Origin of the sequence: Hydrogenophaga taeniospiralis CCUG 15921 (assembly GCF_001592305.1) — a bacterium.
Taxonomy (GTDB): domain Bacteria; phylum Pseudomonadota; class Gammaproteobacteria; order Burkholderiales; family Burkholderiaceae_C; genus Hydrogenophaga; species Hydrogenophaga taeniospiralis.
In genome coordinates, this window is sequence record NZ_BCWR01000011.1 from 221,014 (window position 1) to 275,283 (window position 54,270).

The window sequence follows — 54,270 nt, forward strand, 5'->3', positions numbered from 1 at the left end:
TGGTGGTGGTCTTGCCCGCCCCGTTGGGGCCGATGATGCCGGAGACCGGGGCGTCGAACACCACGGACACGGCGTCCAGTGCGGTCACGCCGCCAAAGCGCACGGTGATGTTTTGGAGCTCGATCACGTGGCACTCCCTTCTTTGCGGCGCGCCAGGCCCAGCAACTGTCCGGCCAGGCCATCGGGCGCCGTCATCAGCGCGTGCAGCAACGCGGCCCCAAAGATCACCAGGGCCAGATCGGCGTCGAGGCCCCAGTTGTTGAACAGGCCGGGCAACACACGGTAGAGCACCGCCGCCAGCACCGCGCCCAGCCAGTGCCGGGCGCCGCCCACCACGGCCAGGGCGAACAGCATGATGGACTCGGACGCCCTGAAGGTGGCCGGGTCGAGCAGGCCCAAGGTACCGGCCAGCAGCCCGCCGGCCATGCCCGCCAGCAGGCCGGACAGGCCGAAGGCCCAGGCTTTGTAATAGACCACGTTCACGCCCGAGGCCATGGCGGCGGCTTCCGAGCGGCGGATCATGGCCCAGGCCCGCCCCGGCGCCGTGCGGCGGTGCGCCTCGATCAGCAGGAAGCCCACCAGCAGCATGACCACGGTGTAGCGCAGGTAGGCCTCGTTGCCGGTAGCCAGCCAGGGCCGCCGGAACGGCGCGATCAGCGAAGGCATCACGCCCCAGAAGCCCTCGCCACCATTGGGGAAGCGGAAGGTGGAAAAGACGATCTCCAGGCCACTGGCCGCCATCAGGGTGATGAGCGCCAGGTACAGGCCGCGCATGCGCAAGGCGGGCAAGGCCATGACCCAGCCGAACACCATGGTCACGGTCGCGGCCACCGCCAGGTTGAGCTCGAACGGCAGGTTGAAGCCATGGTTCATGCGCAGCATCACCCAGCCGCCCACGCCCATCAGCCCCACCTGGGCGAGCGACACCATGCCCAGGCGCGAATACATGAACCCGACGCCTGCCGCGGCCAGGGCGAAGCAGGCGGTGGAGGTGAGGATCTGCACCCACTGCCCGCCGAGGAACATGGGGACGACCACCAGCGCCACCAACCCGCACAGCAAGGGCAGCAGGCATTTCGCCGCCGGGCCGCCCCAAGGCGAAATGCGCCCCCTCGGGGGGCAGTGACCCACACGCAGTGGGGGAACGTGGGGGCGATTCATCATTCGTCTCTCTCGAAAGGGATGCGCCGGCCGCGCTGCAGCAGGAGCAGCATGACGATGGCCACCATGAACGGGGCCACGGTGCGCACGGACTTGAGCGCGGGCGACAGCGTCAGCATGGACTCCAGCACGCCGATGGACAGGCCACCGACCAGCACCATGCCCAGGTTGTCCAGCCGGCCGCAGATGGCCGCCGCAATGGACGGGATGACCATGAAGGTGATGATGCTGGGCTCCAGCCGGATGAGGTCGCCAAACATCAGCCCGGTGAACCCGGCGATGAGCCCCGCCATGCCCCAGGCGATGGTTTCCACCTTGAGGATGCGCACGCCGATCAGCGCCGACAGCTCGCGTTCATTGGCCAGGGCGCGCATCTGCAGGCCGGTGCGGGTGCGCTCCAGGTAGACCCAGATGCCCACCACCACGGCCAGCGTGGCCAGCAGCGCGATGAAGCGCGTGCCGGTGACCCGCAAACCCCAGACCCGCAGGGCCATCTGGTCGGTGGGCAGGGTGAACGAGCGGACCTGGTCCACCCACAGAAACGAGGTGACGCCCAGGATGATCAAGGCGTAGCCCAGTGTGGCAATGGCCTTGACCACCGGGTCGCGCCAGGCCAGGCGGGGCGCGATCACCCGGCCATAACCCAGCGACAGCGCCGTGGCCAGCACCAGCGCCATGGCCCAGGCCAGGGGCTCGGCCCAACCCCATTGCACCAGTTGCCAGGCCGTCATGACGCCCGCGGCCCCCATGGCGCCGCTGGCAAAGTTGAGCACGCCCGTGGTGCGGTACAGCACCACCAGCCCCACGCCACCCAGGGCGTAGAGGGAGCCGATGGCCAGCCCGGACACGATGAACAGACCGACCATGGGCAGCGGCTTGCCCCACGCCAGGATGCCGCAGACCAGGGCCATGCCCACGATGTAGGCGGCCAGAAAAGGCAGTTTGGATTTCATAAGCCAGGCTTGGGGTGCCCCCGTCCTGGCGCAACCAGAACAGGGGCAAGGCCATCAGCGCAGTCCGAGCGCCTTCTCGGCATTCACCAAGGGTGTGAAGTACGGGCCTTCGTACTCGTAGCAGTCACGCACCTTCTGGAAGCCGCCGTCCTTGACCACCACCATGATCCCGGCGTGGTTGGGCATGTGCTGCTTGGCCTCGCCCACGTAGTAGGGGCCGCAGCTGAGGTCCGAACGCAGGCCCGAGATCTTCTTGATCGCTGCCGTCACGGCGGCGCGGTCGTCGATCTTGGCCGGGTCCATGGCGGCCAGCGTCTGGGTGAAGTACTTGGCCGAGAGGTAGCCCGACTGGCTGAAGGTGTCGCGCGGATCGTCCTTCTTGGCATAGGCGTCCATGACCTTGAGCCAATGCTGGTTATCGGCGCCCTTGCCGTCGAGCATGGTCAGCTCGGCGTTGACGTAGACCTTGCCGCTCCAGTACTTGCCCAGGGCGGCGGGAACCGACTTGTCGTACAGCGGCGTGGACGAGGTCCAGCTGTAGTTGTCGCGCAGGTCCTGCTCCTGCGCCGCGCGCAGGAAGGCAATGGCCAAGCCAGCGGGCAGGTTGACCAGCACCGAGTTCGCGCCCGAGGCCATCGCCTCCAGCAGGGCGGCGTTCACGTCGGGCGCCCCGGGGTTGAGCAGCACCGACGAGGCCTTGAGGCCCTTGCCCGCCATGTACTTCTCCACCGCGCCGCAAGACCAGTTGCCCACCGAAGGAATGGCCAGGCCGATGCACGAGATGTTCTTGGCACCGAGCTTTTCGACCGCGTGCATGGCCGCCCCCACCGAGGACGCCAGCGGCCCCTGGTTGGTGGAGACGATGTTCGAGCTCTCGAAACACTCCGACACCGCGCAACCGGAGGCCATGGCCATGATGTTCTGCTTGGCGTAGAACGGCGCGTTCACGCTCATCTCGACAAACGAGGCGTTGCCCACCATGGCCACGACCTTCTGGTCCTGAACCAGTTTGGACACGGCCTGCGCCGCCAGCTCAGGGTTCCACTGGTCGTTTTCCACCAGGTACTGGATCGGGCGGCCATGCACGCCGCCGGAGGCATTGACACAGGCAAAGTAGGCCGCGGCCGCGTCGGTGGCCGAGGAAAAATCGCCCGGTGCCGCGTTGCCGTGGATGGCTCCGATCTTGATGGGTTTGCCCGTGGCGGCTTTGCCCTTGCCGGGGCCGCAGCTGGGGGTGGGCTCGCCCGCGGCCAGCGCGACGGCGGGCAGGGCCATGAATGCCAACGCAGCGGCGCCGGCTTGCAACAGTTTTCTCATGCTTGTCTCCTGTGGTTTTGGTGAAAACGCTTCTCTGTCACTGCTTGCCTGCAATGAACCTGGCCGCCCGCTCGGCAATCATCATGGTCGGGGCATTGGTGTTGCCCGACACCAGGTTGGGCATGGCGGACGCATCGGCCACGCGCAAACCCTGGGTGCCGCGCACGCGCAGCTGCTGGTCCAGCACGGCCATGGGGTCCGACTCGGCGCCCATCTTGGCGGTGCCCACCGGGTGGAACACCGTCTTGGCCGTCTGGCGCACGTAGTCCCTGAGGGCCTGCTCGTCCTGCTCAAGGCCGGGCTGCGGCAGGGCGCGCCGCTTGATCAACTTGGCCAGCGCAGGGGCTTCCAGAATCTCGATGCCCTTGCGCACGCCCCGCACCAGCACGTCGAGGTCTTGCTCGTCTGAAAACGCGCCCGCGTCGAACAGGGCCGGGTCCTGCGGTTTGGCCGAACGCAGGCGCACCGAGCCGCGCGACTTGGGCCGCAGAAAGCACGGGCCGATGGCAATGCCGTGTTCCTGCACCGGCTCGCGGTCGGCCCAGCCCACCATGAAGGGCAACACGTGGAACTGCACATCGGGCATCCCCGCGTTGGACACGTCGGCGAAGCCGCCGCACTCGACCACGTTGGACGTGAGCAGCCCCGAGCGGAACAGGAGGTACTGCGCCAGGTGCTTGACCGCCTTCAGGCCTTTGTCTTGCCCCAGGAAAGAGATGGGGTCGCGCGTCACACCCTGCACCGTGCTCTCCAGGTGGTCCTGGTAGTTCTGGCCCACGCCCGGCAGGTTCGCCACCACCTGGATACCGAAGGACTGCAGGTGCGCCGCTTCGCCCACGCCCGACAGCTGCAACAGGCGCGGCGTCTCGATGGCACCGGCGCACAGAATCACCTCGGCCGCGGCCTTGATCGTGGTGCCGTTCTCCAGCGCCACGCCGACCGCGCGCGTGCCCTCGAACACCACCCGGGCCACGCGGGTCTGGGTCATGATCTTCAGATTGGGGCGGCCCTCGGCCTTGCGCAGAAAGGCCTCGGCGGCGGACCAGCGTCGCCCGTCGTGCGTGGTGGTCTGGTAGAAGCCCACGCCTTCCTGGCTGGCGCCGTTGAAGTCGGGGTTGTTGGGCAGGCCCACCTCTTGCGCGGCGCGGATGAAGGCGCGGCACAGTGGGTGGTGGTAGCCGGTTTCCGACACATGCAGCTCGCCCTCGGTGCCGTGGAAGGCATCGGCCAGCTCCATGTTGTTCTCCAGCGCCTTGAACACGGGCAGCACGTCCGCATAAGCCCAACCGGGGTTGCCGGCGGCGGCCCAGCCGTCGTAGTCGCGCGCCTGGCCACGGATGTAGAGCATGGCGTTGATCGACGAGCCGCCGCCGATCACCTGCCCCTGGATGACGATGGAGGGGCGGCCATTCACGCGCGGCGACGGTTCACCCACGTAGGCCACGATGTCGCGCCCCTTTTCAATGACCTTGAAGAAGGTCGCGGGCATCTTGATGTAGCGGTCGTCGTCGCGGCGCCCGCTCTCGATCAGCAGCACCTTGTTGCGCGGGTTCTCGCTCAGGCGCGCGGCCATCACACAACCCGAGGCGCCACCGCCCACGACGATGTAGTCAAACTGTTCCATGGTTGCGTCGCTTTCAGTTGAAGATGACCTGGATGTCGGTGTATTCGGCCAAGCCTTCCTCGCCGAACTCCACGCCGCAGCCCGAGGACTTCACCCCGCCGAATGGCGCGTTCGGTTGAATCGCGCCGTGCTTGTTGATCCAGACCGAGCCGCACTCCAGGCGGCTGGCCACCTGCCGGGCTTTGTCGATGTCCTGCGACCAGACCGATCCGCCCAGGCCATTGGGGCTGTCATTGGCCTGGCGGATGGCGTCTTCCACGTCGCTGTACTTGATGATGGGCAGGGCCGGGCCGAACTGCTCCTCAAACACCAGCGGGTCGTCGTGCGACAGGTCGGCGATGAGCGTGGGCGGGAAAAACAAGCCCTCGCCAGGCTCGCCGCCCAGCAGCACCCTGCCCTTGCTCTTGGCGGCATCCACCAGGCGCTGGACCTTCTCGAACTGCATGCGGTTGTTGATAGGACCTAGGACGGACGCTTCGTCGCTGCCAGGACCCACGGGAACGGCCTTGGCGTAGTCGACCAGCGCCGCGCAGACCCCGTCGTACACGCTCTCGTGCACGTACAGGCGCTTCATGGCCGCGCAGGTCTGGCCGTTGTTGATGAAGGCGCCCCAGAACAGGCCCTCGGCAATCGCCTTCGGGTCCACGTCGGGCAGGACGATGGCCGCGTCGTTGCCGCCCAGTTCCAGCGTGAGCCGCTTGACCGTCTCGGCGGCCGTGGCCATGACCTTTTTGCCGGTGTTGATCGAGCCCGTGAAAACGATCTTGCGGATGCCCGGGTGTGCGGAGATCGCGGCGCCGATGTTGGTCGCCTGGTCGTCGGAACAGACCACGTTGACCACGCCGGGCGGCAGCACCTCGTTCATGAGCTCGACCAGCCGGATGGTGGACAGCGGGGTGAAGGGTGAGGGCTTGACCACCACGGTGTTGCCGCTGCGCACGGCGGGCAGGATGTGCCAGACGGCGATCATCACCGGCCAGTTCCAGGGCGTGATCGAGCCCACCACCCCGATGGGTTTGCGGTGCAGTTCGATGCGGCCCTGCTCGTTGTCCTGCAGCACCTTGACCGGCAGCGACAGGCTGGCGGTGTGCGCAGCCCAGGCCCGCGCGCCCCCGAGCTCGAAGCGCGAGCCCAACCCGTTAAGCGGCTTGCCCTGCTCGCGCGTCAGCAGCTGCGCCAGGTCTTCGGCCTGCTCGCCGAGCTTGTCCGCGATGTCCAGGCAGGCCTGGGCGCGCACGGCATCGGGTTGTTGCGACCAGCTCGCGAACGCCGCTTCGGCGGCGGCCACCGCCTGGTCCAGGTGGTCACGCGAGGCGTTGGGCGCACGGCCCACCGTTTCCCCGGTGGCCGGGTTCTTCACGTCGAAGTGGGCGGCCGCGCTCACGGGCAGGCCGTTGATGATCATGGGAAAGTCCGTCATGTCTCCTCCAGTGGAGTGGTTGATTCAGCGAACGGATCGTATGAGCGACACCCCTGTGGCCACTTGGGCTCCAGCGACACGCGAATAGGACACAAACGACAGCGCTTTCACGGGCGTGGGTTAACCCGAATAGCGCTTGCCCGTGTTGATGATCAACATCAGCGCCCCATGCTGACCACGCTTTCCACCTCCTCATTGCCCGTGGACCAGTTCCGGTCCGATCTGCACGCCGTCTGTGGCTCGTTCCAGGTCGAACCGGCCGCGAGCCGTGACCATTTGCGCGGTGCGGTGGCCCATGAAGCACGGGGTGGATTTGAGTTTGCGCACGTCGCCAAAGACGCGCAGTCGATCCGGCGCGATCGAAGCAACATCGCACGCGACGGCGCGGAGCACTTCTTTCTCATCGTTCAGGAAGAGGGCCGAGCGCTGATGAGTCAGCGCGAATCGGTCAGCATGCTGCGCCCCGGCGATCTGGTCCTGATCGACAGCGCGGAGCCCTCTGAGTTCACCTTCTTTGGCAGCTACAGCCGGCAGCTGTCGGTGCATCTGCCGCGCATGGAACTGCAAAAAAGGTTCGGCGATGCCTTGCGCGGCGGGCTGTTCATGCCGCGCAGCGACCACACCACGCTGGCCATCATTGCCGTGCTCGCCAAGGCCTTTCAGCCGAACAACAACCCGACGCAGTCCAGCTACCTGGGCGAGGCCATGTACGGCCTGCTCGGGTCCATGCTGTTTGCCAACGGCACGCCGGCGCGTTGCATCGATGCGGACGTGGGCAACGCCCGCTTGCTGGAGCGCGCGGTGGCCTACATCGATGCGAACCACACCGACTGCGAGTTGACCATCCAGCGCATGGCCGTGGATCTCAAGGCGTCGAGCCGCCAACTGCAAAGAGCCTTCACGTCGCTGGACATCACGCCCACGGAGTACCTGCTGCAAAAGCGCCTGGCCAGCGCCTGCGAAGCCTTGAAGCAGCAGCGCATGACGGAGAACAAGACCTTCATCTCCACCATCGCCTACAGCGTTGGCTTCAACGACCTGTCGTACTTCAACCGCCTGTTTCGGGCCACCTTCAACTGCACACCCAGTCAGTACAAGGACGTCAACGCCGATCCGGGACCGGGTTGTCTTCCGATGTGACGTCCATCCCCGCAATGAGACATGCCGAGAAGCGCCAGCGCTGAGCAGCTGAGCGGCTCCTCAGAACTTGCGCACCTCAATGCCATGCTTCTGCAAGGCGTAACCCATCTGGCGCGGTGAGATCTTCAGCAGACGCGCCGCCTTGGCCTGGACCCAGCCGCTGCGCTCCATGGCCCAGATCAGGCGCTCGTGTTCCCCCTCTGGCTTGCCATCGGCGGGCGGCACGGCGGCGGCTGGCGTGGCGGCGGCTGGCGCAGGCGCAGCACCCACCTCGGCCGGCGCGGGCGCCGGGCTCGGCGGCTGGGCGGGTGCGCCTGTGGCCACTTCCTGGATCGGGATCTCGGCCAGGCGGCTGGGCCGCACGGCGTCTTCGCGCTCGATGTGGTGCAGCACCTGCGTCAGGCAGCGGTTGTCGCGGCAGGGGAAGGCCAGGTCGGTGATGAGCTCGTTGGACGCCATGGTGGCGGTGCGCTCCACGCAGTTTTCCAGCTCGCGCACGTTGCCCGGCCAGTAGCAGCTGGTGAGCACGCGCATGGCCTCGGGGCTGAAGCGGGTGGCGCGGTCGTTTTCGCGGTTGAAGCGGTCCAGGAAGTGTTGCGCCATGGCGGGTATGTCTTCGCGGCGCTCGCGCAGCGGCGGCAGCTGGATGCTGACGACGTTGATGCGGTAGTAGAGGTCGGCGCGGAACTCGCCAGCCTGCACCATGCGTTCCAGGTTGCGGTTGGTGGCGAGGACGAGGCGCACGTCCACCTTCACCGGCGAGCCACCGCCCACGCGTTCAAAGCTGCGTTCCTGCAGCACGCGCAGCAGCTTGGCCTGGAAGGCGGCGGAGATGTCGCCGATTTCGTCGAGGAAGAGTGTGCCGCCGTGCGCCATTTCAAAACGGCCCTTGCGCAGGCCCTGGGCACCGGTGAAGGCGCCTTTTTCGTGGCCGAAGAGTTCGCTTTCCAGCAGGGTTTCGGTGAGCGCCGCGCAGTTGACGCCGACGAAGGGTTCCCGGGCGCGCGGTGACAGGCTGTGGATGGCGCGGGCCATGACTTCCTTGCCGGTGCCGCTTTCGCCCCGCAGCAGCACGGTGGTGCGCGAAGGCGCCACCTGGTGGATCTGCTCGAAGACCTTGAGCATGGGGGCGGAGACGCCGACGACCTGTTCGATCTTGTGGCGCTGGCCGCTCAGGGCCTTGTGCATGCGGCGGTTTTCGTCCTGGATGCTTTCGGCCGCGGCGGTGACGCTGCGGTGCAGCATCAGCGACTGGCCCATGAGCGTGGCCACCATGCGCAGCAGGCGCAGGTGGTCGGCGAAGACGCGGCGCTCTTCGGGGTTGAGGCAGTCGATCACGAGCACGCCCAGCGTGCGGTGGTCGGCGCGGATGGGCGTGGCGAGCATGGCCACGGGAACGCCCGGGCTCTGATCGGCGCCGCCGGTGCGGTTGAGGAACAGGGGCTCGGCGCGCACGTCGGGCACGGTGGCGGGCACGCCGCTGGCGAACACGCGGCCCACGATGCCTTCGCCCGATTCGAAGCGCAGGCGCTGCTGTTCGGCCTGCGTGAGGCCCAGGGCGCACAGGCCGTTGAGCGTGCCTTCCGCGTCGGCCACGACGACGAAGGCGCGGCGCCAGTCGAAGGCGTGGATGAGGTAGTTGAGCGCTTCGCGGAAGGTCTTGTGGACGTCCAGCGAGGTGGCCAGCGTTTTGCTGACCTCGTAGACCGCGTCCAGCTCGCGCCGGACCATGACAGGTGATGTGTTCACGATGGGGCTCCCATCTCCGGGTCGCTCGTGGTTTGCACCAGCAGTGGGACTCCACCGCAAAGTGACGACCTTGGGTTTGTTGCAGTGCAAAAATCGTGCCGATCCGTGGCGTCGCAGGCTTTGCAACAAACCCGACACGGCTCGCGGCGACGAACGGCGCCCTTCGGCACAAAGTCCACAAAAATCCCGCCAAAACCGCTGTTCGGGCGGCCGCAGACGCATGGCACAGACGTTGCAAAAGGGGTCACACCCACCTTTGCAAGGAGCCACCATGCCGGACGACCGCACGCCCCACGCCAGCGCCCGCACAGCGCTGCCGATCTACCTGGACTACGCGGCCACCACGCCGGTGGACCGGCGCGTGGCCAGCAAGATGGTTCCGTACCTCACGGAACTCTACGGCAACCCGGCCAGCCGCTCCCACGCCTTTGGCTGGGCCGCCGACGAGGCGGTGGAGCTGGCGCGCGAGCAGGTGTGCTCGCTGATCAACGCCGACCCGCGCGAAATCGTCTGGACCTCGGGCGCCACCGAGTCCAACAACCTCGCCATCAAGGGCACGGCGCACTTCCACCGCGGCAAGGGCAAACACCTGATCACCGTGGCCACCGAACACAAGGCGGTGCTGGACAGCATGCGCGAGCTGGAGCGCGAAGGCTACGAGGTGACGGTGCTGCCGGTGCTGCCCAGCGGCCTGCTCGACCTGGCCGTGTTCGAAGCGGCGCTGCGCCCCGACACGGTGCTGGCCTCGGTGATGATGGTCAACAACGAGACCGGCGTGATCCAGGACGTGGCGGCCATCGGCCAGCTCTGCCGCGCCAAGGGCGTGGTCTTCCACGTGGACGCAGCCCAGGCCGCTGGCAAGGTGGTGATCGATCTGGAACGCCTGCCGGTCGATCTGATGTCGCTCTCGGCGCACAAGATCTACGGCCCCAAGGGCATCGGCGCGCTGTACGTGCGGCGCAAACCGCGCGTGCGCATCGAAGCGCAGATGCACGGCGGCGGCCACGAGCGCGGCATGCGCTCGGGCACGCTGGCCACGCACCAGATCGTGGGCATGGGCGAGGCCTTCTGGCTGGCGCGCGAGAGCATGGCCACCGACAACGCCCGCATCGCCGCGCTGCGCGACCGCCTGTGGGCGGGCTTCCAGGCGCTGGACTGCGTGGTGCTCAACGGCGACGAACAGCAGCGCGCGCCGCACTACCTCAACGCCAGCTTCAACTACGTCGAAGGCGAGTCGCTGCTGATGGGCATCAAGGGCGTGGCCGTGTCCTCCGGCTCGGCCTGCACCTCGGCCAGCCTGGAGCCCAGCTACGTACTGCGCGCCATGGGCCGCAGCGACGAGCTGGCCCACAGCTCGGTGCGCTTTTCCATCGGCCGCTTCACCACCGCCGAAGAGATCGATTTCACGGTTGCGCAGGTCACCGAGGTGGTGAACCGGCTGCGCGCCATGAGCCCGCTGTGGGACATGGTTCAAGCGGGCATCGACCTCGACACGATCCAGTGGTCTGAACACTGATCTGGTCCCCATTCGATTTGTCACACACCCACCCGGAGAACCCCCATGGCCTACAGCGAACAAGTCGTTGACCACTACGAGAACCCCCGCAACGTCGGCGCCTTCGATGCGAACGACGACAGCGTGGGCACCGGCATGGTGGGCGCGCCCGCTTGCGGCGACGTGATGCGGCTGCAGATCCGCGTGAACGCGCAGGGCGTGATCGAGGACGCGCGGTTCAAGACCTACGGCTGCGGCTCGGCCATCGCGTCGAGCTCGCTGGTCACCGAATGGGTGCGCGGGCGCACGCTGGACGAGGCGCTGGCCATCAAGAACTCGCAGATCGCCGAAGAGCTGGCCCTGCCTCCCGTGAAGATCCACTGCTCCATCCTGGCCGAAGACGCCATCAAGGCGGCCGTGGCCGACTTCCGCGCACGCCACCCCGCCCCCACCGAGGCCACGCTGACCTCCGAGCAACCGGCCTGCGCCTCCAGCACGCGCTGAAGGCCCGCCGCGCCCCCTCCCCTTCGCCTTCGCATCTCCCACCAAGGAACTCCCATGCAAGAAGCCACTGCCACCACCAGCCCCAGCAGCACCGGCACCCTGCCCGCCCTGCTGGAATTCACGCCCCGGGCGGCGGCCAAGGTGGCCGAGCTGATCCAGGAAGAGGGCAACCCCAACCTCAAGCTGCGCCTGTACGTGACCGGCGGCGGCTGCTCCGGCTTTTCGTACGGCTTCGCCTTCGACGACCAGATCGCCGAGGACGACACGCTGACCGTCACCGAGGGCGTGGCCCTGGTGGTGGACGCCATGAGCCAGCAGTACGTGCTGGGCGCGCGGGTCGATTTCGAGGACGGCCTGGAAGGCTCGCGCTTCGTGATCCACAACCCGAACGCGCAGTCGACCTGCGGCTGCGGCAGTTCATTTTCGGTGTAGATGGAATCCCCCTGCGCCGCTTCGCGTCTTCCCCCCAGGGGGACGCAGCTGGTGACCCGGCGGAGCCGGTTCCACGGCTGCCCTAGTCAGTTACCCCTCGCAACCGAAAGGACTGCCATGCATGTCTCACTGACCCCCGCCGCCGCGCGGCACGTTGAAAAGTCGCTGGCCAAGCGCGGCAGCGGCATCGGCCTGCGCCTGGCGGTCAAGACCAGCGGCTGCTCGGGCTTTGCCTACGCGCTCGAATTCGTCGACGCGGTCAACCCGGACGACCACTGCTTTGACAACCACGGCACCAAAGTCATCGTGGACGCCAAGAGCCTGGCCATGCTGGACGGCACCGAACTCGACTTCGTGCGCGAAGGCCTGAACGAGGGCTTCAAGTTCAACAACCCGAATGCCAAAGCCAATTGCGGCTGTGGCGAGAGTTTTGCCGTATGAAGCACCGGTCCGGCTCCCTCTGCGAGCGAAGCGAAGCACCCTCCAGGGCACCCGCAGAACCGGCTTTGCCGGGCGGCTGGGTGCGCCCCCTGGGGGGGGTTCGGCTACACGAAGTGAGCAAGAAACGGGGGGTGGGTTGACATGGCCTTACTGCAGATTGCCGAACCTGGACGAGCGGCGATGCCGCACCAGCACCGGCTGGCCGCGGGCATCGACCTGGGCACCACCAACTCGCTGGTCGCCACGGTGCAGAGCGCGGTCACGCGGGCGCTGCCCGACGAGGCGGGCCGCCATCTGCTGCCTTCGGTGGTGCGCTACCTGCCCGAAGGCAGCACCGTGGTCGGGCACGAGGCCCAGGCCAGCCAGGCCGAAGACCCGCAGAACACCATCGTCTCGGTCAAGCGCTTCATGGGCCGCCGCCTGGCGGACCTGCGCGAGGCCACCGGCCTGCCCTACCGCTTCACCGACGGCGCGGGCATGGTGGGCATCCAGACCGCTGCAGGCGAACGCTCGCCGGTACAGGTCTCGGCCGACATCCTGAGCGCCCTGCGCGCGCGCGCCGAAGCCTCGCTCGGCGGGCCGCTGGCGGGCGTGGTGATCACGGTGCCGGCCTACTTCGACGACGCCCAGCGCCAAGCCACCAAAGACGCCGCGCGCCTGGCCGGCCTGACCGTGCTGCGCCTGCTCAACGAGCCCACCGCGGCGGCCATCGCCTACGGTCTGGACAAGGCGGCCGAAGGCACCTTCGTGGTCTACGACCTGGGCGGCGGCACCTTCGACGTGTCTGTGCTGCGCCTCACGCGCGGCATTTTCGAGGTGCTGTCCACCGGTGGCGACTCGGCACTCGGCGGCGACGATTTCGACCGCGCCATCGCCGAGTGGTTCTGCGACCGGCACGGCATCGCCGGCGTGGCGGCCCTTTCGCCCGTGGCCCAGCGCGCGCTGCTGACGGCGGCGCGCACGGCCAAGGAAGCGCTGTCGTCTCATGAGTCGACCTCGCTGGCGCTGAGCCGCACCGAGGGCGACGCGTTGCAGGCCATCCTGAGCCGCGCCGAGTTCGCCCGGCTCGGCGCGCCGCTGATCGCGCGCACCCTCTCGGCCACCAAGCGCGCCCTGCGCGATGCGCGCCTGTCCACCGCCGACATCACCGGTGTGGTGCTGGTGGGCGGATCGACCCGCATGCCGATCGCGCGCAGCGCCGTCAAAGACCTCTTCGGCGTCGAGCCGCTGGCCGACATCGACCCCGACCAGGTGGTCGCGCTGGGCGCGGCCATGCAGGCCGACGTGCTGGCCGGCAACGGCAGCGGCGACGGCTGGTTGCTGCTCGACGTGTGCCCGCTCTCGCTCGGCCTGGAAACCATGGGCGGGCTGGTCGAGAAGATCATCCCGCGCAACTCCACCCTGCCCACGGCACGCGCGCAGGAGTTCACCACCTTCAAGGACGGCCAGACCGCGATGACGCTGCACGTGGTGCAGGGCGAACGCGAGGCCGTGGCCGACTGCCGCTCGCTGGCGCGCTTCGAGCTGCGCGGCATTCCCCCGGCGGTGGCGGGTGCGGTGCACGTCCGCGTGAGCTTCCAGATCGACGCCGACGGGCTGCTGTCGGTGACGGCGCGCGAGCAGGGCACGGGCATCGAGGCGCACATCGAAGTCAAGCCCACCTACGGCCTGGGCGACACCCAGATCGCCGCCATGCTGCAAGACGCCATCGGCGCCTCCGCGGCCGACATGCAGCTGCGCGCCCTGCGCGAGGCCCAGGTGGACGCACGCCGCCTGCTCGACGCCACCGAAACCGCGCTGCAGGAAGATGGCTCGCTGCTGAGCGAGACCGAAATGACCGCGATCCGCCAGGCCCTGTTTGAGGTGGCCGACCGGCTCGAAACCGAGGCCCCGGTGGCCGAGCTGCGCGAGGCCACCAAGGCCCTGTCGGCCGCCACCGACGCCTTCGCCGCACGCCGCATGAACGCGTCCATCCAGCACGCGCTGGCCGGGCGCTCCATGGACAGCCTGGCCTAGCGGCGACACGGGTCGCACCGACGCGTTGACGCATTGAAAGACCGACATGCCCAAGGTTCGCATCCTGCCCCACCCCGAGCTCTGCCCCGAGGGCCGCGACATCGACGTCCGGCGCGGCGCTTCGTTGTGCGAAAGCCTGCTGACCCACGGCGTGGCGATCGAACACGCCTGCGAGATGGTGGCGGCCTGCGCGACCTGCCATGTGCACATCCGCGAAGGCGGCGCCTCGCTGGCCGCGCCCGATGACGAGGAAGACGACCAACTCGACCACGCCTGGGGCCTGGACGCGCAGTCGCGTCTGGCCTGCTGCGTGAAGCTGCGAGACACCGACCTCGTGATCGAATTCCCACGCCACACGCGCAACCACGCGCGCGAGCACTGACGGGGCTTCTTGCCTGCCGCAGCCGCGAGGTGCCCCACACAAGAAGCACCAGGCCCTGTCCGAAACAACACATTTCCGACACGGGCAAGAGACGTGCAAAGCATGTCCAGCTGACCGGACCCGACAAACCTGCCCTGCGGGGCGCTCCACACAGCGGTTTGAGGGGCCAAAACGGGTGGCATGCACCTTGCGATGAGCTAGGCAAAGGAAGCCGCCACATGCCCCGCAACCTCATCATCAACGACACCACGCTGCGCGACGGCGAACAGACCGCCGGGGTGGCGTTCACGGTGCACGAGAAGTGCGCCATCGCCTGCGCGCTGTCGGACGCAGGTGTGCCGGAAATGGAGATCGGCATCCCGGCCATGGGTGACGACGAGATCGCCTGCATCAACAGCATCGCCGCCCTGCGGCTGCCCGCGGCCCTGATGGTCTGGGGCCGCCTGACCGATGCGGACCTGGCCAGCGCGCTGCACTGCGATGCGCACATCGTTCACCTCTCGATCCCGGTGTCCGACATCCACCTGCGGCACAAGCTCAAGCAGTCGCGCGAGTGGGTGCTGGAGCAGGTCACGCGCGTGATCGAAAAGGCCGCAGCGAGCGGGCGCATGGTTTCGCTGGGCGCCGAAGACGCCTCGCGCGCCGACATCGGCTTCCTGATCGAGGTGGCGCAGCGCGCCCAGGCCTGCGGCGCGAGCCGCCTGCGGTTCGCCGACACCCTGGGCGTGCTCGACCCGTTCGGCACCTTCGACGCCATCGCCCGGCTGCGCGACGCGCTGCACATGGACATCGAGATCCACGCCCACGACGACCTGGGCCTGGCCACGGCCAACACCCTGGCCGCCCTGCGCGCCGGCGCCACCCACGCCAACACCACCGTCAACGGGCTGGGTGAGCGCGCCGGCAACGCCGCGCTGGAAGAGATCGTGATGGGCGTGCGCCACCTGCACCACGGCGACACCGGCGTGGACACGCAGGCCCTGGTGCCGATCTCGCACCTGGTGGCGCGCGCCTCGGGCCGCCAGGTCGCGTTCAACAAGAGCATCGTGGGCGAGGCCGTGTTCACGCACGAGTCGGGCATCCACATCGACGGGCTACTCAAGCACCCGTCCACCTACGAGGGTTTCGACCCGGGCGAGCTCGGCCGCCAACGCCGCACCGTGCTGGGCAAACACTCGGGTTCGCAGGCGGTGCGCCAGGCCTATGGCGCCCTGGGCGTGGCCATGGACGACGAAGCGCTCACCGGCCGCGTGCTCGCACGCATCCGCGACCACGCAATGCGCGTGAAACAGGAAGCCACGCCCGACGAGCTGCGCGGCTTCCTGCGGGACGCCCACAGCGCTGCACCGCAAGCGGCCCACGCCTCGGCCCTGGGGTTGGCATGAAAGCCGCGCCGAACATTTCCACCAGCGCGCCCCGGGCCTCGTGGTGGTCGCTGCTGCGCGAGGACGCGCGCTGCGTACTCGCCCGCGACCCGGCCGCGCGCAGCCTGTTGGAGGTCTGGACCATCTACCCGGGCGTGCAGGCGATCGCGCTGCACCGCCTGGCCCACGCACTGTGGGCGCGCGGCTGGCGCTACCTGCCACGCTGGCTGTCGTTCGCCGCGCGCTGGTTCACGCAGGTCGACATCCACCCCGGCGCGAGCATCGGCGCACGCTTCTTCATCGACCACGGCACCGGCGTCGTGATCGGCGAGACCGCCGAGATCGGCGACGACGTGACGCTCTACCACGGGGTCACGCTGGGCGGCACCAGCTGGAACCCCGGCAAGCGCCACCCCACCCTGGGCCATGCCGTGGTGGTGGGCGCGGGCGCCAAGATTCTGGGGCCGATCCGCGTGGGCGACCGGGCCCGCGTGGCGGCCAACTCGGTCGTCATCGAGGCCGTGCCGGACGGCGCCACCGTGGTCGGCATCCCGGGCCGGGTGGTGGCGCCAGGGCGGCGCACCACGCACGGCTTCGACCTCGACCACCACCTGATTCCCGACCCGGTGGGCAAGGCCATCGCCTGCCTGCTCGACCGCGTGGCCCAGCTCGAACACGCCCTGGCCCACAGCCAAGGATTGGCCAGCGCCGACAACGCCTGCGGCCTTTGTGACGATCAATGTGCCGAACCGGGGTTCGCCAACGCGACATCCCATCTACAACCCGCGACCGTGGAGTAACGCCCGATGGAAAACTTCATTCAACAACTCAAGGCCCTGTCGTCCGCCGAGGACTTCCTGCAGTACTTCGGCGTGCCATTCGACCAAGCGGTGGTCAACGTGAGCCGGCTGCACATCCTCAAGCGCTTCTTCCAGTACATCCGGCAGCAGAACCTGCAGGACCAGAGCAACGAGGTGCAGCTGTTCACGAGCTACCGCGAGCAGCTGATGAAGGCCTACGCGGACTTCGTCAGTTCCACCCCGGCCCAGGAAAAGGTGTTCAAGGTGTTCCAGGACGTGGGCGGCAAACAGCACGTCTCGCTGGAGAGCCTGAAAAGCTCAGTCCCCTCCCGCATGGTCGCCTGAAGGAGCATCCACATGCACATCGTCGTCTGTATCAAGCAGGTGCCCGACTCGGCGCAGATCCGCGTCCACCCGGTCACCAACACCATCATGCGCCAGGGGGTGCCGGCCATCGTCAACCCCTACGACCTGTTCTCGCTCGAAGAGGCGCTGCGCCTCAAAGACAAGTTCGGCGGCAAGGTGACCGTGCTCTGCATGGGGCCGCCGCAGGCCGAAGAAGCGCTGCGCAAATGCATCAGCTTCGGCGCCGACGACGCCGTGCTCGTGACCGACCGCGCCTTCGCCGGCGCCGACACGCTGGCCACCTCCTACGCCCTGGCTGCCGGCATCCGTCAGATCGCCCGCGAACAGGCGGTGGACGTCGTCTTCACCGGCAAACAGACCATCGACGGCGACACCGCGCAGGTGGGGCCGGGCATCGCCAAGCGCATGGGCCTGCAGTTGCTGACCTACGTCTCGCGCATCGTCGAGACCGATCTGGACGGCCGCACGATCACGGTCGAGCGGCGCGCCGAAGGCGGCGTGCAGGTGCTCAAGACGGCCCTGCCCTGCCTGATCACGATGCTGGAAAACACCAACGAGATGCGCTTCGCCAACCTGCCCGCCATGATCCACGCCGCCGCCTACCCGGTGCGCAAATGGAGCAAGGAAGACGCCGCCATCGAAGACCTCGGCAAGATCGGTCTGAAGGGTTCTCCCACCGTGGTGAGCAAGGTGTTTGGCCCCTCGCCGCGCACCGAGAAGGTGGAGATGCTGGACCTGGAAACCAGCAACCTGCGCGATGTCTCGCTCAACCTTCTCCAGAAGGTTTTCACCCGCCACCCAACGCTTGAAGCCGATTTGTTGATGAAGGAAACATCATGAGCGAAGCCCCCAAAGAAGCCGTCGCCGTCAAGCGCCCCGCCGGCCGCGGCCGCAACCTCGAATTGTCGGAAGAACTCAAGGCCTACAAGGGCGTCTGGGTGTTCGTCGAACACGACCGCGGCCATGTGCACAGCGTGTCCTGGGAGCTGCTCGGCGAAGCGCGCAAGCTCGCCGACACCCTGGGCAGCCAGGTCGGCGCGGTGCTGCTGGGCGGCGCGGACGAACACCTGGAAAAGTTCGCGGCCGAGGCCATCAGCTTCGGCGCCGACACCTGCTACCTGATGACCGATCCGGTGCTCAAGGGCTACCGCAACGAGCCCTTCACCAAGGGTCTCACCGACCTGGTGAACAAGTACAAACCGGAGATCCTGCTGCTCGGCGCCACCTCACAAGGCCGCGACCTCGCGGGCTCGGTGGCCACCACCTTGCTCACCGGCCTCACGGCCGACTGCACCGAGCTCAACATCGACCCGGTCTCCAAGGCCCTGGCCGCCACGCGACCGACCTTCGGCGGCTCGCTCTACTGCACCATCATGACCCTGGCCTACCGGCCGCAGATGGCCACGGTGCGCCCGCGCGTGATGCTGATGCCCAAGGCCGACAGCAGCCGCACCGGCAACCTGGTGCACGACACCCTGGGCATGGTGGAGACGCAGATCGTCACCAAGCTGCTGGACTTCATCGCCGACGCCCACAGCAACAAGATCAACCTGCCCTACGCGGACGTGATCGTGAGCGGCGGCAAGGGCCTGAAGAACCCCGACAACTTCAAGCTCGTGTTCGAACTGGCGCGGGTGCTCGGCGGTGAGGTCGGCGCCACGCGGCCTGTGGTGCAGGCCGGCTGGGTCGAGGCCGAGCGCCAGGTGGGCCAGACCGGCAAGACGGTGCGCCCCAAGCTCTACATCGCCGCAGGCATCAGCGGCGCGGTGCAGCACCGCGTGGGCATGGAGGGCTCGGACGTGATCGTCGCCATCAACACCGACCCGAACGCGCCCATCTTCGAGTTCGCGCACTACGGCATCGTCGGCAACGCGATGCTGGTGCTGCCCGCGCTGAGCAAGGCGTTCGCCGAACACCTGTCCAAGCGCAGCGCTTTGGTTGCCTGATCCCGTCCACCACCTCTGGGGAACGCCATGAAAAAACCCTCTCAATTCGACGCCATCGTGGTGGGCGCGGGGCCCTCGGGCAACGCCTGCGCCTACACCCTGGCCAAGGCCGGCCTCAAGGTCCTGCAGATCGAACGCGGCGAATACCCGGGTTCGAAAAACGTGCAGGGCGCCATCCTCTACAGCGACGCGCTGGAGAAGATCATTCCCGACTTCCGCGAAGACGCGCCACTGGAGCGCCACATCATCGAGCAGCGCGTCTGGGTGCTCGATGACAACAGCTTCGTCGGCACACACTACCGCAGCGACGACTACAACAAGCCGCCCTACAACCGCTACACCATCATCCGGGCGCAGTTCGACAAGTGGTTCAGCTCCAAGGTCCGCGAAGCCGGCGCGCTGCTGATCTGCGAGACAACGGTCAACCACCTCATCATGGACGGCGACCAGGTGGTGGGCGTGCAGTGCGACCGCGAAGCCGGCGACGTGTACGCCGACGTGGTGATCATGGCCGACGGCGTGAACAGCACGCTGGCACGCAAGGCCGGTTTCCACGGCGAGATCAAGGACAGCAACGTGGCGCTGGCGGTGAAAGAAATCCTCTTCATGCCTGAAGACACGATCCGCCAGCGCTTCAACATCGGCGAAGAAGAAGGCGTGGTGATCGAGATGGTCGGCAAGATCACCGACGGCATGATGGGCACAGGTTTCCTCTACACCAACAAGGAATCGCTCACCATCGGCATCGGCTGCATGCTCAGCGACTTCAAGGGCAGCGTGAACAGGACCAGCCCCTACGCCCTGCTGGAAAAGCTCAAGCAGCACCCCTCGATCGCGCCATTGATCCAGGGTGGCGAGATGAAGGAATACGCGGCCCACCTGATCCCCGAAGGCGGCTTCTACGCCGTGCCCAAGGTCTATGGCAACGGCTGGATGATCGTGGGCGACTCGGGCGGCTTCGTCAACGCGGTGCACCGCGAAGGCTCCAACCTGGCCATGACCACCGGGCGCCTGGCGGCCGAGACGGTGATCGCCGCCAAGGCCGCTGGCAAGCCCATGAGCGAAGCGGTGCTCAAGGCCTACAAGACCGAGCTCGACAAGAGCTTCGTGATGAAGGACCTGCACAAGTACCGCGACATGCCCGAGGTCTTCCACAAGAACAACCAGTTCTTCACCACCTACCCCGAGCTCGTGTCCAGGGCCGCGCACAAGATGTTCACGGTCGATGGCGTGGACAAGAAGACCAAGGAACGCGAGATCTTTTCCAGCTTCCGCACCTCGCGCTCGCTCACCGGCCTGGTGGGCGACGCCGTCAAACTCTGGAGGGCCTTCCGATGAGCGCCGTTGCCGTGAATGTGAACGTCGAAGAGAAACTGTTTCAGAACCGCTACCGCGTGGACGCGGGCCGGCCCCACATCCAGATCAAGGATGCTAGCGTCTGCGCCAACGACTGCACGCAGAAGTCCTGCACCTACGTGTGCCCGGCCTCCTGCTACAAGGCCGAAGGCAACGGCGCCGTCACCCTGATCACCGACGGCTGCCTGGAATGCGGCAGTTGCCGCATCATCTGCAGCGAGCACCTGAACGTGAACTGGGACTACCCGCGCGGCGGGCACGGCATTCTCTTCAAGTTTGGATAGCTCCCCGTTGCTTGCTCACTTCGTGTAGCCGCATCCCCCTTCCAGGGGCAACGCCTGCGACCCGGCAAAGCCGGTTCCGCGGCATTCCCGGTTGAGACACCGGCCTTCGATCGCACCAAAGGAGTTCTCATGCCCCGTCCTGCCCGCCACGTTTTCGTATGCACCCAGAGCCGCCCGCCGCAGCACCCGCGCGGCTCCTGCACCAGCAAGGGCGGCACCGCCGTTCTGCAGGCCTTCTGGGCCGAGCAGCAGAAACGCCAAGCCTACGAAGCAGTGTCCGTCACCTACTCGGGCTGCCTGGGTCCGTGCGACCAGGGCGCCAACGTGCTGGTCTACCCCGAAGCCGTGCTCTACCGCAACGTGACCGAGGCCGACGTCGCAGACATCTTCACCCGCCACCTTGAAGGCGGCGCCCCGGTGGAGCGGCTTCTGGCCCCGAAAGCTGTCTGGTGAACCTGCCGACCGGCGTCGAATCCACCAAGCTGTTCGGCGGCCGGGTGTCGCCCACCATTGAGCACATGATCGAACAGGCGCGACAGGCGCCGCGCGAAGACGTGGCAGCGATTCTGTAGACCGCATCACTGAGCTCGCCACAGAGCCTGCCGGTGCAAATGAGACTGGGGCAGTTCGGGAACGCCGACCTCCAAGTGAATTGCAGGTGAACAAGCCGTTCAGCACCGCTTCAGTTTCACGGGCGCATAGTGCATGCACAGTCGCTATCGACTGGAGTCACATGCCAAGGAGTCGATCATGAAATCAACCGCTTTTCTCGCCTCGACAGGAATGCTCGCAGCCATCATCAGCAGCCCTGTACTTGCCGGAGATCGCGACCATGACCACGACCGCCCGTGCGTCGCGGATACCCGTCCCGCTGGCGGCTTCGACCACGGTATGCAGGCGGTGCCCCACAACGCCGGTCCCGGTGAACGGGGGCATGGCTGGCAGTACTTCTCCGACCCCACAGCGCATCGCGCCGTCGTTATCAGCCCGCAAGGTGACTACTACTTCAGCCGCGGCAAGGGCCTGCGCTGGGTGGCTGCGGCACAGACGGGCGACTGATAGCCACCCCATCGCAGGACGCGCGGCCAGGACCGGGTGCGCGCGAAGCACCAGCGCCATCGGTCAGGGTCGAAGGAGAAAACCGTCCTCAAATGAACAAGAAAAAAGCCTCCTAAGTCAAAGACTTAGAAGGCTTTATCTTTTGGCGGAGTGGACGGGGCTCGAACCCGCGACCCCCGGCGTGACAGGCCGGTATTCTAACCAACTGAACTACCACTCCGCAGTGGTGCAGCTTTTGCCTGAGGCTTTCGCTTCAGGCCAAGTGCCACAAACTTGGCGACCCTACGGGGATTCGAACCCCGGTACTCACCGTGAAAGGGTGATGTCCTAGGCCTCTAGACGATAGGGTCAAAACCTTGGAACTAACCGAACTTTGCATTGTATCAGCGCCTTGATCAGGTCACCGACACAAGCTTCACAAATTGTGGTGGAGGTAAGCGGGATCGAACCGCTGACCTCTTGCATGCCATGCAAGCGCTCTCCCAGCTGAGCTATACCCCCACAGGGTTTGTTGATTCACACTTCACATGTCACCGCTTGGTGTGCATCAGCAAGCCTCAAATTATAGGACATTTTTCAGCGATTTTGAAGTCGCGTCAAAACTGTTTGCTGATTTTGCAGTTCAAGCACCGCGTCGAGCGACGGCGTCTGGGCCGTGCCCATCACCAGCACGCGCACCGGCATCGCCAGTTGCGGCATCTTGATGCCATGGGTGGAGATGGTTTCCTTGATGGCCGCCGAGATGCTGGCCTTGTCCCAGGCGCTGGCCGCCAGCTTCTCCGCCAGCGTGGACAGTACGGGCTCAATAGCGGGCGTGACATGCTGCGCGCGTTCGTCGGCGCTGGGCGTCACGTCGGCATAAAACGCGGCGGCCCAGCCCGCCAACGCCACCGTGGTGTCGCAACGGTCCTTGAACAGACCGCAGATGCGCGGCAGGCGCTCGTCGGCGGTGATGCCGCGCTTGATCAGCTGCTCGGCCACCAGTGGCGCCAACGCGGCATCGTCCATCGCCTTCAGGTGCTGGGCGTTGACCCAGCGCAGCTTGGCTTCGTCGAACTGCGCGGCGCTGCGGCCGAGGTGGTCCAGGTTGAACCACTTGAGGAACTGCGCGCGGCTGAAGATTTCGTCGTCGCCATGGCTCCAGCCCAGGCGCGCGAGGTAGTTCACCATCGCGTCGGGCAGATAACCTTCGTCGCGGTACTGGGTCACGGGCTTGGCGCCGTTGCGCTTGCTCATCTTCTCGCCCTGCTCGTTGAGCACGGTGGGCAGGTGGGCATAAACCGGCGGCTCCTTGCCGAGGGCTTTGAAGATGTTGATCTGGCGCGGCGTGTTGTTCACATGGTCGTCACCACGGATCACGTGGGTGATCGCCATGTCGATGTCGTCCACGACCACGCAGAAGTTGTAGGTGGGCGTGCCATCGGGGCGCGCGATCACGAGGTCGTCCAGCTCGTCGTTGCGGATCTCGATCAGGCCCTTGACCTTGTCGTCCCAGGCCACCACGCCACCTTGCGGGTTCTTGAAGCGCAACACGGGCTTCACGCCCTCGGGAATGGCGGGCAGCACCTTGCCCGGCTCGGGGCGCCAGGTGCCGTCGTAGCGCGGCTTCTCCTTGTTGGCCATCTGGCGCTCGCGCAGCGCGTCCAGTTCGGCCATGCTCATGTAGCAGGGGTAGACATGCCCCGCGGCCACCATTTCGGCCAGCACCGCCTTGTAGCGGTCCATGCGCTGCATCTGATAGAACGGCCCTTCGTCGTGGTCCAGGCCCAGCCACTTCATGCCCTCGATGATCACGTCCACCGCGGCCTGCGAAGAACGCTCGAGATCGGTGTCTTCGATGCGAAGCACGAACACGCCACCGGTGGCGCGGGCGAAGGCCCAGGGGTACAGGGCCGAGCGGATGTTGCCCAGGTGAATGAAGCCGGTGGGCGACGGAGCGAAGCGGGTGCGAACTTGGGCGGTCATGTCAAAAAGAGGAAAGGCCACGGTCCAGATCGGTCTGGATGTCGGTGAGGTGTTCAAGGCCAACGGCCACGCGGATCAGGCCCTGCACCACGCCTGCGGTCTGGCGTTGGGCTTCGGTCAGGCGACCGTGCGAGGTGCTGGCCGGGTGGGCGCACAGGGTCTTGGTGTCGCCCAGGTTGGTCGACAGCGACAGCGTCTGGAGCGAATCGAGCACGTGGAAGGCGCGCTGGCGGGCCTGATCGGCATCGGACGCCTTGACCTCAAACGACAGCACCGCACCGCCGCAGTTCGACTGCTGGGCCATCGCCAGCTCGTGCTGCGGGTGGCTGGTGAGACCGGGGTAATGCACGCGCGCCACTCCGGGGTGCACCTGCAGCCACTGAGCCAGCGCCAGCGCACGGGCCGACTGCGCCGCCATGCGGATGTCCAGCGTCTCCAGGCCCTTGAGCACCACCCAGGCGTTGAAGGGCGCGAGCGTCATGCCGGCACTCTTGAGCACCGGCAGGAAGGTTTTGGTCACCATGTCCTGGCTGGCACACAGGGCGCCGGCCATGACACGGCCCTGGCCGTCCAGGTACTTGGTGCCCGAATGCATCACGATGTCGGCCCCCAGCGCCAAGGGGCGCTGCAGCGCCGGCGTGGCAAAACAGTTGTCCACCGCCAGCAGCGCGCCCGCGTTGTGGGCGATGTCGGCCAATGCGCGGATGTCGCAAACATCGGTCAGGGGATTGGTGGGCGTCTCTGCGAACAGCAGCTTGGTGCTGGGCTTGACGGCCGCTTTCCAGGCCGCCACATCGGTCTGTGGCACGAAGCTGGACTCGACGCCGAACTTGGCCAGATCGGAGCCGATCAGCTTGATGGTCGAGCCGAACATGGAGTGTGAGCAGATCACGTGGTCCCCGCTCTTGAGCAGACCCATGCACATCATCAGGATGGCCGACATGCCCGAGGCGGTGGAGATGCAGGCTTCGGCGCCTTCCAGCGCCGCCAGGCGCTGCTCGAAACTGGCAACCGTCGGGTTGCCGTAGCGACCGTAGGTGAAGCCTTCTTCGTCGCCGGCGAACCGGGCGGCGGCTGCGGCGGCGGAAGGTTGCACGTAGCCGCTGGTGAGGTACAGGGCTTCGGAATTTTCGCCGTATTGGCTGCGGTCCACCGCAGCGCGCACCGCGAGGGTGTCGCGGTGCAGGCCGGCGGTTTCAGGGGAATCGGTGCTCATGGTGTGTCGCGGCTTCAGGGGGCTCAGGCGGTCTGCGCGTTGGGCAGCGCCAGGCGCGAGGTGTCTTCTTCGCCTTCTTCGGTCTGGTCGCGCCCGGCGTTCAGGCGCGCGATGTCTTCGAGCGTGATGTCGCCCGTGACGTACACCCCATCAAAACAGGATGCGTCGAAACCGGCGAGCTTGGGGTTGAGCGAGCCGATGGCCAGCTTCATGGCGTCCACGTCCTGGTAGATCAGCGCGTCGCAACCGATGCTCAGGCGCACCTCTTCGACCGTGCGGTTGTGCGCCACGAGTTCGTCGGGCGTGGGCATGTCGATGCCGTAGACGTTGGGGTAACGCACCGGCGGCGCGGCACTGGCCAGGTAGACCTTGCGGGCCCCGGCGTCGCGCGCCATCTGCACGATTTCGCGGCTGGTGGTACCGCGCACGATGGAGTCGTCCACCAGCAGCACGTTGCGGCCCTTGAACTCGCTGGCGATCACGTTGAGCTTCTGGCGCACCGACTTCTTGCGCACGCCCTGCCCCGGCATGATGAAGGTGCGGCCCACGTAGCGGTTTTTCACAAACCCCTCGCGGTACGGCAGACCGAGCAACTGGGCCAGTTCCATCGCGCTGGGCCGCGACGATTCGGGGATCGGGATGACCACATCGATCTCGTTCGGCGGCACGGTGGAGACCACGCGTTTGGCCAGGGTCTCGCCGAGGTTCAGGCGCGCCTGGTAGACCGAGATGCCGTCGAGCACGGAGTCGGGACGGGCCAGGTAGACGAACTCGAAAATGCAGGGGTTGTGGCTGACCTTGTCCGCGCACTGCTGGAACTGCATGTTGCCTTCCAGGTCCACGAACAGCGCCTCACCGGGCATCACGTCGCGGTCCAGCTCGAAGCCGTTGCCTTCCAGCGTGACGGATTCGCTCGCCACCATCACGCCGCTGTCGCTGTGGCCCACGCAGAGCGGGCGAATGCCGTAGGGGTCGCGAAACGCCACCAGGCCATGGCCGGCGATCAGCGCCACCACCGCATAGGAGCCGCGCACGCGCTGGTGCACACCGCGCACCGCCGCGAACACGTCGGCCGGCTTGAGGGTGATGCCGCGCGTGACCTTTTCCAGCTCGTGCGCCAGCACGTTGAGCAGCACCTCGGAGTCGCTCTCGGTGTTGATGTGGCGGTGATCGGCCTGAAACAGTTCCTGCTTGAGCGCCTGAGCGTTGGTCAGGTTGCCGTTGTGCACCAGCACCAGGCCAAACGGCGCGTTCACGTAAAAGGGCTGCGCCTCCTCTTCGGAGTAGGCATTGCCGGCGGTCGGGTAACGCACCTGGCCCAGGCCGCAGTTGCCCGGCAGCGCGCGCATGTTGCGGGTGCGGAACACGTCGCGCACCATGCCCTTGGCCTTGTGCATGAAAAACTTGCGGCCCTGCTGGGTCACGATGCCGGCCGCGTCCTGGCCCCGGTGCTGCAGCAGCAGCAACGCGTCATAAATCAGTTGGTTGACCGGCGCTTTGCTCACCACGCCCACGATTCCACACATGTTCGGATCCTTACGGAAAAAGACAAAAACCCTACGTCAGGTAGCGCGACAGCGCTTCGGGCAGCAGAGGCTTGAGCGCGTGCAGCGTGTCGGTGAGCGTGTCCGCCACCACCGACTCCCGCCACCAGTCCTGCGTCTGCAGGGACGTCATGCTCACCACCACCGTCACACCCAGCAATATCACCAAACCGCGGGCCAGGCCAAAGGCCCCGCCCAGAATCCGGTCCACCGGCCGCAGGCCCACGGACTCCACCAACTTCTTCACCAGCCACGCCACCAGTCCACCGGCAAACGCCGCGGCCAGAAACACCACCACGAACCCCGCGGCCAGCCGCACCGGCGGCGACGTGCCCTCCATGGGCAACCAGGCACCCACCTCGGCGGCATAGGCCTGCGCCAGCACGAACGCCACCACCCAGCCCGCCACCGACAGCACCTCGTAAACCAGCCCGCGCCACAACCCCAGCAGCGCCGACAGCAACAACACGGCCAACAGGGCCCAATCCAACCAGCTCATCGGCATCGGATCCCGGCCAGACCGGCGGTGGCCCTCACAGCGTCAGCACGGCGGCGGGCAGCCCCAGCGCCTTCACGCGCGCCGCCGCCTTGTCGGCCTCGGATTTGCTCGCAAAAGGCCCCAGACGCACACGGATGCGCTTGCCATCAGGCGTTTCGGCCACATGGGTGTAGGTCTTGAGCCCGGCGCGCTCCAGTTTCAGACGCACTTCGCGCGCACGCGCCGCATCGGCAAAAGCACCCACCTGCACCACGGCGCGCACGGCCGCAGGGCCGGCGGGCTTGTCTTGTGGCTGCGCGCGATCGGCCTCAGCCGCTTGAGCGGGCGCCGGCGGTTTGGCCACAGGCTCCGGTTTTTCAACGGGGGCGGGCTTGACCTTGGCCTCGACCTGGGGCGACTTGTCGGTTTCGGGGGCGGCGGCTGCCGCGGGGCGCGTCGGCTCCACGATCTCTTCGCGCGCACCCAGGCTTTCGCCGGCGGACAGCGCGGCGGTTTCGACGGGCGCCGGTGCGGGCTTGGGCTCGGTTTTGCTGCTGGGGGCCGCCTTGGGGGCGGACAGCGCAGGCGCCGGGTTCTTGGCGGGAATTTCGATCGGAATGTCCACCGAGATCGGGCGCGGCTGGGTGTCAAACAGCAACGGGAAACCCAGCACGCCCAGCAACACCAGCACGCTGGCACCGATCAGGCGGTGGCGCGCACGGCGCCGCACGGCCTCGATGCTCTGCGGCGGGGGTGTCGTTGGAGTGCCCTGGGAGCCTGAACGGGAAGTGATCATTCGGGGTGGACCAATGCGCCATCAATGCCTGGCGGGAAGCGCGACACGGCATTCGCGCTGTGTGGGAGGCTTCAGGAAGCCAGGTGTTTTGCAGACATTCGGGGGACGCCGTCCTGCAAAACACCCCCCACGGTGAAGAACGAACCGAAGACCACGATTCTATCAGCGGGGTCCGCCGCCGACACCGCGGCGCGCAAGGCGTCCATGGGGCTGGCGTGGACGCCCGCCACCCGGCTTTTCCCGCCGGGCGCGGTCGCCGGCGTGGCTTCCAGCAGTTGCGCCAGCGCTTTTGCACTGCTGGCCCGGGGCAGTGGCAGGTCGGTCACATGCCAGCGGTCGATCAGCGGCGCGATGCGTTCCAGCATGGCGCCCAGATCCTTGTCGGCCATGGCGCCGAACACGGCATGGGTGGTCGGGTAATAGCCCATGGCGTCGAGGTTTTCGGCCAGCGCCGCCACCGAATGCGGGTTGTGGGCCACGTCCAGCACCAGCGTCGGCGTGCCGGGCACGATCTGGAAACGCCCCGGCAGCTCCACCATGGCCAAGCCGTTGCGCACCGCCTGGGCCGTGACCGGCAGGCGTGGGCGCAGGGCCTCGATGGCCGCCAGCACGCCGGAGGCGTTGACCAGCTGGTTGGCGCCGCGCAGCGCCGGGTAGGCCAGGCCGGCGTAACGCCGCCCGCCGTGCGAGGGGTGCATGGCCCAGCCCCACTGCTGCTGGTCGCCGGCGAAATGAAAGTCCTTGCCCAGGCGCCACAGCTCGGCGCCCACCTCCAGCGCCCGGTCCAGCACGCTTTGCGGCGGAACCGGGTCGCTCACCACCACCGGCCGGCCGGTGCGCATGATGCCGGCCTTCTCATAGCCGATGGCTTCGCGGTCCGGGCCCAGGATGGCCATGTGGTCCAGCGCGATGCAGGTGATCACGGCGCAGTCGGCGTCCAGGATGTTCACCGCGTCCAGCCGACCTCCCAGACCCACTTCCAGAATCACCACCTCCAGCCCGCTGCGCGACAGGGTGCGCAGGATCGCCAGCGTGGTGAACTCAAAATAACTCAGGCTGATGCTGTCTTCACCGCCCTGCCCCAGCCGGGCCGCCTCCACCTCGGCGAACGCGGGCAGCAGCGCGTCGGCGGCCACCGCCTGGCCCTGGATGCGGCAGCGCTCTTCGAAGTGCACCAGATGCGGCGAGGTGTAGACGCCGGTGCGGTAGCCCGCTTCGCCGTAGATGGCTTCGAGCATGGCGCAGGTGGAGCCTTTGCCGTTGGTGCCCGCCACGGTGATCACCGGGCAATCCATCGCCAGACCCATGCGCTGCGCCACGCGCTGCACGCGGTCCAGGCCCATGTCGATGGTGACAGGGTGCAGTCGCTCGCAGTGCGCGAGCCAGTCTTCAAGCGTATTCAGGGCCGGGAACGTGTTCATGGCCCTGATTATCCCGGGCCGGCCAAAACCTCAGCGCGCGAAGCGGTCCGTGGCCTCGATCAGCTTCGTGAGGATGCCGGGTTCGTTGAACGCGTGCCCGGCGTCTGGCACCAGGTGGAAATCGGCCTGCGGCCAGGCGCGGTGCAGCGCCCAGGCCGTGTGGGCGGGGGTGCAGACGTCGTAGCGCCCCTGCACGATCACGCCGGGAATATGCGCCAACTTGCCCGCGTCGCGGATGAGCTGGCCCTCGTCCATCCAGCCGTCGTGCACGAAGTAGTGGTTTTCGATGCGCGCGAAGGCCAGCGAGAACGCGTCGTTCGAATGTTTGGCCGTGTTGGCCTCATCGGGCAGCAGGCGGATCGTCTGCCCTTCCCACAGGCTCCAGGCGCGCGCGCAGGCCAGTTGCTCGGCCGGGTCCGCCCCGGTCAGGCGCCGGCGGTAGGCGCCGATCAGGTCGCCCCGCTCAGCCTCGGGAATGGGCGCCACAAAACCCTCCCACAGATCCGGGAACAGCCACGAAGCGCCCTCCTGGTAGTACCAGAGCAGTTCCTCGCGCCGCAGCGTGAAGATGCCGCGCACGATCAGCGCCGACACACGCTCGGTATGCGTCTGCGCATAGGCCAGCGCCAGCGTGCTGCCCCAGGAGCCGCCGAACACCAGCCAGCGGTCCACGCCCAGCATCTCGCGCAGCCGCTCCATGTCGGCCACCAGGTGCCAGGTGGTGTTGTTCTCCAGCGAGGCGGCGGGCTGGGAGCGCCCGCAACCGCGCTGGTCGAACAGCAACACGCAGTAGCGCTCCGGATCGAACAGGCGGCGGTGATCGGCCGAGCAGCCCGAACCCGGCCCGCCGTGCAGGAACACCGCCGGTTTTCCCTTCGGGTTGCCGCACAGCTCCCAATAGACCGAATGGCCGTCGCCGGTGTCGAGCACGCCGGTCTGGAACGGTTCGATGGGCGGGTAAAAGTCGCGCTGGGTCATGGTGATGGCTTCGGGTTGGGCCGCGCCTGCCGAGGAACGCGTGCCAGAATTCGGGGATGACCACACTCTACGGCATCCCCAACTGCGACACCGTCAAAAAGGCCCGCGCCTGGCTGGCGGAACACGGCGTCGAACACCGCTTCCACGACTTCAAGAAACAGGGCGTTCCCGAGGTTGATCTCGACCGCTGGCTGGCCGCCGCCGGCTGGGAGAAACTCGTCAACCGCAAGGGCACGACCTGGCGAGGGCTGGACGAGGCCACGCGCAACGCGGTGGTGGACAACCCCACCGCCCGCACCCTGCTGCTGGACCACCCCAGCGTGATCAAGCGCCCTGTCGTGGCCTGGGCCAAAGGCGCCATCACCGTCGGCTTTGACGCCACCGACTGGCAACAACGGCTCTGACCTCCCCGCCCGCCTAAAATCGCGGTTTCGCCTCCACTTTTCACACCCTCCCTCCCATGAGCACCACCCAGATCAGCGGCGTGACCGTCAACACCCAGGCCAGCGTGTACTTCGACGGCAAATGCGTCAGCCACGGCATCACCTTCCCGGACGGCACCAAGAAGTCGGTTGGCGTGGTGCTGCCCGCCACGCTGACGTTCAACACCGGCGCCCCCGAGATCATGGAATGCGTGGCCGGCGGCTGCGAATACAAGCTGGCCGGCACCGACGCCTGGCTCAAGTCCGGCCCGGGCGACAAGTTCAGCATCCCCGGCAACAGCAGTTTCGACATCCGCGTGACCGAGCCCTACCACTACATCTGCCACTTTGGCTGAGCACACACATGGCCACCATTCTTCAAAACCTTCCCACGCAACAGAAAGTCGGCATCGCCTTCTCCGGCGGCCTCGACACCTCCGCCGCTCTGCTGTGGATGAAGCAGAAGGGCGCAATCCCCTACGCTTACACCGCCAACCTCGGCCAGCCCGACGAGCCGGACTACGACGAGATCCCGCGCAAGGCCATGCAGTACGGCGCCGAAAAAGCGCGCCTGATCGACTGCCGCACCCAGCTGGCGCACGAAGGCATTGCCGCGCTGCAGTGCGGCGCCTTCCACATCAGCACCGCGGGTGTGACCTACTTCAACACCACGCCGCTGGGCCGTGCCGTCACCGGCACCATGCTCGTGGCCGCGATGAAGGAAGACGACGTCCACATCTGGGGCGACGGCAGCACCTACAAGGGCAACGACATCGAGCGTTTCTACCGCTACGGCCTGCTGACCAACCCCAGCCTGAAGATCTACAAGCCCTGGCTGGACCAGCTGTTCATCGACGAGCTGGGCGGCCGCGCCGAAATGAGCGCCTTCATGACCGCCAACGGCTTCGGCTACAAGATGAGCGCCGAAAAGGCCTACTCCACCGACAGCAACATGCTGGGCGCCACGCACGAGGCGAAAGACCTGGAGCACCTCAACAGCGGCATCACCATCGTCAACCCCATCATGGGCGTGGCGTTCTGGAAGGATGAAGTCGAAGTCAAACGCGAAACCGTGACGGTGCGCTTTGAAGAAGGCCAGCCGGTCGCGCTGAACGGCCAGACCTTCGACTCGCCGGTGGACCTGATCCTGGAGGCCAACCGCATCGGCGGCCGCCACGGCCTGGGCATGAGCGACCAGATCGAAAACCGCATCATCGAAGCCAAGAGCCGCGGCATCTACGAAGCCCCGGGCCTGGCGCTGCTGCACATCGCCTACGAGCGCCTGGTGACCGGCATCCACAACGAAGACACGATCGAGCAGTACCGCATCAACGGCCTGAAGCTCGGCCGCCTGCTCTACCAGGGCCGCTGGTTCGACCCGCAGTCCATCATGCTGCGCGAGACCGCCCAGCGCTGGGTGGCGCGCGCCATCACCGGCGAGGTGACGATCGAACTGCGCCGCGGCAACGACTACTCGATCATGAACACCGACTCGCCCAACCTGACGTACGCGCCCGAGCGCCTGTCGATGGAAAAGGTGGAAGACGCGCCGTTCACGCCCCTGGACCGCATCGGCCAGCTGACCATGCGCAACCTCGACATCACCGACACGCGCGCCAAGCTGGGCATCTACGCCAAGAGCGGCCTGCTGTCGCTGGGCGAAGGCGCGCAAATGCTGCGGCTGGAAGGCGACAAGGGCGAATAAGCCCTTTCCTTTCCGCTTCGTTTCTTGCCTTGACCTCGCGGGATCGGAGCGCCGTGGCACTCCGATCCGAGGAGTTGGTCGCGTTCAGCCGCCCAGCGCCATCCTGCATTGAAGCGATGCCGGCATGTGATCGCAACGCATAGACCAGTGCTTCAGACCACCACAGGCTCCGGCTCCAGCCGGATGCCAAAACGCTCGTACACACTGGTCTGGATTGCCTTGGCCAGCGTCATCACCTCGCCGCCGGTGGCGCCGCCCCGGTTCACCAGCACCAGCGCCTGCTTTTCGTACACGCCGGCGTGGCCCACGCTCTTGCCCTTCCAGCCACAGGCATCGATCAGCCAGCCCGCGGCCAGCTTGATGCTGCCATCGGCCATGGGGTAGTGCACCACCTTCGGATCGCGCGCGATGATGTCGGCACACTGCTCGGGCGTCACGGTCGGGTTCTTGAAAAAACTGCCGGCGTTGCCGATCACCGCCGGGTCGGGCAGCTTGGCGCGGCGGATCGCCACCACCCAGTCGAAGATCTGGCGCGCGTCGGGCGCGTGGATGCCGGTCTCGGCCATCTTGCGCTCCAGGTCCAGGTAGCCCAGCACCGGCTTCCAGGGCTTGGGCAGCCAGAAACGCACCCGCGTGATGAGCGCGCGGCCCGCCAGGCCCAGCCCCTTCTCGCCGGCCGGTGCATGCTTGAACACCGAGTCCCGGTAGCCAAAACCGCATTGCGCGGCGTCGAGCGTGAACGCCTGGCCGGTCTGCAGGTCGATCGCGTCGAGCGAATGAAAGCGGTCCTGCAGCTCCACGCCGTAGGCGCCGATGTTCTGCACCGGCGAGGCGCCCACCGTGCCCGGAATCAGCGCCAGGTTTTCCAGACCGGGCCAGCCCTGCTCCAGCGTCCAGGCCACGAAGTCGTGCCAGTTTTCACCCGCACCGCCCTCCACCACCCAGCCCTTGGCGTTGTCGTCGACCAGGCGGCGCCCGGCGATCTCGACCTTGATCACCAGCGGCTTGATGTCGCCCGTGATCACCAGGTTGCTACCGCCGCCCAGCACGAAGGCCCGCTCGCGCGCGGCGCCATCGGCCCACTCCGGGCTGTTCATGAGCTGCGCCACCTCGGCGCCCGAACCCACACGCACCAGCCGCTGCGCACGCGCGACGATGCCAAAACTGTTGTAGGGCTGGAGCGCCACGTTGTTCTCGACTAACATCCCCGGATTGTCTCATTCACGCTCTTCGGATCCCCCACCATGCCCTCTTTTGACACCGTACTCGAAGCCGATTTTGTGGAAGTGAAGAACGCCGTTGACCAGGTCTCGCGCGAAATCGGCACCCGTTTCGACTTCAAAGGCACCAGCGCCGCAATCGAACTCAAGGACAAGGAAATCATCCTGCACGGCGACGCGGACTTCCAGCTCCAGCAGATCGACGACGTGCTGCGCAACAAGCTGACCAAACGCGGCGTGGACGCGCGGTTCCTGGACGTGGGCAAGGTCGAGAAGGTCGGCGGCGACAAGGTCAAGCAGGTGGTCAAGGTCCGCAACGGCATCAGCACCGAAGACGGCAAGAAGATCCAGCAGGCCATCAAAGGCAGCAAGCTGAAGGTGCAAGGCGCCATCCAGGGCGACGCGGTGCGCGTGACCGGTGCCAAGCGCGACGACCTGCAAGCCGCCATGGCACTGATCAAGAGTGAGCTGAAAGACCTGCCGCTGTCATTCAACAATTTTCGGGATTGAATGGTACCCCCCGCGCCGCGCTGCGCGCGTCACCCCCCAGGGGGCGGCGTTGGCGGCCCGGCAAAGCCGGTTCCGCGACGCCCTGGCCCCATCCCCCTCATGCCCACACCTTTGCTGCCCGCACTCGTCTTGGTCCTTGCTGCCGGGACTTCGTATGCGCAGTCGGTGGCGCTGTCGGGTGTGGCGGGTGGCAAAGCCTTGCTGACCATCGATGTCGCGGCGCCGAAGTTCGTGAGCCCGGGGCAGACGCACCAGGGCGTGAAGCTGCTGAACACGCAGGGTGACATGGCGGAGGTGGAGATCGATGGCCGGCGCCAGACCCTGCGTGTGGGCGATGCGCCGGTGAGCGTGGGCCGGGGCGTGTCCAGCGGTGCCGGTGGCGCGCAGCGCATCGTGCTCACGGCCGATGCGCAGGGCCACTTCATGCCCTCGGGCCAGATCAACGGCAAAGCCGTCCAGTTCATGGTGGACACGGGCGCGACGCAGGTGGTGCTCAGCGAGTCCGACGCCAAGCGCATCAACCTGAAGTACCAGCAGGCCCAGAAGGTCCAGGTGAGCACGGCCAACGGCGTCGTTGTGGGCTACCAGATGAAACTGGACTCGGTGAAGATTGGCGATGCCCAGGTGTATGGCGTGTCGGGCATCGTGTTACCGCAGCCCATGCCCTATGTGCTGCTGGGCAACAGCTTCCTGACGCACTTCCAGATGCAGCGCAGCAACGACCAGCTCACGCTGGAAAAACGTTTCTAGACATCAAAGTGACGGCTTCTGTGCGGCCGTCACCACGATCTCGATCTTCCAGGCTGGATCGGCCAACGCGGCCTGGACCGTGGCACGCGGCGGCGCGGTGCCTGGCACCACCCAGGCGTCCCACACCTCGTTCATGGCGCCGATCTCGCGAATGTCGGTCAGGTAGATCTGGGTGCGCAGGATGCGCGACTTGTCGCTGCCGGCCTCCAGCAGGCGCTGCTGCACCTGGTCCAGCACGTCCTGGGTCTGGCGGCGGATGTCGGTGTCACCGCGCTCGGGCACCATGCCCGCGAGGTAGACCACGCCATTGAATATGGCGGCTTCGCTGTAGCGCGCCGCCACGCCGTGGCGCACGATGTCATGGCTCATGTCTTTTTCGCTCCGAGTTTGCTTTCCTTGCCGGCCAGCAGCCGGTTGATGTTTTCCGCGTGGCGCCACACCAGCAGGATGCCCATGACCGCCAGGCTCAGCACCATGACGCCCGGCGCGTCCCAGGCCACATGGTTGCCAAACAGGTAATAGGCCGGCGCGAACAGCGCCGTGACGATGGACGCCAGCGAGGAATAGCGGAAGAAGAACGCGATGATGACCCAGGTGGCCAGCGCCGCCAGCCCCAGCCAGGGGTTGAAGCCCAGGATCACGCCGGCGGCCGTGGCCACGCCCTTGCCCCCCTGGAACCGGAAGAACACCGGGTACAGGTGCCCGAGGAATGCGGCCAGCCCCACCAGCGCCACCGTGCCGTCGCCCAGGCCCCAGGCCGCGCCCCACCCCATCACCACCACCACCGGCAGCCAGCCCTTGAAGGCGTCCAGCAGCAGCGTGACGATGGCTGCGGCCTTGCTGCCCGAGCGCAGCACGTTGGTGGCACCGGGGTTCTTGCTGCCGTAGGTGCGCGGATCGTTCAGACCCATCAGGCGACTGACCAGCACGGCGAACGACAGCGAGCCGATCAGGTAGGCGGCCACCGTGGCCAGCAGCGGATAGACGAATTCCAACGGAAGCTCCTCGGGATGTGGGGGTGCCGGATGCAGCGGCGTGCGCGCCCGGCGGTGCGCCTATTCTGCCAGCGCGCAATGCACCGGCCTCGCGCCCAACGGACCGGCCAGCACCGCGGGATCAAGGCCCACCAGAAAGCCCCGCCGCCCGCCGTTGATCCAGATCCGGGGCAGCGCCAGCACCGAACCCTCCACCCACACCGGCATGTCGCGCTTGAGGCCAAACGGCGAGGTGCCGCCGACGAAGTACCCGCTGTGCCGATTGGCCACCTCGGGCTTGCAGGGCTCGATCGACTTGGCCCCGGTCTGGCGCGCGAGGTTCTTGGTCGAGACGGTGCGGTTGCCGTGCATCAGCACCGCCAGCGGCCGCGCCTGCTCGTCCTGCATGATCAAAGTCTTGACCACCGCAAACGGGTCCAGCCCCAGCACCGCCGCGCTGTGCTGCGCGCCGCCGTGCTCCAGGTACTCGTAGGGATGCTCGGTGAACGCCACACCGTGGGCCTTGAGCCAGGCGGTGGCAGGCGTTTCAGAGATGTGCGCTTTTTTCGCCATGAATGGATGCAACAAGGACGGTGTCTGGCCCAGGATGCGGTGGAACCGGCTCCGCCGGGCCACTCGCATCGCCCCCTTCGAGGGGCGCGTGCAGCGCGGCGGGGGTGGGCTGGTTACTGGGCAGGATCGCGAACTTCCCAGCGAATTTTGTCGATCTCTTGGAGCAGGTCCGCAGAGAGCTCTGTGCCCCAGGCATCCAGGCATTCGTCGAGCTGGGACAGCGAGGTCACACCGATGATGGTGCTGGCCACCTTGGGGTTGCGATAGCAGAACGCCAGCGCCATCTGCACCGGGGTCAGGCCGTGCTCACGCGCCAGTGCGTTGTAGCGGCGCGCCGTGTCCAGTGCCTCCGGGCGGCCCCAGCGCTGCTTGCGCATCGAGTCGTAGATCGACATGCGCCCGGCGTCGCCCACCAGGCCGGTGGCATCGTATTTGCCGCTCAGCAGGCCAAAGCCCAGCGGCGAATAGGCCAGCAGCGACACCCCGAGGCGGTGGCAGGTTTCGTCCAGCCCGTTCTCGTAGCTGCGGTTGATCAGGCAATACGGGTTCTGCACCGTGGCCACGCTGGAGAGCCCGTGTTGTTCGGCCAGCCGCACGAACTCGTGCACGCCGTAGGGCGACTCGTTGGACAGGCCGATGGCGCGCACCTTGCCCGCCTGGACCAGCCCGCTCAGGGCTTCGAGCTGCTCCAGCACCGAGGGCATGGGCCGGTCTTTCGAGGGGTCGAAATAGAGGGCGCCAAACGTGGGCATGTTGCGCGCCGGCCAGTGGATCTGGTACAGGTCGATCACGTCGGTCTGCAGGCGGCGCAGGCTGCCTTCGCAGGCCTCGACAACACCGGCCTTGCTCACCTCGGGGCGCAGCCAGGGCATGCCACGCGCCGGGCCGGCCACCTTGGTGGCGAGCACCACCTTCTGGCGCGCGTCCGGGTTCCTGGCGAACCAGTTGCCGATGATGGATTCGGTGGCGCCGCAGGTCTCGGCCTTGGCCGGCACGGCATACATCTCGGCGGTGTCGATGAAGTTGACCCCCCGCTCCAGGGCGCGGTCGAGGATGGCGTGGGCGGCGGCTTCCTGGACCTGCTCGCCAAAGGTCATGGTGCCCAGGCAGATGGGGGTGACTTGCAGGCCGCTGGAGCCGAGTGCAACAGTGTTCATGGAGGGGTGTGCAAATGCGTATGGGGTGGTAAAAGAAGGCCGAGTCGGTCTATAAGTTTAGGGCCGCCGGCGGGGCCGGGTTGTCTCCGCCGAAACTGGCCCACACGCCTTTCAGGAGATTTGTCCATGCGCCGTTTCCTCACGCCCACCCACGCGGCCCTGTGCGCCATGTGTCTGGCCTTCGCGGGCTGTTCATCGCTACCGGGCCAGGGCACGGCAGACGGTTCGCCGGGCACGTCCGCGGCGCCGAGCCCCGTGCTGACGGTTCCCGCCGCGATGGCCTTTGACGTGGGGCGCTCGACCGTGAAGCCCGCCCTGGCGCGCCAGCTCAATGCGCTGGGCACCCAGCTCAACGCCCGCCCGGGCACGCGGGTCAACATCCTGGGACACGGCGACGACAACCGCAGCGAATCGGCCAACCGCCTGCTGGCGCAGGACCGCGCGCTGAGCGTGCGCGACTACCTGATCGCCCGGGGCGTATCGATCATCCGGCTGCGCGCCGAGGGCCGCCCGGCCAACCGGCAGCTGGAAATCCACCTCAGCGACGTCGCGCCGCCCAAGGCCTCGCGCTGATCAGGCCCGCGCCCTGGCCCGCTCTTCTTCCTGCAGCCGCAGCACGCGCCGCTGCACCTTGCCGGTGGTGGTCATGGGCAGCGCGTCCACGAACTCGATCTCCTTGGGGTACTCGTAGGGCGCGAGCTTGCCTTTCACGTGCGCCTGCAGCTCCGCCGTGAGTGCCTGCTCGAACACTGGGTCGCCCAGGGCGCGGCCGGCTTGCGCGGTCAGATACTCCTGCGCCAGCACCACATAGGCCTTGACCACCGCGCCGCGCTCGGCGTCGGGCTTGGGCACCACGGCGGCGTTGGCCACCGCCGGGTGTTTGACCAGGCAGTTTTCGATCTCGCCCGGCCCGATGCGGTAGCCCGCGGCCTTGAACACGTCGTCGGCCCGGCCCTGGTACCAGAGGTAGCCGTCGGCATCGCGCACCGCCATGTCGCCGGTGCGGCACCAGCTGCTGGCCATGTCGCCGGTGAACTTGGCGCGCGTGGCGGCCTCGTTTTTCCAGTAGCCCAGGAAAAAGATCGGATCGGGATCGCCGTGCACATCGAGCCGGTGCACCGCCACGTCGCCCGGCACACCCACCGGGCACTCGTTGCCCTCGTCGTCGATCACCGCCACGCGGTGGCCCGGATAACCCTTGCCCATGCTGCCCGGCTTGGCAGGCCAACCTGTTCGCCCCCGCGCTCCGCCGCTGCGCGGGTCGCTGCCCCCCAAGGGGGTGCCGCCTTGCTTGGGGCGGCCCGGCGCTGCGGCGTTGCCCCATTCCATGGCGCAGTTGCCCACGATGTAGTTGATCTCGGTCTGGCCGAACATCTCGTTGACCGTCACGCCGAGCTGCTGCTGGCAGTAGGCGAACACGGCGTCGCCCACCGCCTCGCCCGCGCTCATGATGGCCTGCAGCCGCAGCGTGTAGCGCTGGCGTGGCTCGGGAAAGGCCTTCATCATGGCCTTGAGCGCGGTGGGAAACAGGAAGCTGTGCGTCACGCCATGGCGCTCCAGCAGCTCGAACGCGGTCTGAGGACTGAAGCGCCCGTTGTAGCCCACGATGGGCCGGCCGAAGTACAGCGTGGGCAAGAGCGCGTCCATCAGACCACCAGTCCAGGCCCAGTCGGCCGGCGACCAGAACACCGCCTGCGAAGGCTGGGCCGCGTCGAAGGGATCGAAGCCGAACCAGTTCTGGCTGCAGACAAAGCCGGTGAGGTTGCCGATGAGCGCGCGGTGCGGAATCAGCGCACCCTTGGGGTTGCCGGTGGTGCCGCTGGTGTAGATCAGCACAGCAGCCTCGTCGGCCAGGGTGTGTACCAGGGCAAAGTCGGGCGCGGCCTGCGCCAGCACGGCCGACCAGTCCAGCGCCCCGGCCCGGGCGGGCTGCACACCCACCGCGACCACGGTGCGCAGCAGCGGGCAGGCATCGCTCACGGACTGCACAGCGTCGAGCGTGCTGGCGTCGCAGATCGCCACCACGGCCTCGCTGTCGTGCAGTCGGTATTCCAGCGCCTCGGGGCCGAACAGCTGCGACAAAGGCATGCCCACCGCCCCCATCTGCAGCACCGCCATGTAGGCTACGGCGGTCTCGAAGCGCTGCGGCAGCACGATGGCGACGCGGTCGCCGCGTTCCACCCCCATCGCCGCGAGCGCGTTGGACAAGCGGTTGGCCTGGTCCTGCAGCTCGGCGTAGCTGTGGTGGCGGTCAGGCTGGCCCGCGGCGCAGGCGATGACCGCGGTGCTGGCGGCGGTGGCGGGCTGTGCCGCCCAGCGCCGCAGGCAGACCTCGGCCATGTTGAAACGATCGGGCACTTGCCAGCGAAACCCGCTGTGCAGTGCGTCGTAATGGTTCACCGCCGCCGGGCGGCGCGTGGGCGTGGTCTTGTCCCGGCCTTGACTCTGCGGCATCGCCTGTCTCCATCGTGTTCTCTATGATCCGGCGAATGTACCAAGCCCTGAAGCCTTCCCGCAGCGAGTTTGTCCCGATCCGCGGCCTGTCCTACCACGTGCGCGTCTGGGGTCAGGCCGACGCCGCGACGCCGCCCCTGGTGTTGGTGCACGGCTGGATGGACGTGTCCGCATCGTGGCAGTTCATGGTGGACGCCCTGCAGTCGCAGCGCTGGATCATTGCGCCCGACTGGCGCGGTTTTGGACGGACGCGCAGCGACGGCCCGCCGCCCGACAGCTACTGGTTTCCGGACTACCTGGCCGATCTGGACGCCCTACTCGACCACTACGCCCCCGGGCAACCGGTCGATCTGGTGGGCCACAGCATGGGCGGCAACGTGGCCATGATGTACGCCGGTGTGCGGCCGCAGCGCATCCGCCGGCTGGTCAACCTCGAAGGTTTCGGCCTGCCCGAAACCCGCCCGACCCAGGCGCCCGAGCGTTATGCCAAGTGGATGGACGAGATCAAGGCCTTGCACCGCGGCGAGATGGACCTGAAGGCCTACGATTCGGTCGAAGGCGTGGCACAGCGCCTGATGAAGACCAACCCGCGCCTGCCGGCCGGCCAGGCCGAGTGGCTGGCGGCGCACTGGGCCGCGCCCGATGCGCAGGGGCGCTGGGCGGTGCTGGGCGACCCGGCGCACAAGGTGGTGAGCGCCCACCTCTACCAGGTCGAAGAGGCCCTGGCCATCTACCGGCGCATCAGCGCGCCGGTGCTCAGCGTGACCGCCAGCGACGACAGCCTGGGCCAGTGGTGGAAAGGCCAGTTCTCGCTGGCGCAGTACCACGAGCGGCTCCAGGCCGTGCCGCAGTTGCACAACGCCGTGGTCAACGATGCCGGCCACATGCTGCACCACGATCAGCCCGCCGCGCTCGCCGGACTGATCGAAACCTTCCTGACGTGAGAAAATCGCGGTTTCGGCCGGGCGCTGCGCATACGCGGTGCCGGCCGACCCATTTTTCGCACACCGACAGAAGGCCCCCATCATGGAAGCAGAACGCGTCAACTCCATCCGCAACCAGCTCGAAGACCTGACCACCCGGGTGGTCGAGCTCCGGAGGTATCTTTGACTACGATGCCAAAGCATCGAAGCTGAAGGAAGTCGAGTCCGCGCTGGAAGATCCGACGGTCTGGAACGACCCCAAGCGTGCCCAGGACCTGGGGCGGGAAAAGAAATCGCTCGAAGACGTGGTGCTGGTGCTCGACCGCCTGAGCAGCGAGCTGTCCGACAACACCGAGCTGTTCGAGATGTCCAGCGAAGACGGTGACGACGCCGGCCTGGTCACCATCGAAGGTGAAGCCGCCAAGGTGGCCGCCGAGGTGGAGAAGCTCGAATTCCGGCGCATGTTCAACAACCCGGCCGATCCGCTGAACTGCTTCCTGGACATCCAGGCCGGCGCCGGCGGCACCGAGGCCTGCGACTGGGCCAGCATGCTGCTGCGCCAGTACCTGAAGTACTGCGAGCGCAAGGGTTTCAAGACCACGATCGAAGACGAGACCGCGGGCGACACGGCCGGCATCAAGGGCGCCACCATCAAGATCGAGGGCGAGTACGCCTTTGGCCTGCTGCGCACCGAAACCGGTGTGCACCGCCTGGTGCGCAAGAGCCCGTTTGACAGTTCGGGCGGGCGCCACACCTCGTTTGCCTCGGTGTTCGTCTATCCCGAGATCGACGACTCGATCGAGATCAACATCAACCCGGCCGACGTGCGCACCGACACCTTCCGCGCATCCGGTGCGGGCGGCCAGCACATCAACAAGACCGACTCGGCGGTGCGCCTCACGCACATCCCCACCGGCATCGTGGTGCAGTGCCAGGACGGCCGCAGCCAGCACAGCAACCGCGACGTGGCCTGGAAACGCCTGCGCTCGCGCCTGTACGACTTCGAGCTGCGCAAGCAGCAGGAAGAGCAGCAGAAGCTCGAGGACACCAAGACCGACGTGGGCTGGGGTCACCAGATCCGCAGCTACGTGCTGGACAACAGCCGCATCAAGGACCTGCGCACCAACGTTGAAATCTCCGCCACGCAGAAAGTGCTGGACGGCGATCTCGACGCCTTCATCGAAGCCTCGCTCAAGCAGGGCGTCTGATGGTCCAGGCCCTGATCTTCGACATGGACGGCACCATGATCGACTCCATGCCGTCGCACCAGCGCAGCTGGGTCGAATTCACGCGCCGGCGCGACCTGGAGATCGACGTGCCCGAGCTGATGCGCCGCACCACAGGCCGCACCGGGGTGGAGTGCATGCGCGAGCTCTTCGGCGATATCTCCGCCGCGCAGGCCCAGGCCTTCGTCGATGAGAAGGAAGCCGTCTACCGCGAGCTGTTCGCACCCGTGTTCAGCGAGGTCGCGGGTTTCAAGGCCTTCCTGGGGGCGGCACAACAGCGCGGGCTCGCGGTCGGCGTGGGCACGGCGGGCGACCGCCACAACCAGGCCTTTGCCTACCAGCACCTGGCGCTGGGCGCGCCCCTGCCCACGGTGGGCGGCGACGAGGGCCTGCCCGGCAAACCCGAGCCCGCCATCTTTCTGGAAGTCGCGCGCCGCCTGGGTGTGGCGCCCGAGCGCTGCATCGTGTTCGAAGACGCGCCCCTGGGCATCGAGGCCGCGCGACGCGCCGGCATGCGCGCCGTGGCCATCTGCAGTTCACACCCGGCCGACGAACTCGGTGGCCCGCACGTGCTGGCCCGCGTTCCCGATTACCACGCCCTGATCACATCCCGTTTCCTGGAGACACTATGAACCCCTCGCGTGAAGCCAGCGGCCCGACCACCGTGGTCCGCCGAGAAGACTACGCCCCTCCGGCGTTCTGGATCGACACCGTGGAACTGGCGTTCGACCTGGACCCGGTCAAGACCCGGGTGCTCAACAAGATGCGCCTGCGCCGCAACCCGGACGTGGCCGCGCAAGCGCTGCGGCTCGATGGCGAAGACCTGAACCTCGCGCGCGTGCTGGTCAACGGCGCGGGCTGCTCGTTCAAGCTCGACGGCGAGACCCTGGTGCTGGAGAACCTGCCCGAAGGACAGGACCCCTTCGACCTGGAGATCTTCACCACCTGCGCGCCCGAGAAGAACACCCAGCTCATGGGCCTGTACGTGAGCCAGAGCACCTTCTTCACGCAGTGCGAAGCCGAGGGCTTTCGCCGCATCACCTATTTCCTCGACCGCCCGGACGTGATGGCCAGCTACACCGTCACGCTGCGCGCCGACAAGGCCAGGTACCCGGTGCTGCTGTCCAACGGCAACCTGGTCGAACAGGGCGACCTGCCCGACGGGCGCCACTTCGCCAAGTGGGTCGATCCGCACAAGAAACCCTGCTACCTGTTCGCGCTGGTGGCGGGCCAATTGGTGGCGCGTGAGCAGCGCGTCGTCGCGCGCAACGGCCGCGAACACCTGCTGCAGGTCTATGTGCGCCCCGGCGACATGGACAAGACCGAACACGCCATGAATTCGCTGATCGCCAGCGTGGTCTGGGACGAGGCCCGTTTCGGCCTGCCGCTCGACCTGGAGCGCTTCATGATCGTCGCCACCAGCGACTTCAACATGGGCGCGATGGAGAACAAGGGCCTGAACATCTTCAACACCAAGTACGTGCTGGCCAACAGCGCCACCGCGACCGACACCGATTTTTCCAACATCGAGTCGGTGGTGGGCCACGAGTACTTCCACAACTGGACCGGCAACCGCGTGACCTGCCGCGACTGGTTCCAGCTGAGCCTGAAGGAAGGCCTGACCGTCTTCCGCGACCAGGAGTTCAGCATGGACCTGTGCGCCGAAGCGTCGGCACGCGCGGTCAAGCGCATTGAAGACGTTCGCGTGCTGCGCACCGCCCAGTTCCCCGAAGACGCCGGCCCCATGGCGCACCCGGTGCGGCCCGACAGCTACGTCGAGATCAACAACTTCTACACCGTCACGGTCTACGAAAAAGGCGCCGAGGTCGTGCGCATGATGCAGACCCTGGTGGGCCGCGCCGGCTTCGCTGCGGGCATGAAGCTGTATTTCGAACGCCACGATGGCAGCGCCGTGACCTGCGACGACTTCGCCCAGGCCATGGCTGACGCCAACCCCTCGTCCGACCTCGCCCGCCTGCTGCCCCAGTTCAAGCGCTGGTACAGCCAGGCCGGCACGCCGCTGGTGCAGGCCCGCGGTGTGTACGACGCCGCTGCGCGCAGCTACACGCTCACGCTCACGCAAAGCTGCGCCCCCACGCCGGGCCAGGCCCACAAAGAGCCGTTCGTGATTCCGGTGGCGATGGGCCTGCTCGACGCCCAGGGTGCCGAGTTGCCGCTGCAACTGGCCCACTGGAGCCAGCCCGAGGCCGGCACACGCAGCTTCGTGCTGACCGAGGCGGTGGAAAGCTTCACCTTCATCAACCTGGACAGCGAACCGGTGCCGTCGCTGCTGCGCGGCTTCTCGGCCCCGGTGGTGCTGGACTTCGACTACAGCGATGCGCAGTTACTCGGCCTGCTCGCGCACGACTCCGACCCGTTCAACCGCTGGGAGGCCGGTCAGCGCTTGGCGCTGCGCCGCGCGCTCAACGCGATCCGCGCCGATGGCCCGGTGGAGCGCGATCCGCTGGATGCTGCCTACCTGGAAGCCATGCACACCGTGCTGCGCCACCCCACGCTGGACGCCGCCTTCAAGGAACTGGTGCTGACCCTGCCGAGCGAAACCTACATCGCCGAGCAACTCGACGTGGTGGACCCGCAGCGCGTGCACGCCGTGCGCGAGGCCATGCGCGAACAGCTCGCTCTGGCCCTGCACGACGACTGGGTCTGGGCCTATGAAACCCACAAAGACAACGGCGCCTACCGCCCCGACCCGGTGAGCACCGGCCGGCGCGCACTCGCCGGCATGGCGCTGTCCATGCTGTGCCTGGCCGCGCACGGCAACGGCGACCTGGTCTGGCCCGGCAAGGCCTACCAGCGTTTCAAGGACGCCGGCAACATGACCGACCGTTTCAACGCCCTGGCCAGCCTGGTCGGCAGCGGCCAGCCGCTGGCGCAGGACGCCCTCGCACGCTTCCATGCGATGTTCCGCCACGAGGCCCTGGTGCTCGACAAATGGTTCGCCCTGCAGGCCGGCGCAACCGACCGCGGTGGCAACGTGTTGCCCGCCGTACGCCGCCTGCTCGCCCACCCGGATTTCCACCTGCGCAACCCCAACCGCGCGCGCAGCGTGATCTTCAGCTACTGCAGCGCCAACCCCGGGGGTTTCCACCGCGCCGATGCGGCGGGCTACACCTTCTGGAGCGAGCGCGTGATCGAGCTCGACGCCATCAACCCGCAGGTCGCCGCCCGCCTGGCGCGCGCCCTGGACCGCTGGAAAAAACTCGCCGAGCCCTACCGCAGCGCGGCCCGTGAAGCCATCGCCCGCGTGGCCGCCAGACCCGACCTGAGCAACGACGTGCGCGAGGTCGTCACACGCGCCCTCGCGGACTAAGGAAGAACCATGACCAAACGCATCTCCCTCACCCGCTACCTCGTCGAACAGCAGCGCGTCGACGGCCACATCCCCGGCGACCTGCGCCTGCTGCTCGAAGTGGTCGCGCGCGCCTGCAAGAGCATCAGCCAGGCCGTCAACAAAGGCGATCTCGGTGGTGTGCTCGGCGTCGCCGACACCGAAAACGTGCAAGGCGAAGTCCAGAAGCAGCTCGACATCATCGCCAACGAGGTGCTGATCGAGGCCAACGAATGGGGTGGCCACCTCGCCGCCATGGCCAGCGAGGAAATGGACAGCATCTACGTGGTGCCCAACCGCTTCCCCCAAGGCGAATACCTGCTGATGTTCGACCCGCTCGACGGTTCGTCGAACATCGACGTCAACGTGAGCATCGGCACCATCTTCTCGGTGCTCAAGAAGGGCAACGACAACCCCGACACCATCGAGCCCGTGTGCGAACAGGACTTCCTCCAACCCGGCAGCCAGCAAGTGGCCGCGGGCTACTGTGTCTACGGTCCACAGACCACCCTGGTGCTGACCGTGGGCGACGGCGTGGCCATGTTCACGCTGGACCGCGAACAGGGCTCCTTCGTTCTGACCCGGGAGAACGTGCAGATCCCGGCCGACACCCGGGAGTTCGCCATCAACATGAGCAATATGCGCCACTGGGATGCCCCGGTGAAGCGCTACGTGGACGAATGCCTGGCCGGCAAGGACGGCCCGCGCGGCAAGGACTTCAACATGCGCTGGGTGGCGTCCATGGTGGCCGATGTGCACCGCATCCTCACCCGCGGCGGCGTATTCCTGTACCCCTGGGACAAGCGCGAACCCGACAAGCCAGGCAAGCTGCGCCTGATGTACGAAGCCAACCCCATGAGCTGGCTGGTCGAACAGGCCGGTGGCGCCGCCACCAACGGGCGCCAGCGCATCCTCGACATCCAGCCCACCAAGCTGCACGAGCGTGTCAGCGTGATGCTGGGTTCAAAGAATGAGGTTGACCGGCTGACCAGCTACCACAGCACGCTATAATCTTGGGCTACAAGCCGGTGTAGCTCAGTCGGTAGAGCAGCTCATTCGTAATGAGAAGGTCGGGTGTTCGATTCATCTCTCCGGCACCAACAAGTAAAAGCCCCTTCACAGCAGCGCTGTGAAGGGGCTTTTTGCTGGGCGTCCCGGTTCAGTTGTCGCTGGCCAGCAGCCGGAAACCTTTGCCGCGCATGCAATGCGCCTCCATGAGCTCTTGCTCGGACTTGGGGACCTTGCTCAGTCCCACCTGAAAGCGGCACTCGGACAACTGGGTATAGGTGTCATTGGCGCTCACATCGGGCTTTTGCCAGGATGGAGGTTTGGAAGATGCACATCCCGCGAGCACCAGCGCCGCGATCAACATCCCTGCAGTCTTGATCATCGAAAATCCTTGAGAAAAAACAGGCGGACGCAGCATAACAAACGCCGCTCCACCCGTTCGCCTCAGGGGCTTGCCGCTCAGACCACCATGCCCGGATTGCCTTCCATGCCGATGAGCTGCGGGGTGTTGATCTTCACGTCCTTGATGACCTTCTTGTCGCGCAGGTAGCCCGAAACCAGGTCCCAGATCGGTTCGCCCTGCACGCCCTCCTGCACCGAGGCCCAGCCGGCCACCTTGTACTTCTTGTCGGCGTCGATCGGTTTGCCTTTGAGCGTCATGTTGTTGATGCGCTGGCCGACCGCGGCCTTGGGCGCCAGGCTGTAGCTCAGGCCACCCACGCGCACCATGTCGCCGCCCTGCTGGTAGTAGGGGTCGGGGTTGAAGATGTTGTCCGCGATGTCTTCGAGAATGCCCTTGATCTGTTCGCCGGTGAACTCGTTGAGCGTGGTGGCCGGGTAGGTCAGCGCCATCTGGTCCATCATGCGTTCGTAGGTGATCACGTCGCCGGGCAGCAGCGAGGTGCCCCAGCGCACGCCGGGCGAGAACGACATGTCGGCGCCCTTGCCTTCGATCAGGGCGTCGCAGATCACCTGGTCCCACGAGCCGTTGAAATTGCCGCGGCGGTACAGCAGGTCTTCGGTCACGGCGAGCTTCTCTTCGAGCTTGTCCTTGAACGGCGCGCGCACCTTGTCGATGTAGGCCTGCATCTCCTTGTCGGCCGGCAGCAGGTTGGAGAACACGGGCAGCAGCTTGTAGCGGAAGTCCTGCACCTTGCCACCGCGCACGTCGAAGTCGAGCACGCCCAGGTACTTGCTGTTAGAGCCGGCGTTGGTCACCAGGGTCTGGCCACCGGCGTTTTTCACGATCACCGGTGCGGGCATGCCGTCGTGGGTGTGGCCGCCCAGCACGGCGTCGATGCCGCGCACGCGCGAGGCCATCTTGATGTCCACGTCCATGCCGTTGTGCGACAGCACGACCACCACCTGCGCGCCCTTGGCGCGGGCTTCGTCCACCGTCTTCTGCATGTTCTCGTCCTGGATGCCGAAGGACCAGTCGGGCACCATGTAGCGCGGGTTGGCGATCGGGGTGTAAGGGAAGGCCTGGCCGATCACGGCCACCTTCACGCCGTTCATCTCGCGCATGGAATACGGCGAGAACACGAGGTCGCCGAAGTCGGTGGTCTTGACGTTCTGCGCCAGGAATTCGATGTGGCCCTTGAAGTCCTTTTCCACGATCTCCTGCACGCGCTTGGCGCCGAAGGTGAACTCCCAGTGCGGGGTCATCATGTTCACGCCCAGCAGCTTGCAGGCGTCCACCATGTCCTGCCCATTCGTCCACAGCGAGGTGGCCGAGCCCTGCCAGGTGTCGCCGCCGTCGAGCAGCAGCGCGTGCGGGCGGCTGGCCTTGAGCTGCTTGACCAGCGTGCTCAGGTGGGCGAAGCCCCCCACCTTGCCGTAGGTCCTGGCGGCCTGCGAGAAGTTGAGGTAGGTGAAGGCGTGCGCCGCCGCGGTGTTGGGCTTGAAGCCGAAGTGCTTGAGCAGCTGTTCGCCCACGATGTGGGGCGGGCGGCCCACGGCCTCGGCCACGCCGAGGTTGACGTTGGGCTCGCGGAAATAGATCGGCTGCAGCTGGGCATGGCAGTCGGTGAAGTGCAGGAAGCTGACGTTGCCGAACTTGGGCACGTCGTACAGGCGCTCGCCCGCGCCGGGCGTGGCGGCCAACACATCCTTGTGGCTGAGCGCCATGCCAGTGGCACCGGCCACGGCCAGCACCTGCATGAATTCGCGGCGGCTGAAGCTCATAAATATCTTTCGGTAGCACCCCTGCCGCGCTGCGCGCGACCCCCTCAAGGGGGCGGCATCTGCGGCCCGGCAAAGCCGGTCCCGCGATGCCCTGGGTTGCAGGGCATCGTGCGCGGCTGGGTGAGGTTGGGTTATTGGTTGACGGGAGACTTCGGGTCCAGCAGCAGCGCCATCACGTGCTGGATCTGCTTCTCGGTCAGGATGCCCTTGTGCCCGGCGCGTGGCATTTGCGAACAGGCGTTGTAGGCACGCGAGTTCCACAGCTTGCCCCAGGTGTATTCCACGATGGCCTTGCCCGCCGGGCTGTTCAGGTCGGTCGCGCCGCGCAGCTTGGCGTAGTTGTAGAGGCTGGGGCCCAGGTTGCCGAAGGAGATTTCTTCCTTGCTGATCTGGTGGCAGTTGTAGCAGTTGCCGCCGTTGGCGTCGCCGGCCTTGTCGCTCCAGGTCAGGCCGCGCCCGCTCTGGGCGATCTTCTCGCCCTCTTTCCAGTCGCCGAGGAACTTGCCGTCGCTGGGCATCTTCACGGTCTTGAGTTCGGCGGCTTCGATCGCCTTGGCGGTCTTCTCGTCGAGCGGCTGGCCGGCCACGTCGGCGGCGCTGCACAGGCGGTTGGCTTCGTCCTGCACCAGGCGGTCCACCTTGGCGATGCCGCGGTCCTGGAACGAGGTCTTCATCACCTCGGCAGCGGCCTTGTCATAGCCAGCCCCGGAAGGCGAAGACGTGCAGCCGGCCAGCGCAACCAGAGCAGCGGCCACGGGAATCAGGGCGTATTTCATGCTTGTGTTCATGTCGGTGTCTCCAGATCAGCGCTTGATGGCCGGCACGATGGACTCGGCGCTCTTGGCGTTGACGCCCATGTAGACGCCCAGCGCGATGGTGGCTTCGCTGCCGAACTTGGGCTCGGGGAAACGTTGCTGGCGGTAGCAGTCGTTCAGGCGCAGCTGCATGCCCCACATCTGCGAGTTGGACACGCGGTAGGCGGGCCAGGCGGCAAAGCCGATGCCGTCACCCGGGTTCTTGGTCAGGTTGGGCAGATCCTGCAGGCGGATGCGCCCGCCGTCGGTGCCGTGGCACGAAGCGCACGAAAAGTCGTGCGGGCCGCCGCGCGCGAAGAACAGGCGCTTGCCCACTTCGTACATGGTCTTTTCCTGCTCGTGGGCTTGCGAGAGGTTGAAGCGCAGGCCTTTGGAAGCCGTGGCCACGTAGGTGGCGAGCGCCGTCACGTTGGCCATTTCGCCCTTGCCGAACGGTGTCTTCATGATCTCGGCGGCATCGAAGCCCTGCAGGGTCTCCATGCAGGTGATCAGGCGCGTTTCCAGGTCCTGCACGCGGCCGGTGTCCTTGAAGTATTTCGGCAGCTCCACGAAGGCGCCCGCGACGACCCCGGGGCCCTTGCCCAGATCGCACTGTTCGAGCGAAGCGTTTTTCGGCCCCCGTTTTTTCTTCCAGAGCTCCTCGCCCTTCATTTCGAACAGTTCGGCGGGGTTGCCGTCCTGCAGCATCTCGCGGTACTTTGCAATGCCGTCGAGCGCGGCGTTGCCCTGGGCATGCACAGCGCCTGCGGCGAGCAGACCACTCAGCGCCAAAGCGGCGCCGCAAGCAGTGAGTTTCATGAGGTATCTCCTTCGTTGTATTCGGCGCGGTCTCCAACCGCCAAGGTCACCGCGGAACCGGCTCCGCCGGGCCGCAGGCGACGCCCCCTTGAGGGGGTCGCGCAAAGCGCGGCGGGGGTGTGGCCGTCCCCGCGCGGCGGGGGTGGGTCACCCGATTCAAGCGATAGCGGCTTCGTCGGTGCGGGACTCACCTTTGCTGTCGGTCCACTTCACCACGATCTTGTCGCCCTTGGCGCCGCCCTTGAACTTGAAGGACAGGAAGGGGTTCTGCGACACCGAGCCGCTGAACATGGCCTTGAGCACGGTCTTGCCGTTGCTGGTGGCTTCCACGTCGCGGATGAAGTGGGCGGGGATGAGGGCGCCGGCCGCGTCTTTGCGGGTACCGGGTTCCATGGGGTGGGACATGAGCACGCGAACGGTGGTGACTTCACCAGCGAGGGCGGCACGGATGCGCATCGGGTCTGCCATGATGGACTCCTATCAATTCAAAAAAGTGGTGGGTGGGCTTGCGGGGTGTGGGTTCGGGGCGATCAGCCGCCGCATCCACCCAGCGTCACCTTGGTTTCCTTGGACGCCGAGAACAGCTTGCCGTCGGCCTTGACGACCGCGATCACGTTGGTGCTCTGGCCCATCTTCAGACGGGTCTGCACGTCGGCTTCGGTGCCGGCGGGAATGAAGAACGCGCACGACAGGGGCGTGGGGTTCTTCTCGACGATCAGGTACATCTCGGTCGTGTTGGGCAGCTTGCTGGTGGCGCCCACGGGCACCACGGCACCGTTCTCGGCGATGTCGGGCGAGACCACGCTGACCTGGTCGCTGGTGGCGGGGGTACCGCCGATGGCCTTGAGCGCGTCGTCCAGGGTTTTGACCTGGAAGCTGGCCTGCTCCACGGCGGCCTGGGCCTGGCTCTGGGTGACGATGCCCAGCGACACCAGCGTGGCGAACGCGCCGGTGGTCTTGAGGGCGGTGCGGCGGGAATTGTTCATGTCGAACTCCTGAAAAGAAAAAGAGGTGAGTGGGTTTATTTGTCGGGCGCGCCAGCCAGAACCCAGGCGGCCAGCAGTTTAAGTTCGTCGTCTTTCAGCGCCGCCTGTGGGGGCATGGGCACCGGGCCGTAGAGACCGGAGCCGCCCGACTTGATGCGCGCGGCCACTTTGTCCGGCGCATCGGACTGGCCCTTGTACTTCGCAGCCACGTCCTTGTAGGCCGGGCCCACGATCTTCTTGTCGGCCGCATGGCAGGCCAGACAGGCGCTTTTGGACGCCAGTGCCTTGGCCGCCGCCGCATCCACCGCGAAGACACCCGCTGTGGTCAGCAGGGCCGCGGCGGCCAGGACGGTCTGTTTGAAATCCATCTTCATAGCTTAGGGTCTCCTTGGGTTGAAACGAATGGGGTTAACGAGTAGATGCGAATATATTTGAGTACAACCATATTGGTCGGAGTGAGCCGTGTTCAAGAGCGGCGGCTCAGCGGGCGCCGGCCGCGATCCACTGGGCGATGGATCGGGCGTCGGCGTCATTGAGCTGGTCCTGCGGCGGCATGGGCACGGAACCCCACACCCCCGTGCCACCGGACTTGATCTTGCCGGCCAGATAGGCTTCGAGGTCGGCCCGACCCTTGTGTTTGGCGGCGATCTCGTTGAAGCCCGGCCCCACGATCTTGTTCTTCACGCCGTGGCAGGCGGTGCAGGCGTTGGTCGCCAGCAAGCCCTTGACGTCGCCCCCGGCCGGGGCCGCGGCGGCCACCACCACCGCCTTGGGTGCCGGGGTCGAACCCACCGGGCCTTTGGGTGCGGGCCGGGTCGTATCGGCGCCGCGCACCGGCCCGATGATGCGGTTCTGCTCGGCGATGTTGCCGTGCGCATCGCGCGCAAACGCGGGCAGCGAAGAGTGGACCACCGGATCGACGGCGCAGTTCTTCATGCAGGCCACGTTCTTCACGTCGCCCTTGCCGTTGGCCTTCCACAGCGGTTCGTAGAACACCATGCCGTTGCGGTTGGGCATGCGCTTTTGCACCTCGGCGATGTTCTTGTCGCTCAGCGTGAAGTCGGCGGGCACCACCTCGGCCAGGCTCAGCAGGTAGGCCAGCACGCCATAGACCTCGTCGGTCTTGAGCGTCTTGGGCGCGTTCCAGGGCATGGCGCGGTTGATGTAGTCAAACAGCGTGGAGACGGTCGCCACCTTCATGAGGGTCGTCTTCTGCGGCACGATGCTCTTGCCCTCTTCCAGCCCCTTCACGCGGCCGGTCCTGATATCGTCCTTCGTGGTGCCGCCGATGAGGGGCGTGAACACCTCGTTGGACTCACCGAAAGTGCCGTGGCAGGAAGCGCACTTGCCCTCCCACACCGTCTCGCCCAGCGAGACACTGCCGGCACCCGCGGGCAGGCCCTTGAAGTCAGGGCGCACATCGATGTCCCAGGCCTTGACCTCGGCCGGCGTCGCATCGCGACCCATGTTGGACCACGGTTTGTCCTGGGCAAACGAGGAAACAGAAACGCTGCCGAGCAAAGCAAGGGCGAGCGAAGCGATGCCCCGTGAACAGCCCAGAAAGCCGTCGAACCGGCTTCGCCGGGCGACAGGCTTTGCCCCCTTGAGGGGGGATGCGTTTACACGAAGTGAAAAAGCGACGGGGGTGTTCATGTCAATAAACCTGCACGTTGGAGACTTCACCGTTTTCGGACACCAGCCAGCTCTGGATGGCGTTCTGGTGGTACACGGAGCGCGTGCCGCGCACGGCCCGCAGCTGGTTGATCTTGGGCTGCACGTAGCCGGTGCTGTCGATGGCACGGCTCTGCAGAATGGCGGGCTTGCCGTCCCACACCCAGTCGATGTTGAAACGCGTGAGCGCCTTGGGCAGCACCGGGCCTTCGATGCGCGCGCTGCGCCAGTTGCGGCCCCCGTCCACGCTCACGTCCACCCGCTTGATCGTGCCGCGACCCGACCAGGCCAGGCCAGTCACGTTGTAGTAGCCCCTGTCCAGCAGCGTCTGGCTGCCCGAGGGCGTGGTGATCACGCTCTTGGTTTCCTGGATGCCGGTGTACTGGCGGTGCGTGCCGTCGGGCATGTGGTCGATGTAGTGCACTGCCTCGTCCTTGGCGGCGTACTTCTGGTCACCCACCTCGATGCGCCGCAGGTACTTGACCCAGCTCACACCCTGCACACCCGGCACCACCAGGCGCAGCGGGTAGCCGTTTTCGGGGCGCAGCATCTCGCCGTTCATGGCCCAGGCGACGATGCAGTCGTCCATGGCGCGCTCGATGTCGATCGTGCGCGTCATCGAGGAACCATCGGCGCCTTCGGCCAGCACATACTTCGCGGCCTTCTTGTCGACGCCGCACATCTCCAGCAGCGTGGACAGCAGCACGCCCGTGAATTCCGAGCAGCTCACCATGCCGTGCGTGTACTGCACGGTGGGCACGGCCACATTGCCCCACTCGGTGGCCGAATTGGCGCCGCATTCGATGAAGTGGATGCGCGAGACACTGGGCAGGCGCATCAGGTCGTCCATGGTGAAGACGCGCTGCCGCTTCACGAGGCCGTTGACCATCAAACGGTGCTTGCTGGGGTCGATGTCCCACCAGCCCTGGTGGTGGCGCTCGAAGTGCAGGCCGCTGGGCGTGATGATGCCGAACAGGCCCTGCAGCGGCGTGAAGCTCACCGACGCCTGGTTCACCCGGGTGAGGCCCGGGCTCTGGCGGCGCTGCAGGTTGGCTTCCCACTTGCTGGGCTTGCCGTAGCCATCGGTCACCACCGACTGGCCCAGGCCCGTGCTGTGCTCGGGCAGTTTCAGGATGGCTTCTTCGCCTTCGGCCGCCATGGCGCGGGTGGCGGCACCCGCCGAGGCGGCCACGCCGGCGCCCATGGCCAGCGCGGTGCCCATGAAACGGCGGCGGGCCTTGCGGGCCTGCTCCAGCTTCTCGGGACTCAAAAAATGCTCCGGCGCGGGCAGGACGCGCCCAATGACGTCGCTCAGGTCTTTAGACACTTGCTTTTTCC

At 66.7% G+C, this 54,270-nt stretch carries 58 protein-coding genes and 4 tRNA genes (2 of these 62 cut by a window edge); 29 read left to right on the plus strand and 33 right to left on the minus strand.

Going from position 1 to position 54,270, the window contains the following annotated elements; all coding sequences use genetic code 11:
• From HTA01S_RS15245 to HTA01S_RS15270, 6 genes are all read right to left on the minus strand, one after another.
• On the minus strand, positions 1 to 127 hold the 5' end (the start) of the coding sequence (locus HTA01S_RS15245) for an ABC transporter ATP-binding protein (RefSeq protein WP_068173361.1). 587 nt of this gene lie to the left of the window's left edge; only the first 127 of its 714 coding nucleotides appear in the window; its start codon is at positions 125 to 127; its stop codon lies beyond the left edge, outside the window.
• The gene (locus HTA01S_RS15250) at positions 124 to 1,062 is read right to left on the minus strand and encodes a branched-chain amino acid ABC transporter permease (protein WP_218017359.1); all 939 of its coding nucleotides are present in this window, start codon (positions 1,060 to 1,062) and stop codon (positions 124 to 126) included. Before HTA01S_RS15250 ends, HTA01S_RS15245 begins: the two co-directional genes overlap by 4 nt.
• Positions 1,063 to 1,160: 98 nt before the next feature.
• Positions 1,161 to 2,114, minus strand: a complete 954-nt coding sequence (locus HTA01S_RS15255; protein ID WP_084236139.1) for a branched-chain amino acid ABC transporter permease — start codon at positions 2,112 to 2,114, stop codon at positions 1,161 to 1,163.
• 54 nt (positions 2,115 to 2,168) lie between these two features.
• Complete coding sequence (locus tag HTA01S_RS15260; RefSeq protein ID WP_068173363.1) at positions 2,169 to 3,431, minus strand: ABC transporter substrate-binding protein; 1,263 nt, start codon at positions 3,429 to 3,431, stop codon at positions 2,169 to 2,171.
• A 37-nt stretch (positions 3,432 to 3,468) separates the two neighbouring features.
• The gene (locus HTA01S_RS15265; protein ID WP_068173364.1) at positions 3,469 to 5,055 is read right to left on the minus strand and encodes a GMC family oxidoreductase; all 1,587 of its coding nucleotides are present in this window, start codon (positions 5,053 to 5,055) and stop codon (positions 3,469 to 3,471) included.
• A 13-nt stretch (positions 5,056 to 5,068) separates the two neighbouring features.
• A complete protein-coding gene (locus HTA01S_RS15270; RefSeq protein WP_068173366.1) occupies positions 5,069 to 6,475 on the minus strand; it encodes an aldehyde dehydrogenase family protein in 1,407 nt (468 codons plus the stop codon).
• Positions 6,476 to 6,643: 168 nt separating this feature from the next.
• Between HTA01S_RS15270 and HTA01S_RS15275 the strand changes: the two genes are divergently transcribed.
• A complete protein-coding gene (locus HTA01S_RS15275; protein WP_068173368.1) occupies positions 6,644 to 7,615 on the plus strand; it encodes a helix-turn-helix domain-containing protein in 972 nt (323 codons plus the stop codon).
• Between the two features lie 60 nt (positions 7,616 to 7,675).
• On the opposite strand, the gene nifA is transcribed toward HTA01S_RS15275, so the two are convergent.
• Positions 7,676 to 9,346, minus strand: a complete 1,671-nt coding sequence (nifA, locus tag HTA01S_RS15280; RefSeq protein WP_068173370.1) for a nif-specific transcriptional activator NifA — start codon at positions 9,344 to 9,346, stop codon at positions 7,676 to 7,678.
• Between the two features lie 289 nt (positions 9,347 to 9,635).
• On the opposite strand from nifA, the gene HTA01S_RS15285 reads away from it, so the two are divergent.
• The 16 genes from HTA01S_RS15285 to HTA01S_RS15355 all read left to right on the plus strand — a co-directional run bounded on the left by HTA01S_RS15285 (position 9,636) and on the right by HTA01S_RS15355 (position 21,809).
• Positions 9,636 to 10,880, plus strand: coding sequence for an IscS subfamily cysteine desulfurase (locus tag HTA01S_RS15285; protein WP_068173372.1), 1,245 nt, complete (start codon positions 9,636 to 9,638; stop codon positions 10,878 to 10,880).
• Between the two features lie 45 nt (positions 10,881 to 10,925).
• Positions 10,926 to 11,363, plus strand: coding sequence for a Fe-S cluster assembly scaffold IscU (gene iscU / locus HTA01S_RS15290; RefSeq protein WP_068173375.1), 438 nt, complete (start codon positions 10,926 to 10,928; stop codon positions 11,361 to 11,363).
• Between the two features lie 54 nt (positions 11,364 to 11,417).
• Complete coding sequence (erpA, locus tag HTA01S_RS15295; protein ID WP_068173377.1) at positions 11,418 to 11,795, plus strand: iron-sulfur cluster insertion protein ErpA; 378 nt, start codon at positions 11,418 to 11,420, stop codon at positions 11,793 to 11,795.
• Between the two features lie 117 nt (positions 11,796 to 11,912).
• The gene (gene iscA, locus HTA01S_RS15300; RefSeq protein ID WP_068173379.1) at positions 11,913 to 12,236 is read left to right on the plus strand and encodes an iron-sulfur cluster assembly protein IscA; all 324 of its coding nucleotides are present in this window, start codon (positions 11,913 to 11,915) and stop codon (positions 12,234 to 12,236) included.
• 141 nt (positions 12,237 to 12,377) lie between these two features.
• Positions 12,378 to 14,252, plus strand: a complete 1,875-nt coding sequence (gene hscA / locus HTA01S_RS15305) for a Fe-S protein assembly chaperone HscA (protein ID WP_068173382.1) — start codon at positions 12,378 to 12,380, stop codon at positions 14,250 to 14,252.
• 46 nt (positions 14,253 to 14,298) lie between these two features.
• Positions 14,299 to 14,634, plus strand: a complete 336-nt coding sequence (fdx, locus tag HTA01S_RS15310; RefSeq protein WP_068173384.1) for an ISC system 2Fe-2S type ferredoxin — start codon at positions 14,299 to 14,301, stop codon at positions 14,632 to 14,634.
• Between the two features lie 218 nt (positions 14,635 to 14,852).
• On the plus strand, positions 14,853 to 16,019 hold the full coding sequence (gene nifV / locus HTA01S_RS15315) for a homocitrate synthase (protein ID WP_068173389.1): 1,167 nt from the start codon (positions 14,853 to 14,855) through the stop codon (positions 16,017 to 16,019).
• Positions 16,016 to 16,798, plus strand: coding sequence for a serine O-acetyltransferase (gene cysE, locus HTA01S_RS15320; RefSeq protein ID WP_068173391.1), 783 nt, complete (start codon positions 16,016 to 16,018; stop codon positions 16,796 to 16,798). The genes nifV and cysE overlap by 4 nt, the downstream gene beginning before the upstream one ends.
• Before the next feature lie 6 nt (positions 16,799 to 16,804).
• Positions 16,805 to 17,143, plus strand: coding sequence for a nitrogenase stabilizing/protective protein NifW (gene nifW, locus HTA01S_RS15325; RefSeq protein ID WP_068173393.1), 339 nt, complete (start codon positions 16,805 to 16,807; stop codon positions 17,141 to 17,143).
• Between the two features lie 12 nt (positions 17,144 to 17,155).
• Positions 17,156 to 18,004, plus strand: a complete 849-nt coding sequence (locus tag HTA01S_RS15330) for an electron transfer flavoprotein subunit beta/FixA family protein (protein ID WP_068173395.1) — start codon at positions 17,156 to 17,158, stop codon at positions 18,002 to 18,004.
• The gene (locus tag HTA01S_RS15335; RefSeq protein ID WP_068173397.1) at positions 18,001 to 19,110 is read left to right on the plus strand and encodes an electron transfer flavoprotein subunit alpha/FixB family protein; all 1,110 of its coding nucleotides are present in this window, start codon (positions 18,001 to 18,003) and stop codon (positions 19,108 to 19,110) included. The genes HTA01S_RS15330 and HTA01S_RS15335 overlap by 4 nt, the downstream gene beginning before the upstream one ends.
• 27 nt (positions 19,111 to 19,137) lie before the next feature.
• The gene (locus HTA01S_RS15340; protein WP_068173399.1) at positions 19,138 to 20,448 is read left to right on the plus strand and encodes an FAD-dependent monooxygenase; all 1,311 of its coding nucleotides are present in this window, start codon (positions 19,138 to 19,140) and stop codon (positions 20,446 to 20,448) included.
• Complete coding sequence (locus tag HTA01S_RS15345) at positions 20,445 to 20,750, plus strand: ferredoxin family protein (protein WP_068173400.1); 306 nt, start codon at positions 20,445 to 20,447, stop codon at positions 20,748 to 20,750. Before HTA01S_RS15340 ends, HTA01S_RS15345 begins: the two co-directional genes overlap by 4 nt.
• A 129-nt stretch (positions 20,751 to 20,879) precedes the next feature.
• A complete protein-coding gene (locus HTA01S_RS15350) occupies positions 20,880 to 21,203 on the plus strand; it encodes a (2Fe-2S) ferredoxin domain-containing protein (protein ID WP_068173402.1) in 324 nt (107 codons plus the stop codon).
• Positions 21,200 to 21,322, plus strand: coding sequence for a hypothetical protein (locus HTA01S_RS26185; RefSeq protein WP_279338457.1), 123 nt, complete (start codon positions 21,200 to 21,202; stop codon positions 21,320 to 21,322). The genes HTA01S_RS15350 and HTA01S_RS26185 overlap by 4 nt, the downstream gene beginning before the upstream one ends.
• A 178-nt stretch (positions 21,323 to 21,500) precedes the next feature.
• Positions 21,501 to 21,809: a hypothetical protein gene (locus tag HTA01S_RS15355; RefSeq protein ID WP_068173405.1), complete on the plus strand. Its 309-nt coding sequence runs from the start codon at positions 21,501 to 21,503 to the stop codon at positions 21,807 to 21,809.
• A 143-nt stretch (positions 21,810 to 21,952) separates the two neighbouring features.
• Here HTA01S_RS15355 and HTA01S_RS15360 read toward each other — a convergent pair.
• From HTA01S_RS15360 to pip, 10 genes are all read right to left on the minus strand, one after another.
• Positions 21,953 to 22,029, minus strand: a tRNA-Asp gene (locus HTA01S_RS15360).
• Between the two features lie 54 nt (positions 22,030 to 22,083).
• A tRNA-Glu gene (locus HTA01S_RS15365) sits at positions 22,084 to 22,159 on the minus strand.
• Positions 22,160 to 22,234: 75 nt separating this feature from the next.
• Positions 22,235 to 22,310 (minus strand) — tRNA-Ala (locus HTA01S_RS15370).
• A 75-nt stretch (positions 22,311 to 22,385) separates the two neighbouring features.
• A complete protein-coding gene (gene gltX, locus HTA01S_RS15375) occupies positions 22,386 to 23,774 on the minus strand; it encodes a glutamate--tRNA ligase (RefSeq protein ID WP_068173407.1) in 1,389 nt (462 codons plus the stop codon).
• Between the two features lies 1 nt (position 23,775).
• Positions 23,776 to 24,990 carry an O-succinylhomoserine sulfhydrylase gene (locus HTA01S_RS15380; RefSeq protein WP_068173408.1) on the minus strand — a complete coding sequence of 405 codons (1,215 nt, stop codon included), beginning with the start codon at positions 24,988 to 24,990 and terminating at the stop codon, positions 23,776 to 23,778.
• 23 nt (positions 24,991 to 25,013) lie between these two features.
• Positions 25,014 to 26,516, minus strand: coding sequence for an amidophosphoribosyltransferase (gene purF / locus HTA01S_RS15385; RefSeq protein ID WP_068173410.1), 1,503 nt, complete (start codon positions 26,514 to 26,516; stop codon positions 25,014 to 25,016).
• Positions 26,517 to 26,547: 31 nt separating this feature from the next.
• Entirely contained in the window at positions 26,548 to 27,033 is a 486-nt protein-coding gene (locus HTA01S_RS15390) for a CvpA family protein (RefSeq protein ID WP_068173413.1), read from the minus strand.
• A 34-nt stretch (positions 27,034 to 27,067) separates the two neighbouring features.
• Positions 27,068 to 27,808, minus strand: coding sequence for an SPOR domain-containing protein (locus tag HTA01S_RS15395; protein WP_068173415.1), 741 nt, complete (start codon positions 27,806 to 27,808; stop codon positions 27,068 to 27,070).
• A gap of 71 nt (positions 27,809 to 27,879) precedes the next feature.
• Positions 27,880 to 29,229, minus strand: coding sequence for a bifunctional tetrahydrofolate synthase/dihydrofolate synthase (gene folC / locus HTA01S_RS15400; protein WP_068173417.1), 1,350 nt, complete (start codon positions 29,227 to 29,229; stop codon positions 27,880 to 27,882).
• A gap of 30 nt (positions 29,230 to 29,259) precedes the next feature.
• The gene (gene pip / locus HTA01S_RS15405) at positions 29,260 to 30,207 is read right to left on the minus strand and encodes a prolyl aminopeptidase (RefSeq protein WP_068173419.1); all 948 of its coding nucleotides are present in this window, start codon (positions 30,205 to 30,207) and stop codon (positions 29,260 to 29,262) included.
• Positions 30,208 to 30,263: 56 nt separating this feature from the next.
• Here pip and HTA01S_RS15410 point away from each other — a divergent pair, with 56 nt between their 5' ends.
• Genes HTA01S_RS15410 through argG form a run of 3 tightly spaced genes read left to right on the plus strand, consistent with a single transcriptional unit; the run spans position 30,264 to position 32,334 of the window.
• The gene (locus HTA01S_RS15410) at positions 30,264 to 30,611 is read left to right on the plus strand and encodes an ArsC family reductase (RefSeq protein ID WP_068173421.1); all 348 of its coding nucleotides are present in this window, start codon (positions 30,264 to 30,266) and stop codon (positions 30,609 to 30,611) included.
• A 56-nt stretch (positions 30,612 to 30,667) separates the two neighbouring features.
• Positions 30,668 to 30,985: a pyrimidine/purine nucleoside phosphorylase gene (gene ppnP / locus HTA01S_RS15415; protein ID WP_068173424.1), complete on the plus strand. Its 318-nt coding sequence runs from the start codon at positions 30,668 to 30,670 to the stop codon at positions 30,983 to 30,985.
• 8 nt (positions 30,986 to 30,993) lie between these two features.
• A complete protein-coding gene (gene argG, locus HTA01S_RS15420; protein WP_068173428.1) occupies positions 30,994 to 32,334 on the plus strand; it encodes an argininosuccinate synthase in 1,341 nt (446 codons plus the stop codon).
• 152 nt (positions 32,335 to 32,486) lie between these two features.
• On the opposite strand, the gene murB is transcribed toward argG, so the two are convergent.
• Positions 32,487 to 33,539, minus strand: coding sequence for a UDP-N-acetylmuramate dehydrogenase (gene murB, locus HTA01S_RS15425; RefSeq protein ID WP_068173430.1), 1,053 nt, complete (start codon positions 33,537 to 33,539; stop codon positions 32,487 to 32,489).
• A 39-nt stretch (positions 33,540 to 33,578) separates the two neighbouring features.
• Between murB and HTA01S_RS15430 the strand changes: the two genes are divergently transcribed.
• Together HTA01S_RS15430 and HTA01S_RS15435 are read left to right on the plus strand one after the other, a co-directional pair.
• Positions 33,579 to 34,064 carry a YajQ family cyclic di-GMP-binding protein gene (locus HTA01S_RS15430; protein WP_068173432.1) on the plus strand — a complete coding sequence of 162 codons (486 nt, stop codon included), beginning with the start codon at positions 33,579 to 33,581 and terminating at the stop codon, positions 34,062 to 34,064.
• 99 nt (positions 34,065 to 34,163) lie between these two features.
• Entirely contained in the window at positions 34,164 to 34,814 is a 651-nt protein-coding gene (locus tag HTA01S_RS15435) for a retropepsin-like aspartic protease family protein (RefSeq protein WP_068173435.1), read from the plus strand.
• A 3-nt stretch (positions 34,815 to 34,817) separates the two neighbouring features.
• On the opposite strand, the gene HTA01S_RS15440 is transcribed toward HTA01S_RS15435, so the two are convergent.
• From HTA01S_RS15440 to HTA01S_RS15455, 4 genes are all read right to left on the minus strand, one after another.
• A complete protein-coding gene (locus HTA01S_RS15440; RefSeq protein WP_068173438.1) occupies positions 34,818 to 35,183 on the minus strand; it encodes a RidA family protein in 366 nt (121 codons plus the stop codon).
• Entirely contained in the window at positions 35,180 to 35,809 is a 630-nt protein-coding gene (gene plsY, locus HTA01S_RS15445) for a glycerol-3-phosphate 1-O-acyltransferase PlsY (protein ID WP_068173440.1), read from the minus strand. The genes HTA01S_RS15440 and plsY overlap by 4 nt, the downstream gene beginning before the upstream one ends.
• 60 nt (positions 35,810 to 35,869) lie before the next feature.
• The gene (locus HTA01S_RS15450) at positions 35,870 to 36,361 is read right to left on the minus strand and encodes an aminoacyl-tRNA deacylase (protein WP_068173441.1); all 492 of its coding nucleotides are present in this window, start codon (positions 36,359 to 36,361) and stop codon (positions 35,870 to 35,872) included.
• A 113-nt stretch (positions 36,362 to 36,474) separates the two neighbouring features.
• Positions 36,475 to 37,518, minus strand: coding sequence for an aldo/keto reductase (locus HTA01S_RS15455; protein WP_068173443.1), 1,044 nt, complete (start codon positions 37,516 to 37,518; stop codon positions 36,475 to 36,477).
• A 126-nt stretch (positions 37,519 to 37,644) separates the two neighbouring features.
• Here HTA01S_RS15455 and HTA01S_RS15460 point away from each other — a divergent pair, with 126 nt between their 5' ends.
• Positions 37,645 to 38,091 (plus strand): OmpA family protein, encoded by a 447-nt coding sequence (locus tag HTA01S_RS15460; RefSeq protein WP_068173445.1) that lies wholly within the window; start codon positions 37,645 to 37,647, stop codon positions 38,089 to 38,091.
• Here the strand turns inward: HTA01S_RS15460 and HTA01S_RS15465 are convergent, their stop codons facing one another.
• On the minus strand, positions 38,092 to 39,972 hold the full coding sequence (locus tag HTA01S_RS15465; protein ID WP_068173447.1) for an acyl-CoA synthetase: 1,881 nt from the start codon (positions 39,970 to 39,972) through the stop codon (positions 38,092 to 38,094).
• Between the two features lie 35 nt (positions 39,973 to 40,007).
• Between HTA01S_RS15465 and HTA01S_RS15470 the strand changes: the two genes are divergently transcribed.
• From HTA01S_RS15470 to HTA01S_RS15495, 6 genes are all read left to right on the plus strand, one after another.
• Complete coding sequence (locus HTA01S_RS15470) at positions 40,008 to 40,916, plus strand: alpha/beta fold hydrolase (protein WP_068173449.1); 909 nt, start codon at positions 40,008 to 40,010, stop codon at positions 40,914 to 40,916.
• 82 nt (positions 40,917 to 40,998) lie between these two features.
• Positions 40,999 to 42,103 (plus strand): peptide chain release factor 2 gene (prfB, locus tag HTA01S_RS15475; protein ID WP_157572125.1). Its coding sequence is split into 2 segments (ribosomal slippage): positions 40,999 to 41,079 and positions 41,081 to 42,103, totalling 1,104 coding nucleotides; the frame shifts between segments, so codons are not numbered across the junction.
• Positions 42,103 to 42,753: an HAD family hydrolase gene (locus HTA01S_RS15480; protein WP_068173453.1), complete on the plus strand. Its 651-nt coding sequence runs from the start codon at positions 42,103 to 42,105 to the stop codon at positions 42,751 to 42,753. The genes prfB and HTA01S_RS15480 overlap by 1 nt, the downstream gene beginning before the upstream one ends.
• On the plus strand, positions 42,750 to 45,452 hold the full coding sequence (gene pepN / locus HTA01S_RS15485) for an aminopeptidase N (protein WP_068173455.1): 2,703 nt from the start codon (positions 42,750 to 42,752) through the stop codon (positions 45,450 to 45,452). The genes HTA01S_RS15480 and pepN overlap by 4 nt, the downstream gene beginning before the upstream one ends.
• A 9-nt stretch (positions 45,453 to 45,461) precedes the next feature.
• Positions 45,462 to 46,481 (plus strand): class 1 fructose-bisphosphatase, encoded by a 1,020-nt coding sequence (locus HTA01S_RS15490; protein ID WP_068173457.1) that lies wholly within the window; start codon positions 45,462 to 45,464, stop codon positions 46,479 to 46,481.
• 13 nt (positions 46,482 to 46,494) lie between these two features.
• A tRNA-Thr gene (locus tag HTA01S_RS15495) sits at positions 46,495 to 46,570 on the plus strand.
• A gap of 59 nt (positions 46,571 to 46,629) precedes the next feature.
• On the opposite strand, the gene HTA01S_RS15500 is transcribed toward HTA01S_RS15495, so the two are convergent.
• The 10 genes from HTA01S_RS15500 to HTA01S_RS15545 all read right to left on the minus strand — a co-directional run.
• A complete protein-coding gene (locus tag HTA01S_RS15500; RefSeq protein WP_157572126.1) occupies positions 46,630 to 46,896 on the minus strand; it encodes a hypothetical protein in 267 nt (88 codons plus the stop codon).
• A gap of 41 nt (positions 46,897 to 46,937) precedes the next feature.
• Positions 46,938 to 48,662: a thiosulfohydrolase SoxB gene (soxB, locus tag HTA01S_RS15505; protein WP_068173459.1), complete on the minus strand. Its 1,725-nt coding sequence runs from the start codon at positions 48,660 to 48,662 to the stop codon at positions 46,938 to 46,940.
• 131 nt (positions 48,663 to 48,793) lie between these two features.
• Positions 48,794 to 49,450, minus strand: coding sequence for a sulfur oxidation c-type cytochrome SoxX (gene soxX / locus HTA01S_RS15510; RefSeq protein ID WP_068173462.1), 657 nt, complete (start codon positions 49,448 to 49,450; stop codon positions 48,794 to 48,796).
• A 15-nt stretch (positions 49,451 to 49,465) separates the two neighbouring features.
• Positions 49,466 to 50,275, minus strand: coding sequence for a sulfur oxidation c-type cytochrome SoxA (gene soxA / locus HTA01S_RS15515; RefSeq protein ID WP_068173464.1), 810 nt, complete (start codon positions 50,273 to 50,275; stop codon positions 49,466 to 49,468).
• A gap of 156 nt (positions 50,276 to 50,431) precedes the next feature.
• A complete protein-coding gene (gene soxZ / locus HTA01S_RS15520) occupies positions 50,432 to 50,743 on the minus strand; it encodes a thiosulfate oxidation carrier complex protein SoxZ (protein WP_068173466.1) in 312 nt (103 codons plus the stop codon).
• 62 nt (positions 50,744 to 50,805) lie between these two features.
• Positions 50,806 to 51,261 (minus strand): thiosulfate oxidation carrier protein SoxY, encoded by a 456-nt coding sequence (soxY, locus tag HTA01S_RS15525; protein ID WP_068173468.1) that lies wholly within the window; start codon positions 51,259 to 51,261, stop codon positions 50,806 to 50,808.
• 35 nt (positions 51,262 to 51,296) lie between these two features.
• Positions 51,297 to 51,635, minus strand: a complete 339-nt coding sequence (locus HTA01S_RS15530; RefSeq protein ID WP_068173471.1) for a c-type cytochrome — start codon at positions 51,633 to 51,635, stop codon at positions 51,297 to 51,299.
• A 106-nt stretch (positions 51,636 to 51,741) separates the two neighbouring features.
• Positions 51,742 to 52,728, minus strand: a complete 987-nt coding sequence (locus HTA01S_RS15535; RefSeq protein ID WP_245638098.1) for a c-type cytochrome — start codon at positions 52,726 to 52,728, stop codon at positions 51,742 to 51,744.
• A 187-nt stretch (positions 52,729 to 52,915) separates the two neighbouring features.
• Positions 52,916 to 54,259, minus strand: coding sequence for a sulfite dehydrogenase (gene soxC, locus HTA01S_RS15540; RefSeq protein ID WP_068173473.1), 1,344 nt, complete (start codon positions 54,257 to 54,259; stop codon positions 52,916 to 52,918).
• Positions 54,252 to 54,270, minus strand: partial view of an ArsR/SmtB family transcription factor gene (locus HTA01S_RS15545; protein ID WP_245638099.1) — the final stretch only. It continues 395 nt past the right edge of the window; the window shows 19 of its 414 coding nt (coding positions 396-414); its start codon lies off the right edge, out of view; its stop codon occupies positions 54,252 to 54,254. The genes soxC and HTA01S_RS15545 overlap by 8 nt, the downstream gene beginning before the upstream one ends.

What these genes read in the sequence shown, in the direction of transcription:
- HTA01S_RS15450 (WP_068173441.1), bottom strand. Translation starts at nt 36,361, where the DNA reads ATGGCGAAAAAAGCGCACATCTCTGAAACGCCTGCCACCGCCTGGCTC.
- soxZ (WP_068173466.1), bottom strand. Translation starts at nt 50,743, where the DNA reads ATGGCAGACCCGATGCGCATCCGTGCCGCCCTCGCTGGTGAAGTCACC.
- HTA01S_RS15465 (WP_068173447.1), bottom strand. Translation starts at nt 39,972, where the DNA reads ATGCCGCAGAGTCAAGGCCGGGACAAGACCACGCCCACGCGCCGCCCG.
- soxX (WP_068173462.1), bottom strand. Translation starts at nt 49,450, where the DNA reads ATGAACACAAGCATGAAATACGCCCTGATTCCCGTGGCCGCTGCTCTG.
- argG (WP_068173428.1), top strand. Translation starts at nt 30,994, where the DNA reads ATGGCCACCATTCTTCAAAACCTTCCCACGCAACAGAAAGTCGGCATC.
- HTA01S_RS15355 (WP_068173405.1), top strand. Translation starts at nt 21,501, where the DNA reads ATGAAATCAACCGCTTTTCTCGCCTCGACAGGAATGCTCGCAGCCATC.
- HTA01S_RS15255 (WP_084236139.1), bottom strand. Translation starts at nt 2,114, where the DNA reads ATGAAATCCAAACTGCCTTTTCTGGCCGCCTACATCGTGGGCATGGCC.
- HTA01S_RS15390 (WP_068173413.1), bottom strand. Translation starts at nt 27,033, where the DNA reads ATGAGCTGGTTGGATTGGGCCCTGTTGGCCGTGTTGTTGCTGTCGGCG.
- HTA01S_RS15490 (WP_068173457.1), top strand. Translation starts at nt 45,462, where the DNA reads ATGACCAAACGCATCTCCCTCACCCGCTACCTCGTCGAACAGCAGCGC.
- HTA01S_RS15350 (WP_068173402.1), top strand. Translation starts at nt 20,880, where the DNA reads ATGCCCCGTCCTGCCCGCCACGTTTTCGTATGCACCCAGAGCCGCCCG.
- HTA01S_RS15270 (WP_068173366.1), bottom strand. Translation starts at nt 6,475, where the DNA reads ATGACGGACTTTCCCATGATCATCAACGGCCTGCCCGTGAGCGCGGCC.
- HTA01S_RS15455 (WP_068173443.1), bottom strand. Translation starts at nt 37,518, where the DNA reads ATGAACACTGTTGCACTCGGCTCCAGCGGCCTGCAAGTCACCCCCATC.
- murB (WP_068173430.1), bottom strand. Translation starts at nt 33,539, where the DNA reads ATGTTAGTCGAGAACAACGTGGCGCTCCAGCCCTACAACAGTTTTGGC.
- soxA (WP_068173464.1), bottom strand. Translation starts at nt 50,275, where the DNA reads ATGAAACTCACTGCTTGCGGCGCCGCTTTGGCGCTGAGTGGTCTGCTC.
- cysE (WP_068173391.1), top strand. Translation starts at nt 16,016, where the DNA reads ATGAAAGCCGCGCCGAACATTTCCACCAGCGCGCCCCGGGCCTCGTGG.
- nifW (WP_068173393.1), top strand. Translation starts at nt 16,805, where the DNA reads ATGGAAAACTTCATTCAACAACTCAAGGCCCTGTCGTCCGCCGAGGAC.
- pepN (WP_068173455.1), top strand. Translation starts at nt 42,750, where the DNA reads ATGAACCCCTCGCGTGAAGCCAGCGGCCCGACCACCGTGGTCCGCCGA.
- nifV (WP_068173389.1), top strand. Translation starts at nt 14,853, where the DNA reads ATGCCCCGCAACCTCATCATCAACGACACCACGCTGCGCGACGGCGAA.
- HTA01S_RS15440 (WP_068173438.1), bottom strand. Translation starts at nt 35,183, where the DNA reads ATGAGCCATGACATCGTGCGCCACGGCGTGGCGGCGCGCTACAGCGAA.
- HTA01S_RS15480 (WP_068173453.1), top strand. Translation starts at nt 42,103, where the DNA reads ATGGTCCAGGCCCTGATCTTCGACATGGACGGCACCATGATCGACTCC.
- hscA (WP_068173382.1), top strand. Translation starts at nt 12,378, where the DNA reads ATGGCCTTACTGCAGATTGCCGAACCTGGACGAGCGGCGATGCCGCAC.
- iscU (WP_068173375.1), top strand. Translation starts at nt 10,926, where the DNA reads ATGGCCTACAGCGAACAAGTCGTTGACCACTACGAGAACCCCCGCAAC.
- HTA01S_RS15335 (WP_068173397.1), top strand. Translation starts at nt 18,001, where the DNA reads ATGAGCGAAGCCCCCAAAGAAGCCGTCGCCGTCAAGCGCCCCGCCGGC.
- HTA01S_RS15410 (WP_068173421.1), top strand. Translation starts at nt 30,264, where the DNA reads ATGACCACACTCTACGGCATCCCCAACTGCGACACCGTCAAAAAGGCC.
- HTA01S_RS15260 (WP_068173363.1), bottom strand. Translation starts at nt 3,431, where the DNA reads ATGAGAAAACTGTTGCAAGCCGGCGCCGCTGCGTTGGCATTCATGGCC.
- HTA01S_RS15460 (WP_068173445.1), top strand. Translation starts at nt 37,645, where the DNA reads ATGCGCCGTTTCCTCACGCCCACCCACGCGGCCCTGTGCGCCATGTGT.
- fdx (WP_068173384.1), top strand. Translation starts at nt 14,299, where the DNA reads ATGCCCAAGGTTCGCATCCTGCCCCACCCCGAGCTCTGCCCCGAGGGC.
- HTA01S_RS15435 (WP_068173435.1), top strand. Translation starts at nt 34,164, where the DNA reads ATGCCCACACCTTTGCTGCCCGCACTCGTCTTGGTCCTTGCTGCCGGG.
- HTA01S_RS15535 (WP_245638098.1), bottom strand. Translation starts at nt 52,728, where the DNA reads ATGGGTCGCGATGCGACGCCGGCCGAGGTCAAGGCCTGGGACATCGAT.
- soxY (WP_068173468.1), bottom strand. Translation starts at nt 51,261, where the DNA reads ATGAACAATTCCCGCCGCACCGCCCTCAAGACCACCGGCGCGTTCGCC.
- HTA01S_RS15340 (WP_068173399.1), top strand. Translation starts at nt 19,138, where the DNA reads ATGAAAAAACCCTCTCAATTCGACGCCATCGTGGTGGGCGCGGGGCCC.
- pip (WP_068173419.1), bottom strand. Translation starts at nt 30,207, where the DNA reads ATGACCCAGCGCGACTTTTACCCGCCCATCGAACCGTTCCAGACCGGC.
- soxB (WP_068173459.1), bottom strand. Translation starts at nt 48,662, where the DNA reads ATGAGCTTCAGCCGCCGCGAATTCATGCAGGTGCTGGCCGTGGCCGGT.
- HTA01S_RS15500 (WP_157572126.1), bottom strand. Translation starts at nt 46,896, where the DNA reads ATGCTGCGTCCGCCTGTTTTTTCTCAAGGATTTTCGATGATCAAGACT.
- HTA01S_RS15380 (WP_068173408.1), bottom strand. Translation starts at nt 24,990, where the DNA reads ATGAGCACCGATTCCCCTGAAACCGCCGGCCTGCACCGCGACACCCTC.
- HTA01S_RS15530 (WP_068173471.1), bottom strand. Translation starts at nt 51,635, where the DNA reads ATGAAGATGGATTTCAAACAGACCGTCCTGGCCGCCGCGGCCCTGCTG.
- HTA01S_RS15345 (WP_068173400.1), top strand. Translation starts at nt 20,445, where the DNA reads ATGAGCGCCGTTGCCGTGAATGTGAACGTCGAAGAGAAACTGTTTCAG.
- HTA01S_RS15430 (WP_068173432.1), top strand. Translation starts at nt 33,579, where the DNA reads ATGCCCTCTTTTGACACCGTACTCGAAGCCGATTTTGTGGAAGTGAAG.
- purF (WP_068173410.1), bottom strand. Translation starts at nt 26,516, where the DNA reads ATGTGTGGAATCGTGGGCGTGGTGAGCAAAGCGCCGGTCAACCAACTG.
- HTA01S_RS15275 (WP_068173368.1), top strand. Translation starts at nt 6,644, where the DNA reads ATGCTGACCACGCTTTCCACCTCCTCATTGCCCGTGGACCAGTTCCGG.
- HTA01S_RS15330 (WP_068173395.1), top strand. Translation starts at nt 17,156, where the DNA reads ATGCACATCGTCGTCTGTATCAAGCAGGTGCCCGACTCGGCGCAGATC.
- HTA01S_RS15470 (WP_068173449.1), top strand. Translation starts at nt 40,008, where the DNA reads ATGTACCAAGCCCTGAAGCCTTCCCGCAGCGAGTTTGTCCCGATCCGC.
- ppnP (WP_068173424.1), top strand. Translation starts at nt 30,668, where the DNA reads ATGAGCACCACCCAGATCAGCGGCGTGACCGTCAACACCCAGGCCAGC.
- HTA01S_RS15285 (WP_068173372.1), top strand. Translation starts at nt 9,636, where the DNA reads ATGCCGGACGACCGCACGCCCCACGCCAGCGCCCGCACAGCGCTGCCG.
- HTA01S_RS15395 (WP_068173415.1), bottom strand. Translation starts at nt 27,808, where the DNA reads ATGATCACTTCCCGTTCAGGCTCCCAGGGCACTCCAACGACACCCCCG.
- iscA (WP_068173379.1), top strand. Translation starts at nt 11,913, where the DNA reads ATGCATGTCTCACTGACCCCCGCCGCCGCGCGGCACGTTGAAAAGTCG.
- HTA01S_RS15265 (WP_068173364.1), bottom strand. Translation starts at nt 5,055, where the DNA reads ATGGAACAGTTTGACTACATCGTCGTGGGCGGTGGCGCCTCGGGTTGT.
- gltX (WP_068173407.1), bottom strand. Translation starts at nt 23,774, where the DNA reads ATGACCGCCCAAGTTCGCACCCGCTTCGCTCCGTCGCCCACCGGCTTC.
- folC (WP_068173417.1), bottom strand. Translation starts at nt 29,229, where the DNA reads ATGAACACGTTCCCGGCCCTGAATACGCTTGAAGACTGGCTCGCGCAC.
- nifA (WP_068173370.1), bottom strand. Translation starts at nt 9,346, where the DNA reads ATGGTCCGGCGCGAGCTGGACGCGGTCTACGAGGTCAGCAAAACGCTG.
- erpA (WP_068173377.1), top strand. Translation starts at nt 11,418, where the DNA reads ATGCAAGAAGCCACTGCCACCACCAGCCCCAGCAGCACCGGCACCCTG.